A 57,334-nucleotide genomic window follows, 5' to 3' on the forward strand; every position below is an offset into this window, starting at 1 on the left:
TGCGGCGCCGTACTCGACGGCCTCCTGGAGCGAGCCCAGCTCCATGAGTCCGTAGGCCAGACCGGAGGCGAACGAGTCGCCGCCGCCGACCCGGTCGAAGATCTCCAGGTCGGCCCGGTGCGTGGCCTCCGCGAAGCCCTCCTTGCGCGACCACGCGATCGCGCCCCAGTCGTTGCGCGACGCCGACCGCACCCCGCGCAGGGTCGTGGCGATCACCTGGAAGTTCGGGTACGCCTCCGAAGCCGTCTCGATCATCGCGCGGAACGCGCCCGTGTCCAGGTCGGTGAGGTTCTCGTCGACCCCCTCGACCTCGAAGCCGAGCGAGGCCGTGAAGTCCTCCTCGTTGCCGATCATCACGTCGACGTGCTGGGCCAGGCGCCGGTTGACCTCCCGGGCACGCTCCTCGCCGCCGATGCCCTTCCACAGCGAGGGCCGGAAGTTCAGGTCGTACGACACGATGGTCCCGTGCCGGCGGGCGGCGGCCATCGCGGCCTCCGCGACGTCGGCGCTGCTCTCGGAGAGCGCGGCGAAGATGCCGCCCGTGTGCAGCCAGCGCACGCCGCGGGAGAAGAGGGCGTCCCAGTCGACGTCGTCGGGCTTCATCTGCGCGATGGCGGTGTTGCCGCGGTCGCTGACGCCGACGGCGCCGCGCGCGCCGAACCCGCGCTCGGTGAAGTTGAGGCCGTTGCGGACCGTGCGCCCGATGCCGTCGTACGGCACCCACTGGACGTACTGCGTGTCGAGGCCGCCGGTGAGCATGAAGTCCTCGACAAGCCGGCCGATCTCGTTGTCGGCGAGGGCCGTGACGATCGCGCCGCGCAGACCGAAGCAGCGGCGCAGGCCGCGGGCGACGTTGTACTCGCCGCCACCCTCCCAGACGTCGAAGCTGCGGGCCGTGCGGACCCGGCGGCTGCCCGGGTCGAGGCGGAGCATCACCTCGCCAAGAGCGACGACGTCGTAGGCGCTCTCGGCGGCGGGACGGACGTTGAGCGAGGTCATCGGTTGTTCTCCTTGGAGTCGATCTGGGCGGCGAGCGCCACGGCGTCGCGCGTCCGGCGGGTGATCTCGGCCCAGTCGCCCGCGGTGACGAGCGAGCGGTCGACCATCCACGAGCCGCCGACGGCGAGCACGGGCTTCAGCGTCAGGTAGTCGGCGAGGTTGGCGGCGCTCACTCCGCCGGTCGGCACGAACCGAAGCCCGGGGAACGGCGCGGAGAACGCCTTGATCGCGGCCGGCCCGCCGACGACGGAGGCGGGGAACAGCTTGACGACGTCAATGCCCAGGTCGAGCGCCGCCATGATCTCCGACGGCGTGGCCACGCCGGGCAGCACGGGGATGCCGTGCTCCTGGGCACGCCGCACGACGGCGGCGGACAGCCCCGGGGACACGATGTAGCGGGCGCCTGCGTCCACCACGTCGTCCACCTGCTGGGCGGTGGTCACGGTGCCCGCACCGACCACGACGTCGGGCTGGTTCTTCGCGACCGCGCGGATGGCGTCGATGCCGCCCGCGAGCCGCAGCGTGATCTCGGCGACGGGGAGGCCGCCCGCGACGAGCGCGTCGGCCAGGCGGGCGCCCTCATCGGCGCCGTCGACCACCACTACCGGCACGAGCCGGTGGGCGGCGAGGGTCTCGAGGACTGTGCTGTCCGGGGATGACATAGGGCTCCTTCGTGAACTAGTGTTTCGCTATGGTGAACGGCCGTTGTTCACTACGAAACGCATGCTACGTGAGGGAGCCCCATGGATGCCAGCCCGCTCGGGAGCGTCGACAAGGCGCTGTTGGCGCTCGACACGCTCGCCGGCTTCGGCGCCAGGGGTGCCTCGCTGGCCGCTCTCGCGCAGGCCGTCGGAGTCAGCAAGCCGACGCTGCACCGCACGCTCGCCGCGCTGCGCCACCGCGGCTACGCCGAGCAGACGGAGGACGGCGCCTACCGTCTCGGCCCCGCAGCACTCGCCCTCGGGAGCACCTACCTGGCGGAGGAGAACCTGCCCGCCCTGCTGCACCCGGCCCTGACCGCGCTCAGCGAGAAGACCGACGAGCTGGTGCACCTCGGCGTGCTCGCGGGGCGCGAGGTGGTCTACCTCGACAAGGTGGAGCCGCAGCGGGCGGTCCGCGTGTGGTCCGCGGTCGGACGGCGGCGTGCTGCCGCGACCACTGCGCTCGGCCGCGCGCTCCTGTCGGTCCAGGACCTGGACGAGGCGGCGCTCGCCCGGTTCGCGGGCGACGCGACCGGCCCCGATCAGCTTCGTAAGGCGCTCTCGGCGGCGCGGACCTCCGGGATCGCCGGCGAGACGGAGGAGAACGAGGCCGGCATCGCCTGCATAGCGACCCCCCTGCTGCGCGCCGGGCGCGCGGTCGCGGCGGTCAGCATCACCGCCCCGGTGGAGCGGCTGCGTGGTGCGGCGCGCGCCGAACGGGTCGCGGCGCTTCGCGACGTCCTCCCGGGCCTGCTGCCGGCAGGCCTGACGGTGCCGCCGGCTGCGCCCTGACCGGCCGACCTCGCTGCGAGCTGCCCAGGCATGACGAAGGCCCGGCCACCCCTTTCGGGGTGACCGGGCCTCTGCGGTCCGGAGAACTACCGGGCGATCACGCCCCGCCGGCAGCCATCTGGCCCGACGGCGGCAGGTCGCGCGGCACCAGTCCGGCGCCCGCGGGCACCGACTGCGGCTCTGCGGTGGTCGGACGACGACGCTCGTCGCGCTCCACACCCTGGAACGTGAACTCGCCGAGGATGCCCTCGCCGACACCGTCGATGATCACCAGCTGGCCTGCGGTGAGCTCACCGAACAGGATCTTCTCGGACAGCGTGTCCTCGATCTCCCGCTGGATCGCCCGCTTGAGCGGACGCGCACCGAGGACCGGGTCGTAACCCTTCTCGGCCAGCAGGTGCTTGGCGGCGGTCGTGAGCTCGAGGCCCATGTCCCGGTCGCGCATACGACGGTCGAGCTTCGCGATCTCGAGGTCGACGATCTGGATGATCTCGTCCTGCGAGAGCTGCGGGAACACGACCGTGTCGTCGACACGGTTGAGGAACTCCGGCCGGAAGTGCTGCTTGAGCTCCTCGTTGACCTTCGCCTTCATCCGCTCGTAGGAGGTCACCAGGTCGCCGCCGGAGTTGAAGCCGGTCTGGACGCCCTTGGCGATGTCCCGCGTGCCGAGGTTGGTGGTCATGATGATCACCGTGTTCTTGAAGTCGACCACTCGACCCTGCGAGTCGGTGAGGCGACCGTCCTCGAGCACCTGCAGCAGCGAGTTGAAGATGTCGGCGTGCGCCTTCTCCACCTCGTCGAACAGGACCACGGAGAACGGCTTGCGACGCACCTTCTCGGTGAGCTGGCCACCCTCGTCGTAGCCGACGTATCCGGGCGGGGAGCCGAACAGTCGCGAGACCGTGTGCTTCTCCGAGAACTCGGACATGTCGAGCTGGATGAGCGCGTCCTCGTCACCGAACAGGAACTCCGCGAGGGCCTTGGCGAGCTCGGTCTTACCGACACCCGTGGGGCCGGCGAAGATGAACGAGCCACCGGGGCGCTTCGGGTCCTTGAGGCCGGCCCGCGTACGGCGGATGGCCTGCGACAGCGCCTTGATGGCGGTCTCCTGGCCGACGACCCGCTTGTGCAGCTCGTCCTCCATGTGGAGCAGCCGGCTGGACTCCTCCTCGGTGAGCTTGACGACCGGGATGCCGGTGGACATCGCCAGCACCTCGGCGATCAGCTCGTCGTCGACCTCTGCGACCGTGTCGAGGTCGCCCGACTTCCAGGCCTTCTCCTTGTCCGCGCGGAGCTGCGTGAGCTGCTTCTCCTTGTCACGCAGGCCGGCGGCCTTCTCGAAGTCCTGCTCGTCGATCGCCGACTCCTTCTCGCGGCGCGCCTCGGAGATGTTCTCGTCGAGCTCCTTGAGCTCCGGCGGCGCCGTCATCCGACGGATGCGGAGCCGTGCGCCGGCCTCGTCGATCAGGTCGATCGCCTTGTCCGGAAGGAACCGGTCGTTGATGTACCGGTCGGCGAGCGTGGCCGCGGAGACCAGCGCGGAGTCCGTGATGGACACGCGGTGGTGCGCCTCGTAGCGGTCGCGCAGACCCTTGAGGATCTCGATGGCGTGCTCGAGCGACGGCTCGGACACCTGGATCGGCTGGAAGCGACGCTCCAGGGCCGGGTCCTTCTCGACGTACTTGCGGTACTCGTCGAGCGTGGTGGCACCGATCGTCTGCAGCTCACCGCGAGCCAGCATCGGCTTCAGGATGGAGGCGGCGTCGATCGCGCCCTCGGCGGCACCCGCACCCACCAGGGTGTGGATCTCGTCGATGAACAGGATGATGTCGCCACGCGTGCGGATCTCCTTGAGCACCTTCTTGAGGCGCTCCTCGAAGTCACCGCGGTACCGCGAACCGGCGACCAGCGCGCCGAGGTCCAGCGTGTACAGCTGCTTGTCCTTGAGCGTCTCCGGGACATCACCCTTGACGATGTCCTGCGCGAGGCCCTCGACGACTGCCGTCTTGCCGACGCCGGGCTCACCGATCAGCACCGGGTTGTTCTTGGTGCGGCGGGACAGGACCTGCATGACCCGCTCGATCTCCTGCGTACGACCGATGACCGGGTCCAGCTTGCCCTCGCGCGCGGCCTGGGTGAGGTTGCGGCCGAACTGGTCGAGCACTGCCGAGCCCGCGGGCTGGCCCTCCTGGGGACCGCCTGCGGAGACGGGCTCCTTACCCTGGTAGCCGCTCAGCAGCTGGATGACCTGCTGGCGCACCTTGTTCAGGTCGGCACCCATCTTGGTGAGCACCTGTGCTGCGACGCCCTCACCCTCGCGGATGAGACCGAGCAGGATGTGCTCGGTGCCGATGTAGTTGTGGCCGAGCTGCAGCGCCTCGCGGAGCGACAGCTCAAGTACCTTCTTGGCACGCGGCGTGAACGGGATGTGCCCGCTCGGCGCCTGCTGCCCCTCACCGATGATCTCGGTGACCTGGGTGCGGACGCCGTCGAGCGAGATCCCGAGCGACTCGAGCGCCTTGGCTGCTACACCCTCACCCTCGTGGATGAGGCCGAGCAGAATGTGCTCCGTGCCGATGTAGTTGTGGTTCAGCATCCGCGCCTCTTCTTGGGCGAGGACGACGACGCGACGGGCGCGATCCGTAAATCTCTCGAACATGTGCTGCTCCCTCACGAGCGGCGTACACCTGCACCGGCGGTACCAGGCCTGACCGCAACGACTCTATGCGCTCACAACGCGCCCATGGGCCGATCGATGCCCATGTTCGCCAGGGGCGTGACGATGTCCGGCCCTCGAACGGCCTCGAACACGCCGGTGCGGGGCGACACGCCCGGGCGCACGCTCCAGACGGCGAGTCCGGGCTGTTTCCGGGCCGATTCCCACGGAGGTAATTGACGCCTTCCCCCGCACCCGGCAGTCTCGGTGTCAGACCCGCACCCGTCCCGGGGAGGCCACATGGCTGACGAACCGAGCCCGACCCCCGAGTCCTGGGAGCAGATCGTCGCGCGCTTCGCACGGTTCTCCGGCGTCGTCGGCGAGGTCCATGACCCCCTGACCTGGGGGCTCGACCTGGTCGAGGAGGAAGTCACGGGGCTCTCCGACAGCACCGACCCCACGGAGGAGCGCTTCCTGCGCTCCTACCGCACCTTCTCCGGCGAGACCGTCGAGGTCGAGACCCTCCGCGTACCGGCGACCCCGGCGCAGATCGAGGACATCGTCCGTGCCGCCTGCAGCGGAGCGCTCGTCGCACCGCTGCACGCCGACGTCGACCCGGCCGCGCCGCCGGAGATCACCGACGTCACCGACCTGGCCGAGTCCTACCAGGACTACCGCAGCGCGATGCGGGCGATAGTCGCCGAGGTCGACGACGTGCCGTGCGAGACCCGGCAGTTCCGGGTGGACGGCACGGCCAAGCGCTGCATGCGGGTCACCGTGCGCGCCGTTACCGCCGTCTACTCCCCCGCCGCGGACCGCGCTGTGGTCGTGACCGGGCCGTCTGACCTGGTAGATCGCGTGGATGTCGTCACGCGTCCCATCCGCAACCTCCTCCATGGCGAGGACGGCCCGCGGTTCTGAACCGGAACTCACCCCCAGCGGCGTGCCGCACGGCGGTACGATCGCCGCTGTGATCCGTGCCAACGCCTCCGACGCGACGCCGCGGCCGAGGGCGCGTGACGCCGCGGCCCGACGCCCGGCCCTGCTGATCCTGCTCCTGCTGACCGTGCTGGCCCTGGTGGGCACAGCCGCCGCCGGACCGCGCGCGGCAGCCGCCGAGTCGTCGCGCGACAGCATCTGGGTCAATGCCGACGGCGTCGCCTTCGAGCGGAACGGCGAGAGCGACGAGGTCGCCTACGTGGTCCGGCCCGTCGGTCAGCGCAACGGTGGCCAGGCGTACTCCCGCGAGCTCACGCGGGACGAGCGGAACAACGGCTGGGCGATGTTCTGGGAGGCCCGGTACAACTATCCGGACGGCTACTGCGTGGTGTGGGTAGAGGTCGAGGACGCGAGCAACTGGCACGAGTCGGAGGGCAGCACGGCCTGCCGGGGCGACGACCAGCCCGCCACCGAGACGCCCACCCCGACCCCCACACCCACCCAGGCCGAGCGGCCGGCACAGGGACAGCGCCCGGCGCCGGCGCCGAAGCCCGCACGACCGGAGGCCCAGGACGACGCGGCAAAGCCAGCGCCTACGCCCTCCTCGACGCCGACCCCCACGCCGACCCCGACACCCACGCCCAGTGCTACGCCGTCGCCGTCCGCCACGAGCACACCGAGCCCTTCGCCGACCCCCACGCCGGCCGAGACGGACGCCCTACAGGGCCTTTACGAGCAGCAGGGGCCCCAGACCCAGGCCGTCGCCATCCGGCAGGACGAGGTCATCTCTCCGCTCGGCTGGGTGGCCGTGCTCGGCACCGGCGCGGTACTCACCGCGGGCGGCGTGCTGATGCTCTGGCGTCGCCTGACCTGACCCGACCTGACGGAGCGGGGCGGGCGGGGCGGACCCCTCATCGCCCGACGTCCCGCGCGCCGGGCTCGCATGCCGCGGCCGGTGCAGACTGGGTGCGTGAGCACTCCCGCAGGCCTCTTGCTGACCCCTGGCGCGGGCGCGAACCGGGAGAGCCCGGCGCTCGTCGCCGTCGAGCACGCGCTGGCCGACGTCGAACCGGCGCTGCCGGTGCGGCGCGCCGACTTCCCGTACCGCCTCGAGGGCCGGCGTATGCCGGACCGTGCGCCCGTCGCCGTCGCGCACCTGCGGGCAGAAGCCACGGCGTGGGCCGACGAGCTCGCCGTCGCGACGGACCGGCTGCTCCTCGGCGGAAGGTCGTACGGCGGGCGGATGTGCTCGATGGCCGTGGCGGAGGGCCTGCCCGCCGCGGGTCTGGTGCTTCTCAGCTACCCGTTGCACCCGCCGGGGCGGCCGGAGAAGCTCCGCGTGGAGCACTTCGGGCAGATCACGGTCCCCACGCTGTTCGTGTCCGGCGACAAGGACCCCTTCGGCACCCCTGACGAGCTCGCGGAGCACGTCGCGGTGATCCCCGGACCCGTCACGACCGTGACGCTGTCCGGGGCGCACGACATGCGCGGCGCCGCCCGGCAGGAGGCGGTGGCGGACGCCGTCGCCGCCTGGGTCGCCTCGCTGTAGGCGTCAGCGGCCGCCGGCCGGCTTTTCCGGGTATTCCGGCGGGGTCTTGTCCAGCTCGATGGCGATCTCGCGGCGTTCCGCGATGATGTGCGGACGCTCCTCGTCCCGCTGCTCCAGCGCGTCCGCCTGCAGGTCCGCATGCAGGTGATCCCAGTAGAGGATGCCGTCGAGGTGCTGCGACTCGTGGATGAAGCAGCGCGCCAGGTAGCCGCTGCCCGTCAGCTGCACCGGCCCCCCGTGCTGGTCCACGCCGCGCACGGTCGCCTTGCCGGGGCGCACCAGCGGCTCGTAGGCGCCCGGCACGGAGAGGCAGCCCTCCTCCTCGGTCTCGGGCTCTGCCTCGACGTCCATCTCGAGCACCGGGTTCACCACGTGCCCCACGTGCCGGTCGCCCGACGAGTCCGTCAGGTCGTACACGAACACCCGGAGATCGACGCCCACCTGCGGGGCCGCCAGGCCGACACCCTGCGCCGACTCCATGGTGGCGAACAGGTCGTCGACGAGCCGGGCGAGCTCCGGGGTCGAGAACGCCTCGACCGTGCGGGCCGGGTTGTGGAGCACCGGCTCACCGATCTCGGTGATGCGCAGCACGCGGCCGCGATCCACCTCAGGGGCTGTCGCGGGGTACTCCTCGACCGGCTCTCCGAGCAGGTAGGTGACGGGTTTGCGCCGTCGGGGGCGGGTCCATGCCATGGCACAGAGGGTACCTTCGACACCCGCGGTCCACGCTGCGTCCGTGCTGCGCCCGCGCGCTCCGGCGGCTACGGCAGACTGCGCACATGAGTGGCGCACGGGATGGCGGGACGACGACGCGGGATCAGTTCCGGCGGCGGCTCCGGCAGCGGTTGGTGCCAGCGGTCGCGGCGGTGGTGACCGTGGCGGCGGGGCTGTCGGTGCGGTCCGTGCTCGGTGGCGACGTCGCGAAGTACGCGGGAGATGCGCTCTACGCGCTGTTGGTCTTCTGGCTCGTGCTCGTGGTGGCGCCGCGCACCCGGGCCTGGGTTGCCGCCGTTGTGGCCTTCGCTGCGAGCGTGGCGGTCGAGCTCTTCCAGCTGACCGGCGTCCCCGCCGAGCTCGGCGCGCACAGCACGCTCGCGCGGCTGGTGCTCGGCACCACCTTCAACGCGCCAGACCTGCCGTTCTACGCCGTGGGCGCCGCGCTCGGCTGGGCACTGCACCTGGCCGCCCGGAGCGCTGGGGCGGCGCGACGACGCCGTCCTGCCCCGCAGCCCCGTTAGACGGAACCCGCCAGCCCGCGCAGCGCGCCCCGGACGATCGCTCGCACACCGTCCGGTGTGAGGTCGCCGGACCGCTCCGTCCAGCGCCGTGTGACCGGCGCGAAGATCAGGTCCACTGCGAGGTCCAGGTCGACGTCGGCGTCGAGCTGGCCCGCCTCCTGCGCCCGGCGGAGCCGCCGCCGTTTGAGGTCGCGCATCGGCTCGTCCAGCCGCTCGCGGTAGGCCTGGCTCAGCTCCGGGTCCTCGATGATCGCCGCGGTGAGGCCCCGCAGGGCACGGTCGAACGCGGGGTCGGCGAACTCCTCGACGGTGGCGACCAGCACTGCGGTCAGGTCGTCCTCGAGGTCACCGCTGTCGGGCAGGTCGCCCGGCTCCCCCGGGCCCAGCGAGCGCTCCAGGACTGCGTCCAGCACCAGGGCGCCCTTGTTCGGCCACCACCGGTAGATCGTCTGCTTGCCGACGCCGGCCTGGGCGGCCACCTTCTCGATGGTCAACCGCGCGTACCCGAGCTCGGCGACGACGTCGAAGGCGGTGCCGAGGATCGCAGCGCGGGTGGCGGGGTTGCGGCGCCGCCCGGTGGACGGCTGCTGTGCGGTAGGCATCCGGGCACCGTATCGCATACAGAGACGAAACGTTGCGTATTGACAACCGGAAGGAGGCCTGCCATCGTTCTTATCGAGACGATCCGTCTCGACAACTGTGGAGGAAGTACCCATGACTGAACCGATCACCACCCCGCAGCGCCGCACCTGGTTCATCACCGGAGCCAGCCGTGGTCTGGGCCGCGCCTTCACCGAGGCCGCACTGGCTGCGGGCGACCAGGTCGCCGCCGTGTCCCGGACGATCCGGGAGGACGACGACCGCAACGGCCTGCTCCAGATCGTCGCCGACGTCCGCGACCCGGCGTCGGTAGGCGACGCCGTCCGGCGGGCCGTCGATACCTTCGGACGCCTCGACGTCGTCATCAACAATGCCGGGACCATGTCGTACGGGTTCGTCGAGGAGTTCACCGAGGCGCAGGTTCGCGCCCAGCTGGAGACCAACTTCTTCGGCGCGGTCTGGGTAACCCAGGCCGTGGCGCCGGTACTGCGCCGCCAGCGCTCCGGTCACCTCATCCAGATCTCCAGCATCGGTGGACTGGCAGGCTTCGCTGGCACCGGCCTGTACAGCGCGAGCAAGTTCGCGCTGGAGGGCCTGAGCGAGGCGGTGGCGCACGAGCTCGCCGAGTTCGGCGTCGACGTGACGATCGTCCAGCCGGGCGGTTACTGGACCGATCTCTACACCGCCATGGACACCGCGCCGCCGCTGCCCGAGTACGAAGGACTGCGCGACCGCCTGGCCGCGCAGTTCGCCGAGAACAGCGTGGACAGCGACCCACGGCGGGCCGCCGAGGCGATCCTGGAGCTGACCGCCAGCCCTCGTCCGCCCCGCCGGCTGCTCCTCGGCGGCACCGCCTACGACATCGCGTTCGAGGTCACCGACGAACGGCGTCGGACCTGGAAGGAGTGGGAGGCGGTGAGCCGCGCGGCCGAGGAGCCGATCGCGGCGCCGCAGGGGTAGCCAGCGTGGTGTCACACACAGGGCCTCGGTCTCGTCGACGGGGGCAGAGAACAGCCGCCCCGAGGAGACCCGTATGAACATCGCCCTGTGGATAGTTGCCGGGCTGCTCGCCGTCGCCTACGGGGGCGGCGGCGGGCTCAAGGTGATCATGAGCAAGCAGAAGATCGCCGCATCGGGACCTGCGGCCGAATGGGTCGAGGACTTCAGTCCGGGCGCCGTCAAGATGATCGGCGTCCTGGAAGTCCTGGGCGGCGTCGGACTGGTCCTGCCCGCCGCGTTCGGCATCGCCCCCGAGCTGGTGCCGCTAGCGGCTCTGGGCTTGGCGATGATCATGGTCGGCGCAGCGGTCACCCGCATCAGCCGGCGCGAGTACAGGCTCGCGCTCGTGGACCTGACCTACCTGGTCCTGATCGGCTTCGTGATCTGGGGCCGGTTCGGTCCGGAGGCGTTCGTGGGCTGATCCGGCCCCGGACGCCCGAGCACCTGTATCGCACCGCCGTCGGTCAACCAGTCAGCACCGGGTCGATGAACTTTCCGATCGCCACGAGGAGGTCGGAGAATCGTTCGGGTGCAAGTTCAGAAAGCCCGTGCTTGCGTCGCCAGGCGCCGTATCGAGCCTGCGCGACCTCGGCAAACTTTGCCAGGTCGACCGTTTGGGCAAGAGTGGCCAGCACTACGCCTCGATGCTCGGCAACCACGCGTAACGACGTCAGGAGTTCTTCCGGATCGACCGAAATGGTTCTGCCTATCGTGTACAGGTCTACGAAGTCACGCCAACGTGTGTTCGTCTCGCCCCGTGCCAGTGCGGTGACGTACTTCTCGGCGACGATCATCGCGGGCACATAGCCGCGCACGACCACGTCCTGACCGAGCATCCCCGGCAGCACGACGTCGATCGCCGGCGGCGCAACAGGGTCGCCTACCGAGAAGTCGAAGGCGATCTTCTGCCGGTCGGTGTGCAGGTTGCAGGTCATAGCCGGCGCGGAAGCCGGTGTAGTCGTCGGTCTCGCGGATCTCCGTAATGGTCAACGTCTCGACGTCGTACGTCAGTCCGTCCGGCTCGTCCACTGCGATGACGGCATGGCAGACCTGACGAACGGTGGTCTCGTCCAAGCTGAGTTCGCTCAACATCGCGTCGATGTCCTTGGTTGGGCGGCGCTCGACATACGCCGCCAGGAGGAAACCGCCCTTGAGGACGAACTTGTCTCCGTAGACGGTCCGCGTGAGCCTGTGGAGCGTGCGCTCGAGCTTGTAGAGGACGAGCGCCTCGGCGAAGTTGACACCCTCCTGCTTGGCCACCCTCCGCAGCGCGAGATAGGCCGACCGAGCCTGTCCCGCAGTGTCTGTCGTCGCAGTATCGGTCACGTCAGAATCTCCAGAGCGTTACGAAGCGGCCCTTCGGCACGAGGCAGCTGGTGGGCGATGCGCAGCAATTCGGAGGGGTGGTTTCCGCGCCTGCCGAGCCAACGGCGCAACGCGGTGGTCGCTGTCTCATACCCCTCGTAGCCCCGCATACGAAAGGCATCGACGATGCTTCGGGCGGGCGAGTAGATCGGGACAACGACGCCACCGATCTCTTCTGTGCCGCGCTCGATGTGAAACGTCTCGGCGTCAAACCACCGCCACGCGACCCGTGTCGCCAGCACCGGCCTGTGCGCGCCGCGCGGGAGGGCAAGGTCGTACGCCGCTGGAATGTCATCGACAAGGTCGTACTGGGCCAGGGCACTCGTCAGGCAGATCGTCGCCCGCGGAGACCTGGTGACGATCTCGATCAGATCAGGATCCCCCAGCTCGGCGCCCGTCGGCTGATACAGCCCCCGCGCGATCTGAGTAACTAGACCGGCATCAACCCAGGCGCGAAGCATCCGCGCGTTGACGCCTTGACCGCGCGCCTCAGCGGCGCGGAACGGAGCCTGCCGGGCGAGGAGATCGTGCACCGGAGCCTTCCTTTAGCCATCGGATCAAACTCTCTACAGATAACCTTAGATGTGGAGAACTTGATCCGCAGCGCGACCACGCGGCAAGTCTCGACTATTGGAATCGCATCCGCCCTCTTCTTCGCCGCTGAGCGAGTAGCTGCCTCTGTGGAGGTTCCGTAGGCGCTGCGAGACGCGCTCGGTGGTGGCTTCGATCTGCTCGTCAGCCATCCCGGCGGAGTAGTCCTTGCCGGGTTCCCGGGCCTGCGCGTGTACCTGGTCGTCGTGTTCATCCTTCCCGGTGAAGGTCTGCTGAACGAGCCGAGTGACGGCCTGGTGCCTTCGGGAGTGCGCGGGGAGGGCACGTGATGAACGCGAACGGGCACAGGACACAAGAAACCCCGCCCCACCTCGGCGCATATGGCCTGGTGGGACGGGGTTTACATGACAGAGCCGCCTGTGGGAATCGAACCCACGACCTTCTCATTACGAGTGAGACGGTCACGACTGCTGACCTCAGGACCGCCTTCGTCAAGTGCCCGCCACCGCCCAGTGCGCCGCAGACGCGCCTTTGCGCCAGTAAAGAAGTCCTTCGAGGCCATCGCTGTGACTCAGATCACAGCGGAGTGTAGTACGGCGTAATACACTGTGGATGTGGATGTGGATGGAGACGTGGACTGGAGTCATGGCGAGGCGCACATGTGGGCGAAGCATGGGGTCACCGTTGCCGAAGCGAACGAGGCGCTTGAGGACCCTGATCGGGTGCTCATCCAGCCCGATTACAACAGCAAGTCGGGCAGTTCGGATCGAGTGATCGGGTACTCGCGCAGTTACGGGGATCTGCTCTCGGTCATCCTGGTCCGCCACCAGGACACGTTGTACGGGTCCAACGGCTGGCGGTCCAACAGCAAGGATCGCGCCATCTACAGCGAAGGGAGTCAGTCATGAGCGCCAAGGACATCGTTGAGGCCGAGGCCCGGGCCGCCGAGGCCGCCGAGGGTGGCGAACCGGTCCGCGATCTTTCCGAGGTCGATATCAAACGGGGCCGGAACCGCACCGAGGTTCTTCAGGTCCGCCTCAACAAGGAGGAGTACGAAGCCGTCCGAGCTGCGGCTGGCGACCTGCCCGTTTCCACCTACGTGCGGGCCGTCCTGCTCCAGGCCGTTTCACCCGTCTCAGAAGTCGTGGGACCGGTCTGGACTATGCGCTCGGAACCGGCAGCCGACGCGGCATATCAGGCCCTCAAGAAGCTTGCTGAAACTCTCCAGGTTCCTCGGGCACCTGACGACGTGGCGCAGCTTCTAAACAGGAGAGTTGCGCCGTTGGAGGCTCGCCTGGAAGCGCTGGAGAAGCACAGCGCTTGAGCCGTACTCCTCAGTCACGACGTGGGGTTCCGGAAGGAAGCCTCCCCGAACCCCGCGTCCGCCATCCAGCAGCTGCGCTTGGACCGCCCCAACGGAGGTCCCGGGGGGACCGGGGGCACGCCCCGCAGCCCCGACGTCGGACAACAAAGAAGCCCGGAACCGTTGAGGTTCCGGGCTTTCTGCGTGCTGAGCCGCCTGTGGGAATCGAACCCACGACCTTCTCATTACGAGTGAGACGCTCTACCGACTGAGCTAAGGCGGCGTACGCACCGCGATCCGGTGAGAACCGGATGGGCGAGCGGGGCTCACTGTACCCAATGGATGGCCCAGGTTTCAAAGTGAAACCGTGTGACGTCCTCAACCCGCCGGATCCGACCCCCGGACGGTCAGCAGGTGAGCCCCTCCTTCGGGACCGTCCCCTCCACCAGGTAGTCCTCCACAGCCGTGCTGATGCACGCGTTCGACCGGCCGTACGCCGTGTGGCCCTCGCCCTCGTAGGTGACGAGCGTCCCCGACGACAGCGTCTTCGCGAGCGACTCGGCCCACCGGTACGGGGTGGCGGGGTCGTTGGTGGTGCCGATGACGACGATCGGCGGCGCACCCTTCGCTGCCGGGTCGAACTCCTGCTCCGCCGCCGGGTACGGCCAGTCGGTGCACTCGATGCCCGAGTAGCCGAACGACTCGCCGAGCGTGGGCGCCGCAGCCTCGATGTCGGCGGCGAGCTGCTGCATGGTCGCCATGTCCTCCTGGGCGCGGGAGTCGGCGCAGTTGATCGCGCGGAACGCCTCCTCGCTGTTGGACTTGAACGTGCCGTCGTCGTTGCGGTCGTTGTAGACGTCGGCCAGGTACAGCAGGTCGTCGCCCTTGCCTTCCCACAGGACCTCCTGCAGGGCCTGCGTGAGGAACGACCAGGATCCCTCGTCGTACATCGTCACCGCCACGCCGTAGAACGCGAGCTTCTTGGTCACGTCCCGGCCCGAGGACGTCGGGATCGGGTTGGGCTCCGCATCCTCGACGATCGCCTGGATCTGCTGGAGGCCGCTCGTGACGTCGCCGGTGAGCGGGCACTCGCTGCTCGCCTGGCAGTCCGTCACGTACGCACGCAGGGCGCTCTCGAAGCCCTCTGCCTGCTGCAGGGCCACCTCGTCCGAGGCCAGCGTCGTGTCGAGCGCGCCGTCGAGCACCAGGCGCCCGGTCCGCTTCGGGAACAGGCCCGCGTAGGTGGCGCCGAGCTGGGTGCCGTAGGAGAAGCCGAGGAAGTTGAGCTTGTCGTCGCCGAGCGCGCCCCGGAGCATGTCCATGTCGCGTGCGGCCGACTGCGTGTCCACGTTCCCGAGGAGCGGGCCCGTGTTCTCGGCACAGGCCTGGCCCCAGTCCCGGACGGCGTCCTGCCGGGCGGCCAGGCCCTCCTCCGTGTACGGGTAGTCGGTGCTGAGGAACGTGTCCTTGCCCGCGTCGTCGTAGCACTTCACCGGCGTCGACTTGCCGACCCCGCGGGGGTCGAAGCCCACTATGTCGAACGACGAGCGCAGCGACTGCCCGAAGCGGGCGGGGTCGCCCACGAAGTCCACGCCCGACCCGCCCGGCCCGCCCGGGTTGACCAGCAGCGAACCCACCTTCTGCCCCTCGGCGGGGATGCGCTTGAGCGCGATCTCGATGCTGCCGGCCCCGGCGTCGTGCCACGAGAGCGGCGCGGACGCCGTCGCGCACTGGAAGCCCTCACCGCAGTCCGTCCACTCCAGCGACTGACCGTAGTAGTCCTCGAAACCCTTCGGCGCGCCCACCGTCGCCGAGCCGTCCGACTTGCCCACGTCTTCCAGCGCCGTCTGCACCTTGGGCGGTGCGCCACAGGCGGCGAGGAGGAGAACAGCGGTGAGCAGCGTGGCGACGACGGCCGCAGGCTGACGACGGCGGGCGGGGCGAATCACCCGGACAACCTATCGGTTGTGCTGGGTAGATTTCTTACCCGTTGGCGAACCGACACGCGACCCTCACGAGTCGAGCCAGGCCACCGGTCCGGGCTCCCCCTCAGCGGGACGGGGCAGGAGCTCGACGTCGCCCTTGTCACCCAGGACCACCGGTACGGCCTCGCCGGTGTCTGCCTCCGCCGGCACCTCGACCACAGTGGTCGTCGGCACGAAGTCCATGGTGCAGATGCCGTCGCTCGGCGGCATGAACTGCACCGTGAGCACGCCGTCCGGGGCGTCGACCTTCGCGGACTTGCCGCCCGAACCGATGGTCGCCTCCGGCTCCGCGAACAGGGGACAGGAGCTGGACCCGTTGGTCACCACGTACAGCAGGCCCTCCACGGGCGCCCACGCGACACCGACCGGCGAGTCGGTGTTCCCCTCGAGGCCCGGCGGCAGACCGCGCCCGGAGTTCCCGGCAGCGACCTCCATGTCGGCGGCCTGCGGCAGCTCGCCGTCCTGGCCCGCGTCCTCTTCGCCGGCGCCGTCCGTCGGACTGGGGCTGGTCAGGTCGCTCTCCTCCGGTGTCTGGGACGCGACGTTCGAGTCACCCGCCTCCGACCCGCCGACGTCGGACTGTGCGCACCCCGACAGCGCGAGCGCCGCCGTCATCCCGAGGCCGAGGGCTACCACGCCCGCACGCGCCAAGGGCCGTACAGCTGCACCGGACCGGTCCGTCTGCCTGATCTTCATGCCCAGTTCCTTCCGCTCGCCTGACACCACCAGGTGTTTGTCGCAGAGTTGCGACGCCTCCACCCTGGTCATGTGGCGGGCGCCACGTCTCTTGCACCCCACCCCATGATCCGTAACAGGACAGGTGACCGGCAGTCTGGACTACCGGTCACCTGACCTGTCATCGATCATGCGTGCTCGCGACGCATCACGCGCGTCGGCGGCTCACACGCGGGCCGTGGAGAAGCGCAGCTTCTCCGGGGTGGCGTCCGCCGCGGTCTTGCGCAGGAACGCCCGGCGGTGCACCGAGAAGGCGTTGCGGTCGTCGAAGAAGTCGCGCGCCATCTCGGCGAGCTCGATGGTCTGGTAGTACGACAGCGGGCGGTCCGTCGCCCGGCGCTCGGCGCGCGCGGCGAGCATCCAGCCGAGCGTGGCGGGCTCCTCGTACCCCTGGGCGGCGGAGGACAGCCAGGTGTTGAACTCGCCCCACTCGCGCGGCCCGACGGCGCTGATCAGCCCGATGCGGGCCGCCTCGGCGACCGAGATCGGCAGCTTGCGGTTCAGGAGCAGCGACGCGCGGTGCTCGCCCACGCGGGCCGGGACGCTCCAGGAGTGCAGCTCGGAGCCGTAGATCCCCATGTCGTAGTACGGGTTGAGGACGACGCCCTCGCGGGCGAGGGTCACGTCGGCGCAGAGGCCGGCCATGACACCGCCCGCGCCCGCGTTCGCGGTGAACGCGGCGACGGTGAGCTGCTCGGCGGTCGCGATGGCGAGGCAGAGCTCGTCGATGGCGCAGATGTTGTCCCAGGCCTCGGCTGCCGGGTCCGGCGACGCGTCGACGGTGCCGAGGTGGATCCCGTTGGAGAACGCGTGCTCGGTGCCCTTGATGACCAGCACCCGGGTGTCCTCGGTCAGAGCCTTCTCGACGGCGCCCGTCAGGCGGCGGCACTGCTCGGTGTACATGGCGCCGCTGTAGGAGCGGAACGTCAGATACCCGACCGCACCGTCCCGCACGTACGTGGACTCCGCCAGGGCGTCCGGGACACGGCGGAACGGTGCGCCGCTCGCGTCGATCACCTGGGCGGCCGGAAGCTTCGCACCGCGGCGGCCGCTGAGCTCGGCGGCGTAGCCGACCCAGAGCGTGCCGACGCCGCAGGCGATCGCCACCGCGTCGAGGTTGCGGCCCACGACGGTGCCGGGGGCGGCACCGGTGTGCTCGGGCGACGCGACGGCGTCGAACACGCAGACCGACCGTCCGTTGATCGTCGCGGGGGCACCGGGCGCACCGTCGGCCGCGGCGACGAGGCGCTCCAGCTCGTTCGCGGGGCGGCTCCAGTCGATGCGGAAGTCCTCGCGGCGCAGGAGCGGCAGCTCACCGTCGACCGGCACGATCCGCAGGCAGGCCTCCGCGGGGATCGGCCGCTCGCCGTCGGCGACCTTGCGAACCACCTCACCTATGCAGGCCATCGCGGCATCCGCGACGCGGCTGTTGTAGAGCGCGCTCTTCGAGATGGCCTGGTCCAGCATGTCGAAGACCGCGGTGGCCCACACCGGGCCGGCGTCGAGCTCCTCGACGGCGGACAGCGCGGTGACGCCCCAGCGGTCCCGTCCGTCGCGGATCGCGTGGTCGAGCGATGAGGGCCCGCGGTCGCCCACGGGGCCAGGGTGCACGATGACGGTCGGCCAGCGGTCGTAGATCGTGTCCGGCACGCGGTGCTTGAGGAACGGGCACAGGATCAGGTCGGGGTCCGCACGCTCGACGGCCCGCGTCATGGCGGCACCCGACTCGAACGTCGGGGCAAGCTCGACTCCGACGTCATGCCCCTGTTCCCTCAGGGAACACCAGACCCGCTGGGTGAGACCGTTGAAGGCTGAAACCAGCAGGAGGATCCTCATCGGGCGGTGGACTCCTTGTCGCACGGAAAAGCTCTGGGGGCGTCCGCAGCCTAACCACGGACGCCAACCGGGACAATCTGCCTTGGTGGTCCAGCTTCACCCGCGCCAAATCTTCACAGGTGAAATCTTCACGGGTGTCGGACCGCCCGGCGGTCAGCCTTGCGGGCGCAGGGCTATCGTCATCGCCTCGAGCGCGAGCAGCGGGGCGACGTTGCCGTCCAGGCGGGTGCGGGCCACGCCTATCGAGTCCATCCGCCGCACCGTCTGCTCCGGGGTGGAGTCGGCGGCCAGGAGGCGCACCGTCTCCGCCAGCTCGGCGTTCACCAGGTCGACCTCCGCGCCGAGCTGCACCACGAGCACGTCCCGGTACAGGGAGAGCAGGTCCACCATGGCCCGGTCGAGCACGTCGCGCTGATGCCGCGTCGCGCGCCGCTTCTGGTCGTCCTCCAGCTGTTTGAGCTGCGACCGCAGGCGCGGCGGCAGGACCTCGCCGTCAGCCACACCCAGGCCACGCATCAGCTCGGCCTTCTCGGCGGCGTCCCGCTCCTGGGTGGCCGACACCGCCTCCGCCTTCGCCACGTCCACGAGCTCGCCCGCTGCGAGCACCGCGTCCCCGACCCCGCGGATGCGCCGCGCGATGCTCAGCACTGCGGTACGCCGTTCGCGCGCCCCGGCGTCGCGGGCCAGCCGCTTCGCGAGGCCGACGTGGCTCTGGGCCGCCCGGGCAGCACTCAGCGCGACCGCCGGGTCGGCTCCGTCGCGCCGCACCAGCAGGTCGGCGACCGCCTGCGGCGGGGGTACGCGCAGCACCACCGCACGGCAGCGCGACCGGATGGTCGGCAGCACGTCCTGGACCGACGGTGCGCACAGCACCCATACCGTGTGCGGCGGGGGCTCCTCGATGGTCTTGAGCAGGACGTTCGTGGTGCGCTCCGCCATGCGGTCGGCGTCCTCGATCACGATCACGCGCCATCGCCCGCCGGACGGCGACCGGGACGCGGTCATGATCAGGTCCCGTACCTCGTCGATGGCGATGACTACCTTCTCCGTGGCCAGCAGCGTCACGTCCGGGTGGGTGCCCGCCATGGTCGTGGTGCACGCCTGGCACACGCCACAGCCGCCCTGGAGGCACTGCAGCGCAGCCGCGAAGGCCCGGGCGGCCACCGACCGTCCGGAGCCCGGCGGGCCGGTCACCAGCCACGCGTGCGTCATCGCCGCCGGGTTCGCCACGGCGCTCTGGAGCGCGGCGACCGCGTGCTCCTGCCCGACGACGTCGTCCCACACGGTCATGAGCGGTCCTCGCCGAGGGACCCGGCAACGGCGTCGGCCTCTGCGACGGCTGCTGCCTCGGCGAGGGCACCCGCCTCGGCGACGACCGGTGTGAGGCCCAGCCGGGCTGAGAGATCCACCCTGATCTGTGCCTGGATGTCGTCGACCGGCAGGGCCGCGTCAAGGATCACCCAGCGCTCCGGGTCCGCGGCCGCCCGCTGGAGAAACGTGTCCCGGACCCGGGTGTGGAACTCGAGGCCCGCACGCTCCAGCCGGTCCAGCGCACCCTTGCCGTCGGCCCCGGCACGCCTGGCCGCCGCCGCCGCGGGCTCGAGGTCGAGCAGGATAGTGATGTCCGGCCGCAGGCCCTTCGCCGCCCACAGGGAGAGGTGCTCCACCTCGTGGCCCGGCAGGTCGCGGCCGCCGGACTGGTAGGCGACGGACGAGTCGAGGTAGCGGTCGGTGATCACCACCGCGCCGCGATCCAGCGCCGGCCGCACCACCGTCTCCACGTGGTGGGCGCGGTCCGCCGCATAGATCAGCGCCTCGGCGCGCGCACCCATGTCCTGGCCGTGCATGACCGCCGCCCGCAGCTCCTTGCCGAGCGCGGTGCCACCGGGCTCGAACGTGAGCACGACCTCGCGGCCGGTCAGGTCGGCCAGCCAGTCGCCGAGGAGGCGGGACTGGGTCGACTTGCCGACGCCCTCGCCGCCCTCGAAGGAGATGAAGTAGCCCGGTTCGTTCACGCGGCAACCCTAACCGCGCCCACCGACACCCACCGGCCGGGGAACGGGACGGACGGGCAGGCCGCCGAAGCGACCCGCACGCCCGACACGCGCTACTTGTTCGAGCTCGATGCCTTCTTGGCGGCCGGCTTCTTGGCCGGGGCCTTCTTCGCCGCCGGCTTCTTGGCCGCCGTCGTCCGCGTGGTGCGCTTCTTGGCCGGGCCCTGGGCGCGCTTCTCCGCGAGCAGCTCGATCGCCTGCTCCGCGGTGACCGACTCCGGCGTGACGTCACGCGGCAGGGTGCGGTTGGTCTCGCCGTCGGTCACGTACGGGCCGAACCGGCCGTCCTTGACCTGGATCGGCTTGCCGCTGGTGGGGTCGTCCCCGAGCTCGCGCAGCGGCGGGGTGGCCGTGCGCCCGCGCCCCCGCTTGGGCTGCTTGTAGATCTCCAGCGCCTCCTCGAGGGTGACCGTGAACATGGCCTCCTCGGAGGGCAGCGTGCGCGAGTCCGTGCCCTTCTTCAGGTACGGGCCGTAGCGGCCGTTCTGCGCCGTGATCTCGTCACCCGACTCCGGGTCGGCGCCCACCACGCGCGGCAGCGACATGAGCTGCAGGGCGTCCTCGATCGTCACCGAGTCGAGGGCCTGCGTCTTGAGCAGCGACGCGGTCTTCGGCTTGGGCAGGGCGGCCAGCGCGCGCTTCTTCGCCGCGGCCGACAGGTCGGGGTCGAGGTCGGGCTCCGGCATCTGCTCCGTCACGTAGGGGCCGTAGCGGCCGTTCTTGGCGATGACCGGGTTGCCGGTCTCGGGGTGCGTGCCGAGCACGCGGCCGTCGTCGGCCCCCGCCGCGAGCAGCTCCCGGGCCTTGGCGACCGTCAGCTCGTCGGGCGCGACGTCGTCGGGCACCGAGGCGCGGGGCGGGGTCTTGCCCTCCTCGACCTCGGCCGCGAGGTCCTCGATGTACGGGCCGTAGCGACCCACCCGCACCCGGATGCCCTCGCCGATGTCCACGGAGTTGATCGCGGCGGCGTCGATCTCGCCGAGGTTCGCCACGAGCGCGCGCAGACCGCCGCCGTCGCTGTCCACACCGAGCTCGTCGGAGGTGCCTGCGTTACCCGGCGCCTCACCGAAGTAGAACTCCTTGAGCCACGCGACCCGCTCCCGCGACCCGGCGGCGATCTGGTCGAGGTCGGCCTCCATGGTGGCCGTGAAGTCGTAGTCGACCAGCCGGTCGAAGTGCTCCTCCAGCAGGCGGATCACCGCGAACGCGAGCCAGGTCGGCACCAGCGCCTGGCCGCGCGTGATCACGTAGCCGCGGTCCTGGATCGTCGAGATGGTCGCGGCGTACGTGGAGGGGCGGCCGATCCCGCGCTCCTCCAGCGCCTTGACCAGCGACGCCTCCGTGTAGCGCGCGGGCGGCGCCGTGGAGTGGCCGTCGGCGGCGAGGTCGGTTCCGACGAGCGCGTCGCCCTCGGACATCGTCGGCAGACGCGCCTCCTTGGCCGCAGCGGCACCCTCGGCCGCCTCGGCGTCGGCGTCCGCGCTCTCCTCGTAGGCCGCGAGGAACCCGCGGAACGAGATCACCGTGCCCGACGCCGAGAACACCGCCTCGTTGCCGTCCTGCTCGCCACCCACGACCACCGCGCCGAGCCGGACGGATGCCGTCGAACCCTTCGCGTCGGCCATCTGCGACGCGACGGTGCGCTTCCAGATCAGCTCGTAGAGCCGGAACTGGTCCCCGCTCAGCTCACCGGCGACCTGCGCGGGAGTGCGGAACGAGTCGCCCGCGGGGCGGATCGCCTCGTGCGCCTCCTGGGCACCCTTCGACTTGGACTGGTAGAGGCGGGGTGCGCCCGGCACGTACTCGGGGCCGTACAGCTCGGCCGCCTGACGGCGCGCGGCGTTCGTGGCCTCGGACGACAGCGACGGGCTGTCGGTACGCATATAGGTGATGTAGCCGTTCTCGTACAGGCCCTGCGCGGTACGCATCGCCTGACGCGACGACATCCGCAGCTTGCGGCCCGCCTCCTGCTGCATGGTGGAGGTGGTGAACGGCGCCGCGGGGCGGCGCGTGTACGGCTTGGTCTCCAGGCTGCGGACGGAGAAGTCGGCGGCCTGGAGCCCGGAGACGACGGCGGTCGCGGTGGCCTCGTCGAGCTGCACCACGCCCGTCCGGACCTTGAGCCGCCCCCGGTCGTCGAAGTCGCGGCCCGACGCGACCTTGGCGCCGGCGAGCTGGCTGAGCCGGGCCCGGAAGGACGGCTGGCCGGAGGCGGCGCCGTCGCCGTCCGAGACCGCGAAGGTGCCGGACACGTCCCAGTAGTCCGCTGAGACGAACGCCATGCGCTCGCGTTCCCGCTCGACCACCAGACGCGTCGCCACCGACTGCACACGGCCGGCGGAAAGGCCCTGGCGCACCTTGCGCCACAGCACCGGCGACACCTCGTAGCCGTACAGGCGGTCGAGGATGCGCCGGGTCTCCTGGGCGTCCACGAGGTCCTGGTCGAGCTCCCGGGTGTTCTCCAGAGCCCGGAAGATCGCCTCGCGGGTGATCTCGTGGAACACCATGCGCTTGACCGGGACCTTGGGCTTGAGCTCCTGGATCAGGTGCCACGCGATGGCCTCGCCCTCGCGGTCCTCATCGGTCGCGAGGAAGAGCTCGTCGGCGTCCTTCAGAGCCTTCTTGAGCTCGCTGACCTTCTTCCTCTTGTCCGCGTGGACCACGTAGTACGGGTCGAACCCGTTGTCGACGTCGACCGAGAACTTCCCGTACGGGCCCTTCTTCATCTCCGCCGGCAGGTCCTTGGGCTGCGGGAGGTCGCGGATATGCCCGACGCTGGCTTCGACCTCGTAGTCGTCGCCGAGGTAGCTCTGGATCTTTCGAGCCTTCGTGGGCGACTCCACGATCACGAGCTTGCGTGCCTGGGACATCCGGTCCTGCCTGCTTCCTGCGGGGTCTGGGGGAGGGCGTCTAGCGCCGTTGGAGAGTTCACGGTACGCCAGACACAACGGCTCGCACCCTATCCGGGCCGACAGCCGGTTGCCCGGCGGTCCCGCATGACCGTGGTGATTTTCACCCGTGGCGTGATGGACTACCTGATCAAGACGTGATGAACCGAGGAGCGTTACATCGGACACACCGTCTCTTCAGCAGGCTCCCCTACGGTGGGGACCATGACGGACCAGACCCTCCCGCTGCCCGATCATCCGCAGCCGGCGCACGGCCGTGTCACCGGGACGGCGAAGGGGTACACGCCGCCCGCCGGGCCTGACGGTTCCGGCGATCTGGACGAGATCAGCACCAACTACTCGGGTCCCCGGATACCGAGGCGCCGGCCCCGGCTGGCGCCCCGTATCACCGCCGCGGTCGTGGCGGTGCTCGCGCTCTGGGCGGTGTGGGCGACGTGGGACACGTTCGTCGCGTCGCCCGGTGGCCAGCGCGCGGACCAGCTCGCGCTCGAGGGGGCCGCCCGCGGCCAGAACACCCTCTGGGAGCTCGCCGAACCGGTGCTCGGAGTGGTGTCGAACTCGTTCATCGGCGTTGGCCTGGCGGCCGCCGTGATCCTCGCGCTGGTCCGGGGCCGCTGGTGGCTCGCCGTGCAGGTCGCGATCCTGGTGGCGGGGTCGAACCTCACCACACAGGTGCTCAAGCAGGCGGTGCTCGACAGGCCCGCGCTGCTCGACGTCCCGCGAGCGGACATCAACACCCTGCCCAGCGGGCACACGACGGTGGCGGCGTCCATCGCGGTGGGGCTGCTCATCGCCGTCCCCCGGCGCTGGCGGCCGGTGGTGGCGGTGGCCGGCGCGGCCTACACGGGAGCCACCGGTGTGTCGACGCTGATCGGCCAGTGGCACCGGCCCTCCGACGTCGTCGCCGCCATCCTCGTGGTGCTCGCCTGGGGTGCCGGGGTGTGCGCGCTGAGCTCGCCGTCGTCCCTGGACGCGCCGCAGGACGGTCCGCAGCCCGGGACGTCCGGCGCGGCAGCACTGCTGCTGCTCGGCGCGGCCGGCACCGGAGCGCTCACGGTCGGTGCCCTGGGGAGCGTACGGGGCGAGGGCTGGGGCCTGCCGCTGGGTGGGGACCTGACCGCCTACATGGGCGGGATGCTCGGTGTGGTGGCGGTGACGCTCGGCGCGTTCGCGCTGCTGCTCCTCGTGCGGCAGTCGACGGCGCGCCCGTGAGCCGGTAGCTGTCGAGCAGGTCGGACGCCCAGGCCACCTGAGTGACCTGGGCGTCCGACACGTCATGCGATGAGGATCAGGGCGTCGAGTACCCGCCCGTGTAGGAGCCCGAACCGGAGTACGAGAGCACGCGCCAGCGGTAGGTGCCCGCCGTGCCCGAGTAGCTCACGTTCTCGTCAGGGGCCGAGGTGATGCCCTGGGCGACGTTCGACCACGTGCTGCCCGAGAGCTTCTGCAGGTAGAGGTCGAAGTCGACACCGCTGGGACCGTCGAGGCAGCCCGTGATGGTGCCGGCCGAGGACGAGAAGCCGCTGCTGCTCGGCTTGTAGGTGGAGGCGCCGGAGCTCAGCGAACCGCTGAACGCCGTCTCCTGGCTGGCGCAGCCGGTGGGCGGCGTGGTGCCACCGCCACCGGTGATCAGCGTCACGCTCGCGGCGCTGAGCGCCTCGTTCACCGGCTGGAAGTACGTGGTGCCGCCGGAGGAGCAGTTGCCCGAACCGCCGGACGTCATGCCCTGGGCCTGCGTGCCGGCGAGCAGCGAGCCGCCCGAGTCGCCCGGCTCGGCGCACACGTTGGTACGGATCAGACCCGAGACCGTGCCCTGGGAGTAGGTGACCGACGTGTTCAGCGCCTGGATGGTCCCGCAGTGCCAGCCGGTCGTGGAGCCCGAGCGGCAGACGCTCGCGCCGACGGCGGCCGCGGACGAGCCCGCGACGTTGACAGTGCCACCGCTGTAGTTGTTGACGGCGCCGATCGGGGTGTCGTCCGAGCCTGTGTTCACGTAGGCGTAGTCGTTGCCCGGGAACGAGGACACCTGGAAGGTGCCGCTCGGCTGGGTGGTGGTGGCACCGCGCGAACCGCAGTGGCCCGCGGTGACGAAGCCGCCGGTGGCCGAGAAGCCGACCGAGCAGCGGGATCCGCCGATGTAGTAGGCGTTGCCGCCGACCACGTTGATGAGGGTGCGCGGCATCTCGGCGACCTCGACGACGGAGATGGAGCCCGCGGAGAGACCTGCCCGCGCGACGGCGGCGGCGACGGCGCTCTTCGAGCCCTTCGCCACCTCCATGACCACGGAGTTGGACTCGACGTCCACGTAGGCCGCGGCGACCTTGGCGTCCGGAGACGCCTGGTAGGCCTTGGTGGCCAGCCGCTCGAGCTGGCTCAGCGACTTGTCGACGGTGACTGCGTTGGCACCGGCGGCACGGACCTCGGCGGCTCCTGCCTTGTCGGTGACGGCGACGAACAGCTCGCTGCCGTCCACCCACGCCCCCGCGTAGCCCTTGTCGAGGGACTTGATGATGGCGTGCTGCTTGTCGGACAGCGCCTTGTCGGTCTTGATGCGGTCCACCGCCTGCGCGGTGGTGAGGCCGAGGTCGCGCTCCATTGCAGCGACCATGCCGGGGGCGTAGCCGGCAACGTCAGGCTTGTCGGAACCGGCGGCAGTGCCTGCGGTAGCAGCGGTGATGCTGGCGGCGAGGAGCGTCGCAGCGGCTGTAGCCACGGTGATCGCTCTGAAGGATGTGCGTCTCATGTCCAGCGACTCCTTGTCGTCGGGGCAATGAATTCACCCAGTGCGGCAAAGCGTAGGGTCGCCTCCAGGAAACTCCCAGATACCGATTGGGACATATCGGCGCAATATGCGGGCATGCCGGGGGGTAGGTAGGGCTTTCCTACCTGCCCCCCGGACCACCGACCGAGGTGCGCCTAGCGCATCCGGGTCATCGGGTCACGAGCGAGACACCCGCCGCGCTCAGTGCCTCACCCACGGGGTTGAAGTACGTCGTGCCGCCGGACGAGCAGTTACCCGAACCGCCGGACGTCATGCCCTGGGCCTGCGAACCGGCCAGCAGCGAGCCGCCCGAGTCGCCGGGCTCGGCGCACACGTTCGTGCGGATCAGGCCGGTGACGCTGCCCTGGGAGTAGTTCACGGTCGCGTTGAGCGCCTGGATGGTGCCGCAGTGCCAGCCGGTCGTGGAGCCCGAGCGGCAGACGGTGGCGCCGACGGCGGCCGCCGACGAGCCCGAGACGTTCACGGTGCCGCCGCTGTAGTTGTTGACGGATCCGACCGGGGTGTCGTCCGAACCGGTGTTCACGTAGGCGTAGTCGTTGCCGGGGAACGAGGACACCTGGAAGGTGCCGCTCGGCTGGGTGGTCGCGGCACCGCGCGAACCGCAGTGACCCGCGGTGACGAAGCCGCCCGTGGCCGCGAAGCCGACCGAGCAGCGGGAGCCACCGATGAAGTAGGCGTTGCCGCCGACCACGTTGATGAGCGTCTTGGGCCGCTCCGCGGCGGTCGACAGCGAGACGGCCGAGGCGGGCACGCCCGCCTCGGCGACCGCGGCAGCGACGTCCGCCTTGGCGCCGCGGACGACGTCGATGACTATCTCGTTGGTCTCCACGTCCACGTAGTACGAGGTGACGGAGGACTCGGACAGCGCGCCGTCCAGGTCCGCCGTCCAGGTGTCGAGCGCCGCGAGCGAGTTCTCCACGGCCACCGGGGTCGCCCCGGCCGCCCGTACCGCTGCGGCGTCGGCGGCGTCGGTCACCGCGACGTGCAGCTCGTCGGTGCCCTCGACCCACGCGCCGGCGTAGGACGACGCACCCAGCGTCCTCTCCAGGCTCCGCTGCGTTCCCGCCAGGGCCTCCTGTGCCTTGATCTGCGCCACGGCCTCGGCGGTGCTCAGGTTGAGGTCGCGCTCCATGGCCGCCACCATGCCCGGGGCGTACTGCGCCGCGGCGGTCTCGGTGTCGGTCTGCACGGCGGCGACGGCGACGGCATTGATGGTGCCGGCGAAGAGGCCCACGGTGGCGGTTGCCACGGCGAGACCCCGGAGGGAAGTACGACTCATCTCAGCGACTCCTTGTGTCGGAGAGCAGGTGAAACCATCACCTGGGGGCGACTATTCACCCGTGCGCTCAACCTAGGAGCAGTTGGACTTCACGTACAGATCACACTCAGGTCATACATATTTCATATGGAGGGCAAACTGCCCGCGCGGGCGGCCCCACGGCCGCCTCCCCGAGCCGTCAGGTCAGCCGCATTGCCTGTCGGCCGAGCCTGCGGTTCCGCTCCAGGCGCGCGCCTCGTACCTCGGCCCGCACCCTGCGCTGCACCTCCGGCTCAGCCGAGCATCCCGTACATCGCCAGCCACTGTTCGTACTGCGGGCTGCGCCGCACGGCGTCCCGGTGCGCGCGGTGCGCCGCACCCTCGACGGCCTCCAGGTCGACGCGCAGGTCGGCGTCGTGGCGCCAGCCCAGGTAGTGGGTGCGCCGCAGGGGTGCGCCGGTGAGCGGCACAGTCACCACGCCCGGTGGGTCCAGCTGCCCGGGCTCCACGAGCGCGACGGCGCGTCCCGCCCGCACCTGGTCGACGGCGGTGGTCCACTCCGCCTCGCCCATGCCGCGCGGGGTGAACCCAGCGCGCACGCACGCCGACACGAAGCACTCCTCGAGGCAGCCGCGCGACGGCACGCAGAGCCACTGCTCCTCGGACAATTCGGCGAGCGACACCTCGGGCTTGCCCGCGTACGGGTGGTGCTCGTCGAGGAGGACGAACATCGGGTCGGTGCAGACCCGGGTCCACGTGACCTCGCCGGCGGACGGCGGTGAGCCGTCCCCGCACATCCCGACCAGTCCGACGTCGATGGTGCCGCGCGCGAGCCGGGACGCCACGTCGTCCGCGAGGTGGGGCATGGCCGTGGTGACCTGGGCGCCGGGTATGGCGATGTGCAGCTGGTTGACGAAGAGGCCCCCCAGCGCGGTGCCTGCGATGCCTACCCGGACCGTCTCACCCTTTGCCACGTCGCCGTTGACCAGGCGCTGGGCATCGTCGGCGAGGGCTGCCATCGCCGGGAGCAGCACGCGAGCGTGCCGCAGTATCAGCTCACCGAGCTCGGTCGCGCGCGCGCCGAAGCGGTCGCGGACGAACACGTTCCCGCCCAGCGACCGGTCGATGCGGTTGAGCTGCGCAGTCAACGCCGGCTGCGCGATGCCGAGAGCAGCGGCCGCCTTCGTGACGCTGCCCGACTCGGCTACAGCGACGACCATCCTCAAGTGCCGCATGTCGAGTTCCACACGGTGGAAAATATCTGTCATAGCACCAGATGTCTCTGTTCTGAACAAGATTTATCGGTGCGAGCGACCGAAAGTTACGTCCACGAAACGGATGGACCACCACCGGAAGGGCCGGTGATGGTGTTCTTGCGTCATTCTGCAAGGAAACCGTCACGAACCAGACTGCGGACCGCCGGGAGAAGCTCTGCGACAAGGTCGTCGGAGGGGACGCCGAACAACGACGCGAGCGCACCGACGATCTGCCCCACCGACAGCTCGCCGTCGCACGCGCCCACCAGCGCGGCGAGCGGGCTCGACGCCTGCACACCACGCCCCAGGCCGTCCCCCTGCCGCAGGATGACTATGTTCGGGTCGGCGGCGCCGGGCGTCAGGTAGCGCTCCTCGGTGATGTCGGCTGCCGTGACCAGGCGGGACGCCGCAAGTGCCGCGTCGTCCCGCGCCGCGAGCCAGTCGTGGCCCGCGAGGCTGCGGGCGATGTGCGCGCCGAGCGGCTGGCGGACCGAGCCCGTGTGCTCCTCCAGGCGCCGCAGCGTGACCGGCCCGGACAGCGGCCGCCGAAGGGTCACCAGCCCGAAGCCGACCGCCTCGACGTCCCGGGACTCGAAGTCGTCGAGCCATGCGCCGTAGGCGGCCGCCCAGGCGTCCGGCTCGCGGTCGGCAGTGGTGCCGCCGTCCCGGATCCAGGTCTCGGCGTACTCGGCGGGGTCGAGGACCTCACGCTGGATGATCCAGCCGTCCAGGCCCGCATCGTCGAGCCATGCGCCGACCCGCTCGGTCCACGGCTCGCCCCGGCGGTGCTCCCAGTTGCCGAGGAGCTGCGCGGTGCCACCGGGCGCGAGCACGTCACCCACCCCGAGGATCAGGTCCCGCACCAGGTCGTCGCCCGCCCTGCCGCCGTCGCGGTACTCGTAGTCGCCGAGCGCGTCGGCGACCACCCGGCCCGCCGCCCCGGCGTGCGGGGTGATCACGAACGGCGGGTTGGAGACGACGAGGTCGAACTGCTCCCCCGCCACCGGCTCCAGCATCGACCCGTGCCGCAGCTCCAGCTCCGTCCCCGCACGGGTGTTCAGCGCGGCGTTGAACGCCGCGAAGGCCAGCGCCCGCCGGGAGATGTCCGTCGCCACCACGTGCTGCGCGTGCCGCGCCGCGTGCAGGGCCTGGATGCCGCAGCCGGTGCCCAGGTCGAGCACCCTGCCCGTCGAGCCGCGCACCGTCACCTGCGCGAGCGTGAGGGAGGCGCCGCCCGCTCCCAGCACGTGGTCCGTGGCCAGGCGTCCGCCGGTGACGAGCTCGCCGAGGTCCGAGGCGAGCCACCAGCTCGCGTCGCCGACCGCGTCCACCGAGGAATAGGGGCGCAGGTCCACGACGGCGCACACGTCGTCGTCGGCGTCGGTGCCTCGCGCGACGACCAGGCCGAGGCGCTCCGCACCCGCGGTCCCCGTCCCGGGCAGCGCCCGGTCGAGCGCCGCGCGCGGCACTACCCCGCCCAGGAGGAACAGGCCGGCGAGGGTCGCCAGCGGGTCGGGGAGGGACGACGACGTGGCACCCGTCCCGGCGGCCAGCGCCCGGCGGGCCGGCAGGGACTGCTCGCGGTGCAGCGCCGCGGCGGCGACCGGCCCCAGCAAGCGCTCGACACCGTCGACGTCGTAGTCGGAGGCGACCAGGTCGTCATGGAGGGAGTCGACGAGGGCGCGGTCGGTCACGGGAGGCAGCACGGACCTATCCTGCCCGCAGACGCCCGCCCGTCACCACGTGGGAGGTCTACCCGCGGCAGTTGGAGGCCACGAACTGCTGCACGCGCTGGGACGCCTCGACCATGGCATCGGTGTCGAGCTCCTGCTGCGCGCCGCCCACCGCATCGCTCACCGCGGGGCCGTCGGTCGCCTTCACCTTCTCGATGTTGTTGGCGACCGTCGAGTAGTACGTGAAGGCGATCGCCCAGTCCCCCGCTATCGCCTCGGGCGGGGTCACGCCCTGCAGCGCGTTGCGGGCGTTGATGAACCCCTTGCGCAGGGTGTCGGGCTGGTCCTCGACCATCGCCGACTGCGCGTTGGCGGCCTGCGTCCATGCCATCTGCGTCTGGGCGCACGATGCGGCGTCCGCTGTGGAGAGGACCTTGTCGCCATCACCCTGGACGAGAGTCATCCCCCAGCCGGTGCCGAGGCCCAGCGCGGCGGCGGTCACCCCGGCGAGCACCAGCACCAGCGTCTTGTCCAGCAGCTTGGGCAGACCCCGTCTCAGGGTTCGCTTGATCCGCTTCTGCTGTGCGGTGCTGGGGGCCGACAGGCGGCCCTTGGGACGCTGCTGGCCCGCCTTGCGCGACTCGGCCTTCCGGGAGTCGCTCTTCCGGGACTCGGCATGGTGCGGCTCGGGCTCGCTCGGCCCGGCAGGCGGGACGTCGTCAGGCTCGGACAGGTCGGGACGGTGCACGGAGCCGACCTCGTCCGGCAGCGCCTCGACCTGGTAGTCGTCGTCCTCGGCCACCTGGACCGGGCCCGACGGGCCTTGGTTCAACGGGTCTTGGTTCAACGGGGCAGAGCTCAGCGGAAAGCCGCCGGCCGGGGTGGGCGCGGACTCGGACTTCGGCGCACCCTTCGTGCCGGACTTCGTGCCCTTGCCCTTCGACCGCGACTTGACGGCCTTACCGCTCTTGCCACCGGCGTTCTTGCCGCGGCCACGCGTCACGGCGGGCTCTGCGGCCGCTACGGAACCCCACGGGTTGGCGTCGCCGTCGCTCTCACCGTCCGCGATGACGGGCGCGGGCACGTGCCCCCAGGGGGAGCCTGTCGTCTCGTCGGCAGGGGCCGGACCCCCTGGGGCACCGGCGCCCGCGCCGCTGCCCCAGGGGCTCGGTGCGGGCTCGCTCTCCGCGAGGCTCTCGGCCCACTCCAGGGCACTGGCCCCGGGCGCGGCGTCTCCGGCCGCGAGGCTCTCCGCCCATGTGAGCGCATTCGATGCGGGGGGACCACCAGCGCGAGACGCAGCACGACCACCCCGCGAACCCTTGCGCCGTGTCGCACTCATAGCCGCGCACTTTACCCGCTTGTCCCGCCGGCGCAGGAGGGGCAATCGTGTGATACGTGGCGAACTGGGGGTGAAGTTGCTACAGGTTGAGGTAGTTGATGCTCGACCAGAACACCACGACGATGACCGCGACGATTCCGATCGCGAGCGACAGGAGCCCCCAGTTCCGCGCGCGGCGCGACGCTTTCCTGGACTTGTCGTGCTCCTGTGCCTTCCACAGGGCATTCACGCGCAGCGCGCTCACGAGAGCGACCAAACCTGTAGGCGGGAAGCAGAAGATTGTCACCAGGACGGCGAACACGAGATACGTCCGCGGCGGATACTGCAGCTGCGCGGGGTACGTGTGGACGTTGACGTGCACCGGCGAGCGCGACCCGCCCGGGACCGCGGGCGGCAGGGCGGAGCTGCTCATGGACGTCTCCCTCTTCTGTGTAAAGGGAGAACTTAGTCCAATTTCGGCGATTTGTTGAATGTGCTGGTCAGCCGGGTATTTTGCGCAGTACCTCACGATAGAAATGCACGCCGCGGCCCAGGGAATCGACGCTCAGGTGCTCGCCCACGCCGTGAATCGACTGCCGCTGAGCACGCGACAGAACGAACGGGCTGAACCGATAGACGTGGTCGCTGATGGGGGTGAAGGTGCGCGAGTCGGAGGCAGTGAGCAGCACGTAGGGCACCACCACCGCGTCGGGGTACGACGCGCCGATCGCCTCGCTGAGCAGTGTGAACTGCTGGCTGTCCGTCGGCGAGACCTCGCTGGGCTCGCTGCTCTGCACCACCTCGAGCACTACCTTCTTGTCCCCGATGATCCGGCGCAGCCGGGCGACCGTCCGGTCCACCGTCTCGCCGAGCGCCACGCGCACGTCCAGGCGAGCACGAGCGGACGACGCCGCCACGTTCGCCCCCGCGCTGCCCTGCAGCTCGGTGACCGCGACGGTCGTGCGGGCCAGGGCCGCGGCCTCCGGACCGCCTCCGGCGAGCAGCCAAGCGGCAACCTTGCGCAGGGGCCCGGAGGCCAGCCTGGTCGCCAGCTTGAGGCCCAGCCCCTTCCCGCCGTTCACGCCAGGCGCGACGCGTGCCAGCATCTCCGCCGTCGGCGCGTTGATCCTCGCCGCGAAACGACGCCGGGTGACCCGCGTGACCGCGCGGGCGAGACGCACCGTGGCCGACTGCTTGCCGGGCACCGCGGCGTGCCCGCCGACGTCGGAGGTGTGCAGGTTGACGCCGACGAAGCCCTTCTCCGCGACACCCACCATCGCTGCCTGCCGGCTCAGCCCAGGGAAGGCGTCCGTCACGACGCCGCCGCCCTCGTCGATCACGAGCCAGGGGCGCACACCGAGCTCGTACAGGCGCCGGACGGCGATCTGCGCGGACTCGCCCGCCGTCTCCTGGTCCGCGCCGAAGAACAGCCAGATGTCTCGCTCGGGCACGAAGCCGTCGCCGAGCAGCGTCTCGACGGCGTCGAGCAGCGCCACGAGCCCGCCCTTGTCGTCGAGCGTGCCGCGGCCGTGCACCAGCCCGTCCCGGATCTCGCCGGAGAACGGGTTGGTCGGCCAGTCCGCGGCCCGGACCGGCGCGACGTCCTGGTGGGCCATGAGGACCACGGGGAACGGGTGCAGCACGTCCTGCCGCCCGCGGCCCGGCCACCGGTAGAGCAGCCCGTGATCGCCCGCCGGCTCGCTCTGCAGGGCGTGCACGCGGGGATAGAACGCGGCAAGCGCCGCGCGGTGCCTGGCGAACGACTCGTGGTCGGCGTGCTGCGGGTCCCACGACGAGACGGTGGGGATCTGCACGAGCGAGGAGAGGTGCCCGGCCGCGATGTGGCCCGCCGAAGCATGCCGCTCGCCGTAGGGCTCCGAGGAAGCGAAGGCGGACGAGCCCTTCCGGTCGCCGAGCGCGGCGTCCGGGGCGGCAGGCTGCTCGGCGAGCGGCTGCGCCTTGCGCGCCGTCGGCTCGCCGGACGCCTCGCGTCCGGCCTGCGTCCGGCGCCCGTCGGACGTCGTGGACGCGGGCCGCGCGAGCGAGTTGTCCGGGCGCGTCGCCGACAGCGGGGCTGGGGACGCCGCCCTGCGCGACTCGGCGGCGTCCCCGGGCCTCGGCCCAGGTGCCGGCTCGGCGGTCGGTGCCGCAGCCGGCTGGACTGCCGCCTTGGCGATCATTTCGGCCGTGACCTGAGGGATGGCCTCGGTCGGGTCGATATCGGCACTCACGGGACCTTCTCCTGCTCCGGGTCTCCCACGACGGGGGCTCCTGCGTCGGGGCTCCCGTCGGCACCCGCGGACCGCGGAGCATTCGGGAGCACAACACCGCAGACGATAGCGGTAGCACCCGGTTTTCCCCATACCTCCGGTAATGCTGGACGGCCCGGCAACCCGACGTCGGCGGTGCTCACTACGCAGTGGTCACGGTGCGGTGGTCACCGTGCGGCCCAGTGGATGGCCGTCGCCGCCTGGCTCAGGCCGCCCCGAGGATGGGTACGGAAGAAGACCGAGGTGCCGAACACGAACGCCCGCGCATGCCCCACTTCGCCGGATACGGCGGCAGCCTGCCCGATGACGGAGCCCCGCCCGTCCGACTCCCTCGTGAGGGGCCAGTACCCAGCCCGGAAGTTGCCGTAGGCCAGCTCCGTGGCCGTCCCCTCGCCCAGGTCGGTGAACCAGACGGCGGGGTAGACGAAGCCGTGCTCCTGCGCGTGGTCGTCCAGCACCTCGCCAGGGGTGCTGGTGGCGATGATGCCGTTGCTCGCCGGGTCGCCGGTCCGCGCAGTGCCGCTGACCAGCCCGTACGCCGCCGCGGCCGCGAACGCGCCCGCCCCGCGCCCGACGATGGCGCCGTCGTCGTGCAGCCAGGAGAGGACGTGTGCGCGGCCCGCCGAACCCGCCGGCAGGTCCAGGGACGACCCGATCCACAGCACGTCGGCGTCCTCGAGCCCGGTGGGATCGCCGTCGGCCGCGCGCTTCTCGATCCGGGCCGCCGAGACGGGCACCAGGTCGTCGAACCCGAGCGCCAGGAGCGACAGCCGGTCGTCCTGGTTGCCCGCGTACGCGACGGTCAGGTCCTCGCCGCGCTCGCCCGCGACGTACTCGGCTCGCGAGACGGTCACGAAGGAGATGCCGTAGCGGTCCGCGACGTCGCGTGCCGCACGCAACCCGTGCGGCCCGACGGCGGCACGCCCGTCCGCCGTCAGCCGCACGGTCACACCCTGCCCCAGGAGGTCGTTCAGGGCGCGGTGGTCCTGCACGCCCGCCACGTCGAAGGCGACGTACCTCGCCCCGTCCGGGACGGTCCCGCGCGGAGCACCTCGGCGAACCGGTGCGGTCCGTCCGATCGGGCCGTCGGTGGTGGCGCCCACGCGGTCCACCGTGGCGCCCCAGAGGTAGGCCGGCGACCACGCGGAGACGTCGTACATGGCCGGGACGTCGCCGGAGATGTCGGAGCCGAGCGCGAGCAGCGCGTTCGCCAGCCCGCGCAGGGGCTGGTGCAGGTCCACCACGTACGAGCCGGCCGGATAGGTGGTGCCCGCGACGCGCGTGGATGCGGCCAGCCGCTCCACCTCGACGCCGTGGAACAGCAGCGCGTCCACCAGGTCCTCGGCGTCCGACGCCGACCGCTGGCCGGAGCCGACCGGGATCACGTAGGCGCGCGGGAGGCGTACCGCGCCCTGGTCGTCGGCCTCGTCCCAGAGCTGCTTCCACTCGTCCGGTCCGGGCACCGCGCCGATGTTCTTGGCTGTCAGCGCGACCTTGGGGGCGCCGGCCGACCCGCGGCGGAACATCTCTGCCTGGTCGGCGAGCATCGAGTCCGAGCTGGTGTGGACGTAGTCGATCATCGATCGCATGACGGTGGCCGCCACCTCGGTGTTCACCGCCGCGGCCGCCCGCGCGGTGGTGCGGCCCGTCGGGTCGAGCGGCAGCTCGACAGTGGTGGACACAGCGCCGTGGAAGAGCGCGTACTGCGCGGTGAAGACAGGCGGGTAGTCGTCCCAGCCCGACGGCGTGTCCCGGTACGGGATCTTGACGGACCCCGTGTTCCCGGCCACGACCTCGCCCGTGTCCCGGTCGTAGTAGGTGTTGCCCTCGATCCCTGCCGCGACGACGTCGTCCTCCACCTGGCGGGCTATCGCGTAGCCGTGCGGGAGGAAGAGGTCGTACTCGTAGTTCTCGCCGTGCGGCGGGCCCGCCGGCTCGACCTGGAGCACGTCGGTGTAGCCGTGGAAGTCCGCGGCGAACAACGGCTGCACCGCCTGCGCGGTGCGCACGTACGAGCGCGCCTCCGGCGTGGCGAGCGTGACCATGTCGCGGTTGGCGTCGAGGCCGAGGGACGTCGAGCGCGTCACGTGCGTACGGCCGTCGGGGTTGAGCGTGAGGCTGAACACCAGCCGGTGGTGCTCCAGCATCCTCCGCGTGGCGGCGTCGTCCGCCGTGGCGAGGCGTTCGACGACCCGCAGCGCGGCGTCGGTGCCCTCCCACTCGTCGCCGTGGATGTTCGCGCTGATCCAGATGGGCGTCTTGTAGCCCGCCCGCAGCTCACGGTCTCGCAGGGCCGTGCGCGGCCGCTCCCTGATCTCCTCGCGCCACGCGGTCTGCCGGGCCGTCTCCGACCGGCGTTCGGGCGCCGTCACGGTGACGAGGTAGAGGTCACGCCCCTCCGTCGACCTGCCCACCACCTGCGTGGAGACCCGGTCGCTCCGCTCCATCAACCTGGTCAGGTGCGGCGCGAGGTCCGCATGGCTGACGGCGCCGTTCAGCTCGGTGGCATCAGCGGCGTCCGGCGGGAAGACGCGCAGCTCCGGCTGGTACGGGTAGGACGCAGGCATGCGCAGCGGGTTGCCGCCCCGCGCCGGCAGCGGCCCCGGCGGATCTGCCGGACGGTTCACGTCGGCCGCCGTCGGACCGGCCAGGACGTTGGCCTCGATGCCCCGGCCGATCCCGGCCGTCGTCACCCCGGTGGCCGTACGCCCGTCCAGGAGCGCGCCGGAAGGCTGCGCGACGGCGGGCGCGGTCAGCGAGCCGGCCACCAGCGCGACGCCGGCCAGTGCGGCGCTCGCGATGACGGCGAACGGACGAGTACGAACGAGCAAGAGGTGCCTCCCCAGCGGCAAGTCGGCCAATTCTGGCCCACGGCCCGGGCAAACCGGAACAAAACACAAAATCCGCTACCTGGTTCCCACGGCCCCGCGGACAACACCGCCCAGAATGCCGTTGACCTGGCGGTCGCACGGCGGTGCACTGTGGCGATGAGCACCGAGCGATGGACCTCCGCAACTGTCTACCCCGATATGTGGACAGACCCGGACGACGACCCGCGCGAGGCGCTGGCGAATCCGGTCGGGGAGAAGGAAACCCTCTGGAACTATCTCAAGCACTACCGGATCACGCTGGAGATGAAGTGCGAGGGGCTCTCCGCTGAACAGCTCGCGCGGCGCTCGGTGCCGCCGTCGACCCTCTCGCTCCTCGGGCTCGTGCGACACCTGGCGCATGTCGAGCAGAGCTGGTTCCAGCGGGTCCTGCAGGACCAGCCGGACCTGCCGAAGCTGTTCGGCAAGTCGCCGGAGAACCCGGACGCGGACTTCGACGACGTCGTGGCGGACCCCGCGATGGTCGAGGACGCCTGGGCCACCTGGCGGCGTGAGGTGCAGGCGGCCGACGTCTGGCTCGCGGCGCTGCCCGAGGACGAGCTGGGCCGCACGGTGCTGCGCGATGACGACGTGATACCGGTCCGCGACGTGCTGGTCCACATGGTCGAGGAGTACGCCCGCCACGTGGGCCACGCCGACCTGCTGCGCGAGTGCATAGACGGCCGGGTAGGCCAGTAACGAGGTTCGCGAAGTAGAGCGCCTGTCCGCGTCTCCCGGCTTCACCCGGGGAGACTCGGACAGGCGCTCTGCTTCGCGAACCTCGCTCTACCTCAGCGTCAGACGACTGCTTCCGCTTCCGCGCGGTCCTGCTCCGCCTGCTGTTCGGCGTCCACCCGGCTGGCCCGCATGCGGGACCAGATGACCGCACCGAACGCCACGGCCGCCGCCACGAGGGCGATGCCGATCCGGAGCGCGTGGTTGGCGTCCGCGGGGACGCTCATCGCCACGACCGCCGGGGCGATCAGCAGCGCGACCAGGTTCATCACCTTGATGAGCGGGTTGATCGCCGGGCCGGCGGTGTCCTTGAACGGGTCGCCGACCGTGTCGCCGATGACCGTCGCGGCGTGGGCGTCGGAGCCCTTTCCGCCGTACTTGCCGTCCTCGACGATCTTCTTCGCGTTGTCCCAGGCACCGCCCGAGTTGGCCAGGAAGATCGCCATCAGGACGCCCGTGCCGATCGCACCGGCGAGGAATCCGGCCAGCGGCCCGACACCGAGGCCGAAGCCCACCGCGATGGGCGCGAACGCCGCCAGCAGACCCGGCGTGATGAGCTCGCGCAGCGAGTCCCGGGTGCAGATGTCGACGACCTTGGCGTAGTCGGGACGCTCCTCGTACGTCATGATGCCCGGGTGCTCGCGGAACTGGCGGCGCACCTCGAACACGATGGCGCCGGCGGCGCGGGTGACGGCGTCGACCGCGAGCCCCGAGAACAGGAACACGGTGGCACCACCGAGGATCACGCCCACGAGGGTGACCGGCGAGATGATGTCGTAGCTGAGCATCGAGGTCACCAGCCCGGTGCCGACGTTCTCGACCTGCGCGAGCGCGTGCGACACGGCGTCGGCGTAGGAACCGAACAGCGCGGTCGCGGCGAGCACCGCCGTGGCGATCGCGATGCCCTTGGTGATCGCCTTGGTGGTGTTGCCGACGGCGTCCAGGTCGGTGAGGATCTGCGCGCCCTCCTCGTCGACGTCACCGGACATCTCGGCGATGCCCTGCGCGTTGTCGCTCACCGGTCCGAACGTGTCCATGGCGACGATGACGCCGACAGTGGTGAGCAGGCCGCAGCCGGCCAGCGCGACGAGGAACAGCGCGAGCGGCACCGAGCCGCCGGCCAGCAGGAACACGCCGCAGATCGCGGCGGCGATGATGCCCGCCGTGTAGACGGCGGACTCGAAGCCCACGCCGATACCGGAGAGGACGACGGTCGCCGCACCCGTCCGGGAGGTCGCTGCGACGTGCAGCGTCGGCTTCTTGTCGGTACCGGTGAAGTAGCCGGTCACCCAGAGGATGACGCCGGCGAGCACAACTCCGATGAGCACGGCGAGCGCTGACACGACGCGCGGGTCGGCGGTCACGTCGGAGAGGTCCGCGGTACCGGTCATCTGGCCGAACGACGACGGCAGGTAGGCGAAGGCTGCGATACCGGCAAGCACGGCGCCGACGATCGCGGAGATGTAGAACCCGCGGTTGATAGCGGCGAGCCCGCTCTCGGACCCGCGGACCCGGGTGATGAAGACGCCGAGCAGCGCGACGAACGCGCCGATCGCCGTGACGATCAGGGGGAACACGAGGCCCTGCTCGCCCATGGCGGCCTTGCCAAGGATGAGGGCGGCCACGAGGGTCACCGCGTAGGACTCGAAGAGGTCGGCCGCCATGCCTGCACAGTCGCCGACGTTGTCGCCCACGTTGTCCGCGATGGTGGCGGCGTTGCGGGGGTCGTCCTCAGGGATGCCCTGCTCGACCTTGCCGACCAGGTCGGCGCCGACGTCGGCCGCCTTGGTGAAGATGCCACCGCCCACGCGCATGAACATGGCGAGCAGCGCGGCACCGAAGCCGAAGCCCTCGAGGACGGCAGGGGCGTCCACGTCGTAGACGAGCACGACGAGCGCGGCGCCGAGCAGGCCGAGGCCCACCACGGACATGCCGACGACGCCGCCGGTGCGGAAGGCGATGCGGGCGCCCTCGGCCCGGCCGCCCGGGCGGGTAGCGGCCGCGGCCACGCGGACGTTCGCCCGCACGGCCAGCCACATGCCCAGATAACCGATCGCCGCGGAGAACCCGGCGCCGAACACGAACGCGACCGAGCGCCCGATCCGGATGCCGCTGTCACCGGGCAGAAGGAAGAGCAGGCCGAACACGACCACCGCGAACAGCACGAGGGTACGGAACTGTCGCTTCAGGTAGGCGGAGGCACCCTCCTGCACGGCCTGACCGATGTCCTGCATCTTGGCGGTTCCATCAGGTGCGGCGAGCACCTGGCGACGCAGCACGAACGCACACCCGAGTGCGAGGACCGCGATGAGGGCGATCACCGCGACCGTGGTGTAGCTGCCTGCGCCGAAAACAATTACCTCTTCGGGCATTCGTCCTCCTCGACGAGCTCCGGGGAAGTACCCCAGAAAGTGTGTTGCCCTGCACGGGGTTGACCCGTACAAGGCCTAATGCGTCCCACCGGCAACGTCGATGGCGGGAAGAAGCCAGAGTCTACCCACATGTGACGCCAGTCACTATGTCGACAGTGGTCGCCTATCGAGACCCCGTACCGGTCGTGAGCTCGCGGATCTCCTGGAGCAGCCGCGCGGCGTCCGTGAGGTCCGGCAGCACGACGTCGGCGCCCGCCTCGACGAGCCGGTCCACGGACGTCGTGCCAGATGCCACGGCGATCACACGCGCGCCGCCCTCGAGCCCCGTGCGCACGTCCTCCAGCGAGTCCCCGACGATCACCGTGTTGCCGACGTCGAAAACGTTGCCGTATCGCTCTCTCGCGCGGCTCTGTGCGACCGCGACGAGGGCCGGCCGGTGCGCGTCGTCGGACGAGAAGCCGCCCACCGCGGCGTCCACGTACCGGTCCATGCCGAAGACCCGCAGCTTGATCAGGGCGTTCGCCTCAAGATTGCCCGTCAGGACCGTGGACACCAGGCCGGGCTCCGCCGCGACCGCCTTGAGCGCCTGCATGGCCCCGGGCAGGACGGAACCGAGGTTGCGCACGTCCTCGGTGTGCGCCGCGAAGCGCAGGGGCACCGCCTCGAGCATCCGCGGCAGCAGGGCCTCCACCTCCTGCGCGCTGACCCCGTTGTCCGCCAGGAGCCCGCGGATCGCCAGCGGCATCGTCACTCCTGTGCCCTTCGCCGGGAGGCGTTCGGCGGGTCGACCCACGACCTCGGCGAACGCCTCCCGGTATGCGGTCCGGTCCACCTCCCCGACGTAGACGAGCGTCCGATCGATGTCCCAGAGCACCAGGGCCCTGGCATCACCGCTGGGGGTGACCGGAGCGGTCACGACGCGAGTGCCGCGATCCGCTCGGTCAGCACCCGGGCGTTCACCCCGGACCGGCGCGACGAACCGCCACGGCGGAGGTCCTCCGACAGGTCACGCAGGTGCTCCCGCAGCCGTGCGGACTGCACGGTCTCCGCGATGCTCACCGCCTCGTCGCCGGTGGCGCACGCGGCGTCCAGGTCGCCCGCCCTGGCGTGGGCCTGAGCCGCCCGGCTCAGGAACAGCCCGTGCGTGCGGCGCTCCCCCGCGCGCTCGGCCTGGATCGCGTGCCCGAAGCTCTCGACGGCGCGCGCCGTGTTGCCGAGGGCCAGGTGCGCCGAGCCGGACTGCCCGTGGATCTCGCCCTCGTTCATCCAGTACAGCCAGTGCGGGTCGTCCTCGCCGCGCCCGCGGGCGCACAGCTCCGAGGCCTCGCCGAGGGCACGGCGTGCCGCCTCGCCCTCGCCGGCCGCGGCATGACCGCGGGCCTGCCTGGTCAGCAGCGTGGCCGCCAGGTGGGGTGCGTCGAGGCGGGCGATCCGACGCCGGCCGGCCTCCGCGGCGCGGACCGCGTCGCGCGGGTCGCCGCTGGAGTAGCCGTGGATCGCGAGGTAGGACAGTGCACCCGCGCCGAGCCGGTCGTCAGCGGCGGCGTGCGCGGCTCGCAGGCCGGCCAGCATGTAGGCGCGTGCCGTGTCCGTGCGGCCGGCGTCGAACGCGAACCAGCCTGCCTGCGTCGCGGTGTCCGCCGCGACGGCGGCGAGCTTGCGGCCCGTGACCTCGTCGTACGTGCTGCGCTCCAGGACGCGGACCACCAGGGCGAGGTGGGCGCGGGCCAGGTCTGCCACCGCCCCGCTGCCCGAGCCCTTGTCCATGACGCGCAGCTCGTCGAGCGTGCCCTGCAGGTGGCCGCAGAGCTCGAGCGAGACGCGGGTGCCCGTGGTCGCGCGGCGCAGCGGCTCGGCCTGCTCGACGTCCCAGCTCTGGATCATCGAGTTCAGCGCGATGCCGGACGCCGGACGCGGCGAGTCGGTCCCGGCCGCGTCGCTCATCGCCGTGGCCGAGACGGGGCCGTTGGCGTCCGTCGGCAGCCAGTCCGCCGTGTTGTCGGCGACGTGCGCCAGGCGGAGTGCGGTGAGCATGCGGTCCGCCGTCCACGGCAGCACCGGGTCGGGAGCCGTCGGCGTCACCGGCTCCGGCGCCGCTACTGCCTGGCCGGACGCGGCGGTGCGTGCGGTAGCAGCGGCGTCGGGCAGCGGGCTGATCCCCGGAAGGGGGAGCCGGACCAGGTCCGGTGGCGTGCCCAGGCCCGTGAGGAACTGGACGACGCGGGAGACGTCGGTGAGGCGGCGGTCACCGCACTCGAGCATCGACAGGTAGGACTGGCTCAGCCCGGTCAGGGCCGCCACATCCTCCTGACGAAGCGGGACGAGCTGCCGCACCATGCGGCTGACCTGTCCGAAGTCCCAGTCTGCCAGCGCTGACCGGACTGCTTCGTCCTGCCAGACCCGCGTCGGCACGCTGGGCAGTGAGACCACGGGCACTGACTCGGTGCGCCTGCACGCGGCGCAGCGAGCTTCGGAGTTGTAGCGGCTGAGTACACAACCACATCGGGCACAAGTGCGAACGGTGGCACGAGGCAACGGGGGCTCCTGGGGTCCGGCATTTCTCTTTTGCCGAGGTTACGGCTCGGATGACCACAGTGGTATCACCCCCCTGAGGTCCGTGCATCCGGACGGTACTAGGTATTTTCTTCCAGACCAACGGCCATCTAAGATCGTACGTTTTCGCAGGTCAGCCGTGGTCTTTTTTGGACAAACGTCCAACTAGCGCCCGAATTGAGTAAATTGTAGACCGGGACAGAACCAACGAAAACATGCATAAGCCCAGGTCACTCCGATTAACCACGGTAGTGCCCCGTTCCGGGAGGATTCGACGTTTCAGCGTGCGAAAACAGCCTCCATCGCACGTGCCAGGTACCACGGATCGACGACGGCGGTGAGCTCGCGCGCCGAGTGCATCGATAAAATTGCTACCCCGATGTCCACAGTTCGGATGCCCAGACGCGTCGCGGAAATCGGTCCGATCGTCGATCCGCACGGCAGAACGTTGTTGGAGACGAACTCCTGGGTGGGCACACCGGCCGTCGCGCAGGCCACGCTCCACGCCGCCGCGCCGTGCGCGTCGGTGGCATAGCGCTGGTTCGCGTTGATCTTGAGGATCGGGCCGCCGCCCGCCACCGGGCGGTTGGCCGGGTCGTGCCGCTCGGCGTAGTTCGGGTGCACCGCGTGCCCGACGTCGGACGACACGTGCAGCGACGCCGCGAACGCCCGTGCCCGGTCCTCCGCCGTGGCGCCAAGGGCTGCCGAGATGCGGTCCAGCACGTCTTCGAGGAAGGGGCCGGCGGCGCCGGAGCGGGACTCGCTACCTATCTCTTCATGGTCGAACCCCGCGAACACCTGGATCGAACCCGCCCCGCCGGTCGCCCCGAGCAGCGCCGTCAGCCCCGCGTGGGTGGAGAGCAGGTTGTCCAGCCGCGCCGACGCGAACAGGACCTCGCCCGCACCGAAGGCACGGGCCGGCTGCGTGTCGGCCAGCACCACGTCGTAGCCGCCGATGTCGGCCGGGTCGACGCCGGCGTCCGTCGCGAGCGCCGCGAGGACGTCAGCGCTCTCCGCGTCCCCCAGACCCCAGACGGGCTGTGTGTGGCGCTGCTTGTCCAGCGTGAGGCCGTTGTCGTTGACGCCGCGGTCCAGGTGGATGGCGAGCTGCGGGATGCGCAGCATCGGGCCGGTGCGTACGAGGTGCTCGGTGCCGTCGTGGGTGACGATCCGCCCGGCCAGCTCGAGCTCGCGGTCGAGCCACGAGTTGAGCAGGGGCCCGCCGTACACCTCGACGCCCACCTGCCACCAGCCGCCGGCGCCGTGCGTCGTGGGCTTTGGCTTGAGCTTGAAGCCCGTGGAGTCGGTGTGGGCGCCCACGATGGTGAACGGGGTGGTGGGGCCGGCGCCGTCGGACACGGTGAAGGCGATGACCGAGCCGTCACGGACCACTACGTAGCGTCCGCCGGGGGTCACTGCCCAGGCGGCGTCCTCCGCCACGCGGGTGAAGCCCGCCGCCTGCGCGCGCCGGGCCACCTCCTGCGCCGCGTGGTAGGACGACGGCGACGCGGCCACGAAGGTGCCGAGGTCGGCTGCGTGCTCGCGGGCCGCGTCCGGGACCACGGAGGGCTGGACGGGGTCGACGGACCGGGCGGGGGATGTCTGGGCAGTCACCGGGCCATTATGTCGCCCTGCTGATCGAGCCCTGCCGCAGGTCGGCCCCCACCGTTGCGGTGAGGGCCGACCAGCGGTGGGTGGTCAGTCGCCGGCGGAGTAGGACAGCCAGGTGCCGGCCAAGGTCATGGCGATCCGCATGCCCTGGTAGCCGTCCGCCCGCTGGGCCTCGGCCTCCGCTTCGGTGAGCAGGCCCGCGTCCACCACCTCCTGCCAGGCCTCGTCCGAGTCGGCGAACTCCTCCGTAGCGACCCGCGGCCAGACGACGGTCTCGTCGCCGGTGGCGTCGCCACCGGGGAGCTCGCCGACGACCTCGCCGCGGGTATTGGCCAGCAGGGCGACGAGCGTCCGGTAGTGCTTCGCGTCATCCTCGGGCAGGGCGAAGACCTGCTCCGGGGTCTTGGTGCCGGACAGGAGTTCCGCCTCCGACTCCTTCGCCAGCGCGATCAGCGCATCGGAGTCGCACTCCTGTGCCGCGAGCACGATGTTGCCGGCGGCTGCCGCCTGGTCGCCCCACAGGAAGTGGTCCAGGTTGAAGTGCGCCTCGTAGTGGGTCGCCGAGCAGTCGTCCGAGGGGTCGGTGTCCGGGGGTGTCGCCGGCTCGAGCGACACCCAGAGGCGCGCGACGCCGTCGGGCACGCTCGGCAGGCGGATGTCGATGGCCTCCCCCTCGGCTGCTGCCAGGGGACCGACCTCGGAACCGGACTCGTATCCGTCGCACGAGATCTGGGTGGCCCCGACCATCTTGCCGGTGGAAGGCACCACCAGCTCGATCGGGAGCAATGCCTCCGGGTCCCCGCCCGCACACTGACCGTGAACCCTCAGGTTGGTGTCGGACGCGTGGCCGCGGTACGTCATCTCCGCCGTGACCCAGTCCGTCGTGCGGTCCAGCTCGACCTGCGAGACCTGGCCCGCGGCCGGCGCCGGGAACTTCGCGGTCGACTCCCCCTGGGACTCGCCGGGGCTGTGCGCGCCGTCGGCGTCGATGCGGACCGGCACCGGCTCGCTCACCGCCGTGGCCCGCCGGCCCGAGGCGACCTCCGGGAAGACGACCACCTGCACCTCGTAGTCCCCCTCGGGCAGAGGTGCCTCGTAGACCGGGTCGATATCGGTCGGCGTCGGCGAGCACGTCGAGGCGGAGCTGCCCTCGGCCGCGATGGCTCCCTCGCCGCCGCCCAGGAGCGGCTCGGACTGCTCGCCCGGCGCACCGAAGACATCCGGCCCCAGGTCCAGCACCACGCCGTCCTGGCTCCATACCAGCACCGGTGCGACGTCGAGCTCGCCCTGCCCCGGCGTGAGCGCCGCCGCCATGCCCCACGAGGTCGTGGGTTCGCCGCCGAGATCCGCCGTCCGCCCGTAGATGGCACCGGTCGGCGCCACTGACCAGCCCTGCGCCGTGGACCTCAGGTCAGCCACCGGCATGCCGCAGGTCAGGTCGCTCCAGGCGAGCCATGGCGGCTGGTAGCCGTCCTTGACCTCGAAGTCCGGCGCGGACACCTGCACGGACGAGGAGCCGCCCGGCAGGAGCTCGGCCTGGTCCGGGGGTGCGAGCTGCCCCGCCCCGAGCACCAGCGCGCCCGCCAGGGCAAGAGCGCCACCGCCGAGCCCGCCCAGCTTCGCCGTCCGACGCCGTCGCACCCGCTTGCTCATCACCGACATCGCCGCGGCAGGGCCCGTGGGGGACGCCGGGTCCACCCCGCCCGCCATCGCGCCGAACGTCTGCTTCAGGAGATCGGCCTCCGCCGGATCCTCCCAGCCGTGGTCCTGGCTTCGGCCGTCGTCGTGCTGGTTCATCGCAATGCTCCTTCTGCCGTGGCCGATCCAGCGGCCGATCCAGCCGGTTCAAGCACGTCCCGCAGGACGTGCAGCGCGTCATGGAGGTGGCGCTTGACGGTGCCCGGCGCGTTCCCGAGCGTCTCCGCCACCTGGTTGATCGTCATGTCCTCGAAGTAGCGCAGCACCACGCACGCCCGCTGCCGGGGCGAGAGTCGCGAGAGCGCCAGCACCACGTCGGCCCGGGCGGTGATGCCCGAGTCGGGAAACCGCACCCGGTCGTCGGTGGCGATCCGCGGCTCGATGTCCGCCCACTTCTTCCGGCGGCGCCAGCCGTCCAGGTACAGGTTCAGCACCATGCGGCGCACGTACGCCTCGGCGAACTCCACGGCCTGCCGCTGGGGCCGGTCCTGCTGCCCGTCCAGCGGCACCGCGTGCATTCCCGACGCCGGAGCGCCACGCCGACCGCCCGGCCGCACCAGGCGGGAGCAGTACTTGACCAACGCCTCCTGCACCAGGTCCTCGGCCTGCCGCACATCGCCGCACAACGTGTACGCGTACCCGACGAGCACGCTGCCGCGTTGTGCGGCGAGCGTCTCCAGGTCTTCGTGCCAGCCCATTGCCGGCTCCTTCCTGCTGTCCTGACCGTATCGACGAACCAACCCGGCATGAGGTTGGGGCAGTTCGACATCGGATTCCTGTCGGTGCGCGAGCAGGCGGGTCAGGATAGGTAGATGGCCAGCACCACCGACGACGTCGGGCAGCCCACCGCGTCCTACCCGCTCCGGTTCCGCTCCGCCGAGACGCGCGGCACCCGGATCGGCCGGCCGCTGCGGCTGTTCGCGCGGGTGCGCGGCGTCGACGAGGCGCTGTTGGACCGGATAGGCCGCGCCTTCCTCGAGCAGGACGACGCCGGGGCGGCGCTCGCAGCGGCGATGCGGCTCCCCGCAAGGGCTCCGGGGAGGGTGACCCACGCGCAGCTCCGGGCAGCGCTCGCAGGGGACGGTGCGGGCGCCGCGATCGGCAGCCCCCTAGCCCTGCGCCAGCTCCTCGACGAGGTCACAGCCGTGCCCGGCTGGGTCGACTGGGACCTCGTCGAGGAGGGAGCAGCCGTACAGCGGCGGCTCGGGCAGAACTCGAACGACGTGCTGCTCCAGCTCTCCCTCGTCGGCGGGTACCGGTTCGGCGGCCCTACCGACCTGCTCGCAGCGACCGGCGCCTTGACCGGTGAGGCGCTGAGCCGGCTCCGGGAGACGCAGGAATGGACGGCCGGGCTGTCCGAACCCGGAGCGCTGCGGCCGTACGCCCCCGCCTGGCGGGCCACCGTGCACGTCCGCGTGATGCACGCCCTGGTGAACGCGTCCTTCGCGGAGCCGGGCCAGCAGGGCAGGCAGGACCGGCAGGACCGTTGGGACACCGCGCGCTGGGGCCTGCCGATCAACCAGGCGGACCAGGCAGCGACGCTCGGGCTGTTCGACGGCACCCTGATCCTCGGGTGCCGGGCGCTCGGGGTACCCGTCCCGCCGTCGGACAGCCGGGCCCTGATGCACCTGTGGAGATGGGTGGGACACCTGCTGGGCGTGCACCCGGACTTCCTGGTCGACGGCGAGTGGGAGCGGCACCGCCTCAACTACCACGTGCTGCTCGCCCAGGCCGGGATCTCCGAGGCAGGGCCGCGCCTCGCCCGGGCGGTGGTGGCCGCGCAGGCCGAGCGGACGTACCGCGGGCCGTCCTGGTGGCAGCCGTTCCGGGCTGGGTTCGAGCGCGAGCGACTGCTGTCGATGCTGACGGCGTTCCTCGGGGTGCGCAGCATGCGCGAGCTCGGCCTGCCGCTGCGTCCGCCGTGGGCGCACGCGTACCTGCTGCCGCTCAACACGTGGCGGTACCGCGTACTGGGCCGCACCCGGCGGGACCGGGAACGTCTCGACCGCTGGGGCCGACGCCGGAGCGACGCGATCCTGGCGAGCTACGGGTCAGGCCCCCCGACCACCTGAGGGCCTGACCCGCTGGTCAGGGCAGGGTGACCGGGTAGGGCGTGCTGTAGGCGAGCTCAAAGGTGTCGTTGTCGACCAGCCGGTAGGGCGCCGCGTACACCACCTCGTACTCGCCCGCCGGCAACGGAGTCAGGTACTCCTCCGGGAAGACGTCGACCCGCTCGCCGCACGTCGAGACGTCGTCGAGCGCCAACGAATGGCTGGTCGCGACCTGCCAGGTCTGGCCGGGCGAAGTCGCCTCGTACGTGACGGAGTTGCCCTTCTCGTCCTCACGCTGCTCGGTGGCGCCCCACCAGGCCACGTCCCGCTGACCCCAGCTGTTGCTCACCAGGCGGCCGTGCTGGAAGAGCAGGTACTCCGGCTCACCGCCGACTGCTAGCTCGTACGAGTCGCCCGCCACCTCGGTGATCGTGAACCCGGACGTGACCCGCAGGTCCGCCGGCGAGTCGTTCGGCTCCAGCGTGAACCGCACGGGCTCCGTGGGCAGGTCCCCGATCGGCACTCCGCACCCGATCGGCGGGGCCTCGAGTACCCACGACAGGTAGCCCTCGTCGAAGGGTTCGAACGGCGGCCACGCGATCTCCGGTGCCTCCGGTTCCTCGGACCCGTCCGCCCCCGGATCAGTCGCCACCGCCGACGCGCCGGCATCCGGCACCGGCTCCACCACCGGGGCGCCCGACGGCGACGGGCTCGGCGACGCCGACGGGCTGCTGGACGGCTTCGGCGACATGCGCGTCGTCGGGATCTCCGACGGCACCGGACCGAGGTCGCTGGCGTGCACGGTGGGCCGGCCGGGCAGCGGCTCAGCCCGGGTCCACGTCGAGGCCTGCGCCGCGCTGAAGGCGAGCGCGCCGACGACGGCCGCCGTGCTCAACCCGACCACGCCGGCCTTCGCGATGCGCCAGGTCCGCACCCGGCGCCGCAGGAACCCGAGGTTCTGCTCCGGGGTGCTGGGCACTCCGGGGGGTGTGGCGCCGTCGACGAGCGCGCCGATGGTCTGCCGCAGGACATCCGCGCCAGGACCGAGGTCGTCGCCGGACCCGAGATCGTCGTGCTCGTTCACAGGAGCCCTCCTTCCGGCACGAGGACGCCCCGCAGGGCGCGGATCCCGTCGGCCAGGTGTCGCTTGATTGTGCCCTGCGAGATGCCCAGCGTGGTCGCGATCTGAGGCACGGTCAGGTCGTCGTAGAAGCGGAGCACCACGCACGCACGCTGGCGCGGGCTCAGGCCGCGCAGCGCGGCGGTCACGTCGGCGCGGGCGGTGATGTCCGACGCCGGGGCCTTCACCTCGTCCGCCGTCGCCACCTTGGGCCGTGCCTTGTGCCAGAGCGCGAACCGCCGGGTCTCGTCGAGGTAGAGGTTGAGCATCGTCCGGCGGACGTATGCCTCGATGCCCGCGTGGCTCCCGCCGTCGTGCAGGGGAAACTCCGTGTAGCCCTCTGTGCCCGCCGCCTCGGGGCGGCGGAACCGCCGGAAGACGCGGACCAGGGCGTCCTGCACCAGGTCCTCCGCCTTGCGTACGTCACCGGTCAGCGCGTACCCGTAGCCCACGAGGGCCCGCCCCCGGCTCTTGACGAGCTCGGTGAGCTCGTCGTCCCAACGACTGGTCATCACGCGTTCCTGCCTCGATCCCCTTGGATCGCCTGCCTCATCACATGCCCATCCCCTCGCCGGCGGCCCTGTGCCCCGCTCCTACCTACATACGAGCGGGGCACAGGAAACGTTGGGACGGCGAGCGATCCAATGAGGACGGCGGCGAACCTAGAAATCGACCAGCCTGATGGGGTCGACGCATCCGCCGCCGTTGACGACGTGCCAGGCGAGAGCGTCTCGCGTCTGGGGCCCATATTCGCCGTCAGCGGTGATTCCCTCTTCGACCTGGGCGCGCCACAAGGCGCCCTCGGTCCGATCGCCGAAGATGCCGTCCGGGACGAGGTTCTCGCCGTAGCACCTGTTGAGGGTTCGCTGAAGGCTCTCCACCGAGTCGCGTCGAGACAGGCCTTTGACCAGGTAGCAGTCCGACGACGAGACGTCAGGGATGTGCAGGATCCAGGTGACGCTGATGTTCGGGCCATAGTTCCCGGTGCCCGTGCACCATGTCACCGGCGTGCTGTTCTTCGCCTCGGCCGTATCGACCGCACCAGCCCGAGGCGTCGGAAGCTCCACCGCACCTGCCTGGGGCACCGTCAGGGCGAAAGCACCAAGCGCCAGGGCCAGCGCCGAGAACCCCGACATCGCCCTTGAGAACTTCCCCATCTTTCCCCAATTCGCCTGAGGTGTGATGGACGAGAAGAGCATCACTGGCGTCGCACCCCGCTCAGCCGTTCCAGATCCTACTGAGCCAGACAAACAGGTCAAGGGCCCGTTCGACCCTTCCCGTAAATATCACCCTCTGCAAGCGACCCCGTGTCAGCCGGCCCTGTCCCCCGCTCTCACCTCCGTGCGAGCGGGGACACAGGAAACGCTGGGACACGATCCGGGCTGGATCAGGGGGTTGGGGAGTAGTACCTCCAGGCGCCGGACTCGTCGATGGCGATGCGCATCCCGGTGTAGCCCATCAGCTCGTCGGCGCGCTGGGCGTCAGCCTGCTCCTGGGTAGCCAGGCCCGCGTCCACCACCTCCTGCCACGCCTCGTCGGAGTCGCGGAACTCCTCGGCGACGACCCGCGGCCAGACGACCGTCTGGTTGCCCGCGTCCCCGCCGTTGAACGCGCCGCCGGTGCCGGTCAGCAGGGCGACCAGCGTGCGGTAGTGCTGCAGGTCGCCCTCCGGCAGGGCGAAGACCTCCTCGGCGGGCTCTCCGGTGACCATCAGCTCCGTGGGGTACTGCGTGGCCAGCTCGACCATCCGGTCGGAGTCGCAGGCCAGGGCTGCTTCGACGATCGCCTGTGCGGTCGCGCTCGCGCCCGCACTCGGTGAGCGGCTCGGGTCGTACGCCGAGGTGAGGCCGCCGGCCGAGCACGGGGCCGCGGAGTCGCCGCCGTCGCGCGGCGGGGCGAGGACCGCCCAGAGGCGGGCGACGCCGTCAGGGACGTTCGTCAGGCGGACGTCCACGGACTCCTCGGCACCGCCGACCACCGGATCCGACTCGAACGTCGAACCGTCGCACGGCACCTCGCCGGTCCCGAACACCCCGCTCGATGGTGTGTACAGCTCGTACGTCACCGTGTCCGCCGGATTGGTGCTCTCGCACTCCGCGGTGACCGACGGTGTGCCGGTCGTCTCGTACCCGCGCCGGGTCAGCTCCGCGGTGACCCAGTCGGTACTCCGGTCGAGCACGAACCGGGAGAGCTCGCCCTCGGCGGGCTCCGGCGGCTCGATCGTCGCGCTACCGCCGCGCGTCCCCGTCGCGGTGTGCGCGCCGGCGGCGTCGAGGCGGACAGCGACCGGTTGGCTCACCACCGTCGCCCACTGGCCGGGGGCGACCTCCGGAAGGGCGACCACCCGCACCTCGTAGCTCCCCTCAGGAAGACGCGTCGCGAAGATGTCCTCCGTCTCCGTCTCGGTGGGCGCACACGTGGTGAACGCGGCCCCCTGAGCCTCGACGGCGCCGTCAGCGGACCCAAGAAGTGGTTCGATCTGACCCTGCGCCCCGAAGACGTTCGTGCCGAAGTCCACCACCACGCCGTCCTGGCTCCAGACGAGGATCGGGGATACGTCGAGCGATCCTTCGCCCGCGGAGTAGGTCGCCGGCATACCCCAGGCCGTCGAGGGCATACCCCCTAGATCCGAGGTCAGCCCGTAGATGTCACCCGCCGACGCCACCGACCAGCCGGCCGCCGTCGTCTCCATGTCCGCCACCGGCATGCCGCACTCCAGCCCGGCACCCAGGTCCCGGATCCAGGGAGGTTGGTACCCGTCCCGGATGACGCCCGCGGCCGTTGGCCCTGACGGGATCGGGTCCGGCACCTGCGTCGCGGCCGTGGGCCCCGACGAGTCCGGGGACACGAACGCGCTCTGGGACTGCCCCGGAAGCACCTGATCGTCGCTCCTCAGCAGCGGCGTCTGGGTCGCGCCGAAGGCGATCCCGCCCACCAGCACGAGGCTGACGCCGGCGAGGCTGCCGATCTTGGCGGCGCGACGGCGCCGCACGCGGTCACGCACCACTCCGAATGAGATGTGCAGGTCGTCCACCTCCCCACCGGGGATCTTGTCGGCGGCGCCACGGAGCGCGCCGCTCAGGAAGTCGTTGTCGTCGTTCCAGCTGTCGTTCTGGTCGATGTTCATCGGGCAGCCCTCCCTTCGGCAGGTCGGAAGTCGTCGGGGCGCAGGTACTCCTGCATGTTCTTGGTGGCATCAGACAGGTACCGCTTGACAGTTCCCTGAGCGGTACCCAGGACGTCCGCGATCTGCGGCACGGTCAGATCCTCGAAATAGCGGAGCACCACACAGGCCCGCTCGCGAGCGCCGAGCCGCGCGAGCGCCGCCATGACGTCGATGCGCGCCGAGGCGGCCTGGTCGGCACCACGGGTGCTGGGGTCGTCGGCCAGGAGGTGCTTGATCCCCGTCCAGCGCTGCCGCTTGCGGTAGCCGTCCAGGTAGATGGTGAGCACCGCCCGTCGCACGTAGCCCTCGGCGTTCGTGAACGGGGAGTCGAGGTCGTGCGCCCGGCTTCCCTCGGTCACCCCCACCGCACCGGAGACGGCGGGCCGGCCACGGAGCCGCGAGTAGACCTTGACCAGTGCGTCCTGCACCAGGTCCTCGGCGAGCGCGCGGTCGCCCGAGAGCATGTAGGCGTAGCGGACAAGTGCACTGCCGCGCACTCGCATGAGTTCATCGAGCTCGCTCTCCCACCCCGCCATGGCCACCACCCCGGTGCGTATGTGCTGTCATCGTCTCCACACCCACCATGACGCGCCGCGAGAGGGTTTCGTTGGTCGTCCGCCGGCGGTCAGTTCCCAGGGAAGTACGAGTACCCCAGGCCTGCCGACACGAGCTGCCGCGCGCCGCCCGAACCCGGGTCGAGCTCGGTGAGCGCGTACAGGTCGTACATCCCTGCCGGTAGCCCGGCCTCCGGGTCCGTGAGGCACGTCCGGTCGGGCTCGACCGGCACGACGACGGAGGTCAGGCCGTTCGCGCCGACCTGCAGATTCTCCACGGGTTCGGACCAGACGTCGCGGCCGACGCCGATCACGCGCCCCTCGGCGAGCCAGACGAGCGTGATCGGCGTCCGGGTCCTGTCGACGGCCTTGCCCTCGGTCTCGGTGAACGTGACCGCCACCTCGTCACCGATCTCACCACCGTCCAGGTCGGTCGTGACCTCCAGCGTCAGGCCGGAGCGCTGCGAGGACACCGTCCAGGCGCCCGGGATGTCCGACACGTGGGCCCCGCAGGCCAGCCGTGTTCCCTCCAGCCATGTCGGCTGGTTGCCGTCCTGGATGCCGACGCTCAGCGGCGGCAGGTCCGGCACCTCGAGCGCGGGGACCTCCATGGTGACCGGGTCGCTCATGGCCAGGCCGGTCGCGCCTTCCCCGTCGCTCCACCACATCACCGCGTACACGTCGTACGTGCCGGCCGGTCGCTGGTCCAGGTAGTTCTCGCCCTGGTCCGAGACCGTCCACGCACCGCACGCGGTTGCGGCGCCCGCCTCGGCGACGCCGACCGCGGACTCGCCGGCACCGGGCAGCATGTACCCGCCCTCGTTCCAGCCCCCGCCGATGTCGGTCACCAGGCCGTTCTGCGCGAAGACCAGCCGCGGGTACCCACCGTCGAGAGCCGGACCTCCGGCGTCGGGCCGAGAGATCCTGATGGGCGCCGCCAGATAGTCGTCGGGGAGCTCGTCGCCACCAGGCACGAGCTCGACGTCGCCGGTCAGCTCCAGGCCCACGGCGTCCGACGACGAGATCAGGTCCGTCACCTCCATACCGCAGTGGAACTGCTCTCCCTGGTCCTGCCAGCCGCCGGGTACCCAACCGCCGACCGGCACGCTCGACACCGCGGGGCTCGGCGTGGCCGGCGGTACCGGCTCCGACAGGAGACGGGCGGGCCACCACAGCGCGGCGACGGCCAACAGGCCCGCCACCACCAGCGTGGCCCCACCGAGGGCGCCGACCTTGACGGCGCGACGGCGTCGGACCGAACCCGACACAGCGCCCAGCCGTTCCTCGAACGAGGTCTCCATCTCCGGCACGTTCATCTCCGCGAGCGACGTACGCAGCAGCTCCATCGCGTTGGACAGGTGCCGCTTGACGGTGCCGGGGCTCGTCCCGAGCGTCTGCGCGATCTGGGGCACCGTCATGTCCTCGAAGAACCGCAGCACCACCGACTCGCGCTGCCGCGGCGACAGCCGCGCGAGCGCCAGGCCGACGTCGACCCTTGCTGTCGCGGCGCGCTCCGCCGGGGGTGCGGAGGCGTCCTCGGCGAGCAGGTGCTTGATGCCTGCCCAGCTGCTCTGCCGCCGGTAGCCGTCCAGGTAGATGGTCAGGATCGCACGCCGCACGTAGGCCTCCGCGTTGGTCAGGCGCGGCTCGTCCTGGTCCAGGCGCATGCTCTTTCCGCCGTCGCCCCCGTCCGTCGGGCGGCGCAGGCGCGAGAACACCTTGACCAGTGCGTCCTGCACCAGGTCCTCCGCTCGCGGCACGTCACGCGTCAGCGTGTACGCGTAACCGATCAGCGCTCGGCTGCGCCGTGCCATGAGCTCTTCGAGCTCGATCTCCCACTGCGCCATGTCGGACGCCCCCTCTCCCTCTTCATGCTCCCTGACGGGTGGCGGCGGCAAAACGATGACGGGGGCGGCGAGAAAGGTCCTCGGGCCGCCCGCTGGGCCGGGCGCGGCTAGTCACAGCCCACGGCGTCCGGGCGCAGGCAGTAGTCGTCGTCCCCCTTGTAGAAGGACTCCCAGCGGGGGCTGTACATGGCGCTGATGTGAAGCCGCCAGCCCGTGTACCTGCCGGCCGCCCGGTCCTCGGCGGCCTGCTCCGGGGTGATCGCTCCCGCGTCGATCGCCTCCTGCCAGGCCGCGTCGTCGTCGCCCCACCTGCGGATCTGGGCCACGCGGGGCCAGGTCCACTCCTTGCTGTCGATCCGGACCGGCCGGGTCTCGGTCAGGAGCCGGGCGACCGTGCCGTACGGGGTCCGCCCGTCGGCCTCGGGAAGGGCGAAGACGTCGTTCGCGGTCGGCGAGCCGGGCTCCGTGAAGGGCACCATCGACGCCCCTCCGCCGAGCTCGGCGATCCGGCCCTCGTTGCAGGTCGTCGCCGCCTCGAGCAGCTGGTTGGCGACTGCCCGCACCGGCTCCTCCAGGTTGGGCGCCTGCATGTCCTGACCGGCAGACGCGGCACCGCTGCAGTCGCCCGACGGCGCGGCGAAGGTCGGCGCCGGGGGTGCACCGGACTCCAGGTCCACGGTGATCGGGGCGCTGATGTGCAGGGCAACTTCGCTGGACGCCCCGCTGCCGCTGACGCCGTCCAGCACCACGCGCAGCTCGTAGTGGGCGCCGGGCCGCACGTTGTCGTACTGCTCAGGGAAGCTGCCGTCCTGGAGGGTGTCGGCACGGCAGGCCGACGAGCTGCCCGCGAGCGCCGACCCGCTCCAGGAGCCCGTCTCGGACAGTGCCCGAGAGACGTCCGCGTCGGACTCGGCCCAGGCGGTGGTGAGGTCGACGATGCGTCCGTCATGGGCCCACACGATCACCGGGGTGGTGATGAAGTACGAACGGTCTGCCACGCCTTCGGGTACCGCTCCCTCGACCGTCACCGGGAGCGCCCAGGAGCTGGTCTCACCCCGAGCCTCGGTCGTGAGGTCACCGGTGATCTCGACGTCGAAGGTGCCGGCGTCGAGCGCGTCGAACTCCTCGACCGGCATGCCGCAGTACACGCCCGCTTCGCGCGGCCAGTTGCCCGGCATGTGCCCCTGCGTGTACTCGACCTGGTCGTCCGCCGGCAGCGGCTCCGACCGGATGAACGGCTTGATCGCGTAGGCGCTCCAGGCGAGCGCAACGGCCAGGACCATCGTCGCCCCGGCCAACGCACCGACCTTCACGGTCCGACGGCGGCGCACCGCACCCGCCACCGTTCCCACCCGTTCGTCCAGGTCCGTGTCCATGGCTGGTACCGAGACCTCGGCCAGGGCTTCGCGGAGCACCGCCGTCGCGTCGAACAGGTGCCGCTTGACGGTGCCCTGGGTCGTGCCGAGCGCCGCGGCGATCTGCGGCACGGTCAGGTCGTCGAAGAAGCGCATGACCACCGTCTCGCGCTGCCGGGGCGAGAGCCGCTTCAACGCCACGCCGACGTCGACCCGGGCCGTGGCGACGCGGTCCGCCCCTGGGGCGTCGGTGTCGTCGGCCAGGAGGTGCTTGAAGCCGGACCAGGCGCTCCTCCGGCGGTAGCCGTCCAGGTAGATCGTCAGGATCGCCCGCCGGACGTACCCCTCGGGGTTGGACGTCTCCGGCCGGTCCAGGTCGAGCCGCGTCGCGCCACCGGACGACGGCCGGCGAAGCCGGGAGTAGACCTTGACCAGAGCGTCCTGCACCAGGTCCTCGGCCTGCGCCTTGTCCCGGGTCAGCGAGTACGCGTAACCCACCAGCGCACCGCTGCGCCGCATCACGAGCTCGGTGAGCTCCGCCTCCCACTGCGCCATGTCCGACGCTCCTCTCGTTCCGCTGCCAGTAACGGACGGAGGCCGGGAACCGTTGAGCCCGTACGTCGACGGAACCGATGATTCCCCAATTTGGGCGACGGGAAGCGCCGCGCCCCCCTTCGAGGTCTAGGTTTCTCCGCTCTGAACCGATTCAGAAGGGAGAAACCTAGACCTCGAAGGAGGGCGTCAGGCCAGCTCGATGCGGTAGCCCCGCTTGACCACCGTGCGGATCAGGTCGCGGCGGCCCGCCGCCTCGCGGAGGCGCGCGATCGCGACCTCGGCGGCATGTGTGTCCTGCGAGTCGCCCGGCAGCGCGGCGAGCACCTGCTCGCGCGGTACGACGTCGCCCTCGGCCGCGGCGAGCAGCCGCAGCACCGCGACACCCGTCGGCGACAGGGGCAGCACCTTTCCGTCCAGCACCGCGACGCGGGCCCGGATCACCAGCGATCCGGCGATCGTGCCCAGTGCCACGGAGTCGATGTGCTCGTAGTGCCCGACCAGCGCGCGGACGAGTGCCCCGAGCCGCCCGCGCTCGGGCTGCAGGGGCACTATCCCCCGGCTCTCCAGCGGCTTCGCCGTCACGGGCCCGACGGCGGCCGCGACGGTCCCGCCGTCGACGAACCGGGCGCGTACCCGATCGAGCAGCCGCTCCTCCTCGACGGTCCGGAGCCAGGCCTCGGCGCCGGGGGCAGAGGTGAAGACGACGGCGTCGATCTCGCCGTCGGCCAGTGCGTGCACCGAGGCGCGCAGCGCCGCCGGATCGGGCGCCGGTCCCCACCGGTAGACCACGAGGCTGGCGACCTGCGCGCCGGCCTTCTCGAACACCTCGTCCAGGCCGTCGGCGCCCGCGCCGTGGTGCTGGATGGCGATGCGCAGACCCTGCACACCCTCGCTGAGCAGCACCTCCGCCACCTCGGCGGACGTCTCGGACTCGGCGACCCAGTCCGCCTGCAGGCCGGCGGCCTGGATGGCGCCGCGGGCCTTGGGGCCGCGCGCGACGATCCGGGTCCTGGCGAGCAGCTCGAGGAGCGGCTCGGCGAGACCGTGCGCGTCGGCCGCCTCGACCCAGGCACGGAAG

Annotated in this window: 46 protein-coding genes, 2 tRNA genes and 1 pseudogene (2 of these 49 only partly in view); 12 read left to right on the plus strand and 37 right to left on the minus strand. The window is 71.1% G+C overall.

What is annotated here, in order from left to right; translation table 11 throughout:
* Positions 1-999, minus strand: the 5' portion of a protein-coding gene (locus AB0F70_RS17955; protein WP_357450963.1) for a sugar kinase. 102 nt of this gene lie to the left of the window's left edge; the window shows 999 of its 1,101 coding nt (coding positions 1-999); it begins with the start codon at positions 997-999; the stop codon falls past the left edge of the window.
* The gene (gene eda / locus AB0F70_RS17960) at positions 996-1,661 is read right to left on the minus strand and encodes a bifunctional 4-hydroxy-2-oxoglutarate aldolase/2-dehydro-3-deoxy-phosphogluconate aldolase (protein ID WP_357450966.1); all 666 of its coding nucleotides are present in this window, start codon (positions 1,659-1,661) and stop codon (positions 996-998) included. Before eda ends, AB0F70_RS17955 begins: the two co-directional genes overlap by 4 nt.
* 81 nt (positions 1,662-1,742) lie before the next feature.
* Between eda and AB0F70_RS17965 the strand changes: the two genes are divergently transcribed.
* Entirely contained in the window at positions 1,743-2,492 is a 750-nt protein-coding gene (locus tag AB0F70_RS17965) for an IclR family transcriptional regulator (protein WP_357450969.1), read from the plus strand.
* 97 nt (positions 2,493-2,589) lie between these two features.
* Here AB0F70_RS17965 and AB0F70_RS17970 read toward each other — a convergent pair whose 3' ends face one another.
* Positions 2,590-5,151 (minus strand): ATP-dependent Clp protease ATP-binding subunit, encoded by a 2,562-nt coding sequence (locus AB0F70_RS17970; RefSeq protein ID WP_357450972.1) that lies wholly within the window; start codon positions 5,149-5,151, stop codon positions 2,590-2,592.
* Between the two features lie 297 nt (positions 5,152-5,448).
* Here AB0F70_RS17970 and AB0F70_RS17975 point away from each other — a divergent pair, with 297 nt between their 5' ends.
* The 3 genes from AB0F70_RS17975 (at position 5,449) to AB0F70_RS17985 (ending at position 7,636) form a co-directional block, all read left to right on the plus strand.
* Positions 5,449-6,069 (plus strand): hypothetical protein, encoded by a 621-nt coding sequence (locus AB0F70_RS17975; RefSeq protein WP_357450974.1) that lies wholly within the window; start codon positions 5,449-5,451, stop codon positions 6,067-6,069.
* Positions 6,070-6,118: 49 nt separating this feature from the next.
* Positions 6,119-6,961: a hypothetical protein gene (locus tag AB0F70_RS17980; protein ID WP_357450978.1), complete on the plus strand. Its 843-nt coding sequence runs from the start codon at positions 6,119-6,121 to the stop codon at positions 6,959-6,961.
* Positions 6,962-7,057: 96 nt separating this feature from the next.
* Positions 7,058-7,636, plus strand: a complete 579-nt coding sequence (locus AB0F70_RS17985; RefSeq protein ID WP_357450981.1) for an alpha/beta family hydrolase — start codon at positions 7,058-7,060, stop codon at positions 7,634-7,636.
* A 3-nt stretch (positions 7,637-7,639) separates the two neighbouring features.
* On the opposite strand, the gene def is transcribed toward AB0F70_RS17985, so the two are convergent.
* Positions 7,640-8,329 carry a peptide deformylase gene (gene def / locus AB0F70_RS17990; protein WP_357450984.1) on the minus strand — a complete coding sequence of 230 codons (690 nt, stop codon included), beginning with the start codon at positions 8,327-8,329 and terminating at the stop codon, positions 7,640-7,642.
* Between the two features lie 86 nt (positions 8,330-8,415).
* Between def and AB0F70_RS17995 the strand changes: the two genes are divergently transcribed.
* On the plus strand, positions 8,416-8,874 hold the full coding sequence (locus AB0F70_RS17995; RefSeq protein WP_357450987.1) for a DUF2809 domain-containing protein: 459 nt from the start codon (positions 8,416-8,418) through the stop codon (positions 8,872-8,874).
* Here AB0F70_RS17995 and AB0F70_RS18000 read toward each other — a convergent pair.
* Entirely contained in the window at positions 8,871-9,476 is a 606-nt protein-coding gene (locus AB0F70_RS18000; protein ID WP_357450990.1) for a TetR/AcrR family transcriptional regulator, read from the minus strand. The genes AB0F70_RS17995 and AB0F70_RS18000 overlap by 4 nt on opposite strands.
* Before the next feature lie 112 nt (positions 9,477-9,588).
* On the opposite strand from AB0F70_RS18000, the gene AB0F70_RS18005 reads away from it, so the two are divergent.
* Complete coding sequence (locus AB0F70_RS18005) at positions 9,589-10,434, plus strand: SDR family NAD(P)-dependent oxidoreductase (RefSeq protein WP_357450993.1); 846 nt, start codon at positions 9,589-9,591, stop codon at positions 10,432-10,434.
* A gap of 73 nt (positions 10,435-10,507) precedes the next feature.
* On the plus strand, positions 10,508-10,894 hold the full coding sequence (locus AB0F70_RS18010) for a DoxX family protein (protein WP_357450996.1): 387 nt from the start codon (positions 10,508-10,510) through the stop codon (positions 10,892-10,894).
* Between the two features lie 43 nt (positions 10,895-10,937).
* Here AB0F70_RS18010 and AB0F70_RS18015 read toward each other — a convergent pair.
* From AB0F70_RS18015 to AB0F70_RS18025, 3 genes and pseudogenes are all read right to left on the minus strand, one after another.
* Positions 10,938-11,799, minus strand: a pseudogene (locus tag AB0F70_RS18015) (nucleotidyl transferase AbiEii/AbiGii toxin family protein).
* The gene (locus AB0F70_RS18020) at positions 11,796-12,371 is read right to left on the minus strand and encodes a type IV toxin-antitoxin system AbiEi family antitoxin domain-containing protein (protein ID WP_357450999.1); all 576 of its coding nucleotides are present in this window, start codon (positions 12,369-12,371) and stop codon (positions 11,796-11,798) included. Before AB0F70_RS18020 ends, AB0F70_RS18015 begins: the two are co-directional and overlap by 4 nt.
* 430 nt (positions 12,372-12,801) lie before the next feature.
* Positions 12,802-12,876: transfer RNA gene (locus AB0F70_RS18025), tRNA-Thr, on the minus strand.
* Between the two features lie 128 nt (positions 12,877-13,004).
* Here AB0F70_RS18025 and AB0F70_RS18030 point away from each other — a divergent pair.
* Both AB0F70_RS18030 and AB0F70_RS18035 read left to right on the plus strand, forming a co-directional pair.
* Entirely contained in the window at positions 13,005-13,298 is a 294-nt protein-coding gene (locus tag AB0F70_RS18030) for a hypothetical protein (protein WP_357451003.1), read from the plus strand.
* Positions 13,295-13,714 (plus strand): hypothetical protein, encoded by a 420-nt coding sequence (locus AB0F70_RS18035; RefSeq protein WP_357451006.1) that lies wholly within the window; start codon positions 13,295-13,297, stop codon positions 13,712-13,714. The genes AB0F70_RS18030 and AB0F70_RS18035 overlap by 4 nt, the downstream gene beginning before the upstream one ends.
* Positions 13,715-13,903: 189 nt before the next feature.
* Here AB0F70_RS18035 and AB0F70_RS18040 read toward each other — a convergent pair.
* The 7 genes from AB0F70_RS18040 to topA form a co-directional block, all read right to left on the minus strand.
* Positions 13,904-13,976 (minus strand) — tRNA-Thr (locus AB0F70_RS18040).
* 124 nt (positions 13,977-14,100) lie between these two features.
* Entirely contained in the window at positions 14,101-15,642 is a 1,542-nt protein-coding gene (locus AB0F70_RS18045; RefSeq protein ID WP_357451009.1) for an alpha/beta hydrolase, read from the minus strand.
* A gap of 63 nt (positions 15,643-15,705) precedes the next feature.
* Complete coding sequence (locus AB0F70_RS18050; RefSeq protein WP_357451012.1) at positions 15,706-16,374, minus strand: hypothetical protein; 669 nt, start codon at positions 16,372-16,374, stop codon at positions 15,706-15,708.
* A gap of 204 nt (positions 16,375-16,578) precedes the next feature.
* The gene (locus AB0F70_RS18055; RefSeq protein ID WP_357451015.1) at positions 16,579-18,249 is read right to left on the minus strand and encodes an enoyl-CoA hydratase-related protein; all 1,671 of its coding nucleotides are present in this window, start codon (positions 18,247-18,249) and stop codon (positions 16,579-16,581) included.
* Positions 18,250-18,402: 153 nt separating this feature from the next.
* Entirely contained in the window at positions 18,403-19,539 is a 1,137-nt protein-coding gene (locus AB0F70_RS18060) for a DNA polymerase III subunit delta' (protein WP_357451018.1), read from the minus strand.
* On the minus strand, positions 19,536-20,264 hold the full coding sequence (gene tmk / locus AB0F70_RS18065) for a dTMP kinase (RefSeq protein WP_357451021.1): 729 nt from the start codon (positions 20,262-20,264) through the stop codon (positions 19,536-19,538). Before tmk ends, AB0F70_RS18060 begins: the two co-directional genes overlap by 4 nt.
* Before the next feature lie 92 nt (positions 20,265-20,356).
* The gene (gene topA, locus AB0F70_RS18070) at positions 20,357-23,173 is read right to left on the minus strand and encodes a type I DNA topoisomerase (RefSeq protein WP_357451024.1); all 2,817 of its coding nucleotides are present in this window, start codon (positions 23,171-23,173) and stop codon (positions 20,357-20,359) included.
* 243 nt (positions 23,174-23,416) lie between these two features.
* Between topA and AB0F70_RS18075 the strand changes: the two genes are divergently transcribed.
* Positions 23,417-24,424 carry a phosphatase PAP2 family protein gene (locus tag AB0F70_RS18075; protein WP_357451027.1) on the plus strand — a complete coding sequence of 336 codons (1,008 nt, stop codon included), beginning with the start codon at positions 23,417-23,419 and terminating at the stop codon, positions 24,422-24,424.
* A 76-nt stretch (positions 24,425-24,500) separates the two neighbouring features.
* Here AB0F70_RS18075 and AB0F70_RS18080 read toward each other — a convergent pair whose 3' ends face one another.
* From AB0F70_RS18080 to AB0F70_RS18115, 8 genes are all read right to left on the minus strand, one after another.
* Positions 24,501-25,955, minus strand: coding sequence for a S1 family peptidase (locus tag AB0F70_RS18080; protein ID WP_357451031.1), 1,455 nt, complete (start codon positions 25,953-25,955; stop codon positions 24,501-24,503).
* Positions 25,956-26,142: 187 nt separating this feature from the next.
* Positions 26,143-27,273 (minus strand): S1 family peptidase, encoded by a 1,131-nt coding sequence (locus tag AB0F70_RS18085; protein WP_357451034.1) that lies wholly within the window; start codon positions 27,271-27,273, stop codon positions 26,143-26,145.
* 272 nt (positions 27,274-27,545) lie between these two features.
* Positions 27,546-28,499, minus strand: a complete 954-nt coding sequence (locus tag AB0F70_RS18090) for a LysR family transcriptional regulator (RefSeq protein ID WP_357451037.1) — start codon at positions 28,497-28,499, stop codon at positions 27,546-27,548.
* 131 nt (positions 28,500-28,630) lie between these two features.
* Positions 28,631-30,214, minus strand: a complete 1,584-nt coding sequence (locus AB0F70_RS18095) for a methyltransferase (RefSeq protein WP_357451040.1) — start codon at positions 30,212-30,214, stop codon at positions 28,631-28,633.
* 46 nt (positions 30,215-30,260) lie between these two features.
* Entirely contained in the window at positions 30,261-31,523 is a 1,263-nt protein-coding gene (locus tag AB0F70_RS18100) for a hypothetical protein (RefSeq protein ID WP_357451043.1), read from the minus strand.
* Between the two features lie 79 nt (positions 31,524-31,602).
* Positions 31,603-31,935: a CD225/dispanin family protein gene (locus AB0F70_RS18105; protein WP_357451046.1), complete on the minus strand. Its 333-nt coding sequence runs from the start codon at positions 31,933-31,935 to the stop codon at positions 31,603-31,605.
* 67 nt (positions 31,936-32,002) lie between these two features.
* Positions 32,003-33,733, minus strand: coding sequence for a M20/M25/M40 family metallo-hydrolase (locus AB0F70_RS18110; protein WP_357451049.1), 1,731 nt, complete (start codon positions 33,731-33,733; stop codon positions 32,003-32,005).
* Positions 33,734-33,939: 206 nt separating this feature from the next.
* Positions 33,940-36,603 carry a M14 family zinc carboxypeptidase gene (locus AB0F70_RS18115; RefSeq protein ID WP_357451052.1) on the minus strand — a complete coding sequence of 888 codons (2,664 nt, stop codon included), beginning with the start codon at positions 36,601-36,603 and terminating at the stop codon, positions 33,940-33,942.
* A 156-nt stretch (positions 36,604-36,759) separates the two neighbouring features.
* Here AB0F70_RS18115 and AB0F70_RS18120 point away from each other — a divergent pair, with 156 nt between their 5' ends.
* Complete coding sequence (locus AB0F70_RS18120) at positions 36,760-37,338, plus strand: DinB family protein (protein WP_357451055.1); 579 nt, start codon at positions 36,760-36,762, stop codon at positions 37,336-37,338.
* A gap of 98 nt (positions 37,339-37,436) precedes the next feature.
* Here AB0F70_RS18120 and AB0F70_RS18125 read toward each other — a convergent pair whose 3' ends face one another.
* The 6 genes from AB0F70_RS18125 to AB0F70_RS18150 form a co-directional block, all read right to left on the minus strand.
* A complete protein-coding gene (locus AB0F70_RS18125; protein WP_357451058.1) occupies positions 37,437-39,746 on the minus strand; it encodes a sodium-translocating pyrophosphatase in 2,310 nt (769 codons plus the stop codon).
* A 163-nt stretch (positions 39,747-39,909) separates the two neighbouring features.
* Positions 39,910-40,662: a haloacid dehalogenase-like hydrolase gene (locus tag AB0F70_RS18130; protein ID WP_357451061.1), complete on the minus strand. Its 753-nt coding sequence runs from the start codon at positions 40,660-40,662 to the stop codon at positions 39,910-39,912.
* Positions 40,659-42,176: a helix-turn-helix transcriptional regulator gene (locus tag AB0F70_RS18135; protein ID WP_357451064.1), complete on the minus strand. Its 1,518-nt coding sequence runs from the start codon at positions 42,174-42,176 to the stop codon at positions 40,659-40,661. The genes AB0F70_RS18130 and AB0F70_RS18135 overlap by 4 nt, the downstream gene beginning before the upstream one ends.
* Before the next feature lie 402 nt (positions 42,177-42,578).
* Positions 42,579-43,862, minus strand: a complete 1,284-nt coding sequence (locus AB0F70_RS18140; protein WP_357451154.1) for a M18 family aminopeptidase — start codon at positions 43,860-43,862, stop codon at positions 42,579-42,581.
* Between the two features lie 135 nt (positions 43,863-43,997).
* Entirely contained in the window at positions 43,998-45,707 is a 1,710-nt protein-coding gene (locus AB0F70_RS18145; protein ID WP_357451067.1) for a hypothetical protein, read from the minus strand.
* Positions 45,704-46,306 carry a sigma-70 family RNA polymerase sigma factor gene (locus AB0F70_RS18150; protein ID WP_357451070.1) on the minus strand — a complete coding sequence of 201 codons (603 nt, stop codon included), beginning with the start codon at positions 46,304-46,306 and terminating at the stop codon, positions 45,704-45,706. The genes AB0F70_RS18145 and AB0F70_RS18150 overlap by 4 nt, the downstream gene beginning before the upstream one ends.
* Before the next feature lie 114 nt (positions 46,307-46,420).
* Between AB0F70_RS18150 and AB0F70_RS18155 the strand changes: the two genes are divergently transcribed.
* Complete coding sequence (locus AB0F70_RS18155; protein ID WP_357451073.1) at positions 46,421-47,680, plus strand: oxygenase MpaB family protein; 1,260 nt, start codon at positions 46,421-46,423, stop codon at positions 47,678-47,680.
* Positions 47,681-47,696: 16 nt separating this feature from the next.
* Here AB0F70_RS18155 and AB0F70_RS18160 read toward each other — a convergent pair whose 3' ends face one another.
* From AB0F70_RS18160 to AB0F70_RS18195, 8 genes are all read right to left on the minus strand, one after another.
* Positions 47,697-48,743: a hypothetical protein gene (locus AB0F70_RS18160; RefSeq protein WP_357451076.1), complete on the minus strand. Its 1,047-nt coding sequence runs from the start codon at positions 48,741-48,743 to the stop codon at positions 47,697-47,699.
* Complete coding sequence (locus tag AB0F70_RS18165; protein ID WP_357451079.1) at positions 48,740-49,291, minus strand: sigma-70 family RNA polymerase sigma factor; 552 nt, start codon at positions 49,289-49,291, stop codon at positions 48,740-48,742. The genes AB0F70_RS18160 and AB0F70_RS18165 overlap by 4 nt, the downstream gene beginning before the upstream one ends.
* A gap of 150 nt (positions 49,292-49,441) precedes the next feature.
* The gene (locus AB0F70_RS18170; RefSeq protein ID WP_357451082.1) at positions 49,442-49,978 is read right to left on the minus strand and encodes a peptidoglycan-binding domain-containing protein; all 537 of its coding nucleotides are present in this window, start codon (positions 49,976-49,978) and stop codon (positions 49,442-49,444) included.
* Between the two features lie 188 nt (positions 49,979-50,166).
* Positions 50,167-51,906: a hypothetical protein gene (locus AB0F70_RS18175; RefSeq protein WP_357451085.1), complete on the minus strand. Its 1,740-nt coding sequence runs from the start codon at positions 51,904-51,906 to the stop codon at positions 50,167-50,169.
* On the minus strand, positions 51,903-52,481 hold the full coding sequence (locus AB0F70_RS18180) for a sigma-70 family RNA polymerase sigma factor (protein ID WP_357451088.1): 579 nt from the start codon (positions 52,479-52,481) through the stop codon (positions 51,903-51,905). The genes AB0F70_RS18175 and AB0F70_RS18180 overlap by 4 nt, the downstream gene beginning before the upstream one ends.
* An 89-nt stretch (positions 52,482-52,570) precedes the next feature.
* A complete protein-coding gene (locus AB0F70_RS18185; protein ID WP_357451091.1) occupies positions 52,571-54,346 on the minus strand; it encodes a SigE family RNA polymerase sigma factor in 1,776 nt (591 codons plus the stop codon).
* 107 nt (positions 54,347-54,453) lie between these two features.
* Positions 54,454-56,256, minus strand: coding sequence for a SigE family RNA polymerase sigma factor (locus AB0F70_RS18190; RefSeq protein ID WP_357451094.1), 1,803 nt, complete (start codon positions 56,254-56,256; stop codon positions 54,454-54,456).
* Positions 56,257-56,442: 186 nt separating this feature from the next.
* Positions 56,443-57,334: the 3' portion of a uroporphyrinogen-III synthase gene (locus tag AB0F70_RS18195; protein ID WP_357451097.1), read on the minus strand. Its footprint extends 284 nt past the window's final position; 892 of the gene's 1,176 nt are visible here — the last part of the coding sequence; its start codon lies beyond the right edge, outside the window; it ends in the stop codon at positions 56,443-56,445.

This window comes from Promicromonospora sp. NPDC023805, assembly GCF_040639635.1.
Lineage (GTDB): Bacteria > Actinomycetota > Actinomycetes > Actinomycetales > Cellulomonadaceae > Promicromonospora.

What these genes read in the sequence shown, in the direction of transcription:
- AB0F70_RS18105 (WP_357451046.1), bottom strand. Translation starts at nt 31,935, where the DNA reads ATGAGCAGCTCCGCCCTGCCGCCCGCGGTCCCGGGCGGGTCGCGCTCG.
- AB0F70_RS17995 (WP_357450987.1), top strand. Translation starts at nt 8,416, where the DNA reads ATGAGTGGCGCACGGGATGGCGGGACGACGACGCGGGATCAGTTCCGG.
- eda (WP_357450966.1), bottom strand. Translation starts at nt 1,661, where the DNA reads ATGTCATCCCCGGACAGCACAGTCCTCGAGACCCTCGCCGCCCACCGG.
- AB0F70_RS18100 (WP_357451043.1), bottom strand. Translation starts at nt 31,523, where the DNA reads ATGAGTGCGACACGGCGCAAGGGTTCGCGGGGTGGTCGTGCTGCGTCT.
- AB0F70_RS18120 (WP_357451055.1), top strand. Translation starts at nt 36,760, where the DNA reads ATGAGCACCGAGCGATGGACCTCCGCAACTGTCTACCCCGATATGTGG.
- AB0F70_RS18075 (WP_357451027.1), top strand. Translation starts at nt 23,417, where the DNA reads ATGACGGACCAGACCCTCCCGCTGCCCGATCATCCGCAGCCGGCGCAC.
- def (WP_357450984.1), bottom strand. Translation starts at nt 8,329, where the DNA reads ATGGCATGGACCCGCCCCCGACGGCGCAAACCCGTCACCTACCTGCTC.
- AB0F70_RS18185 (WP_357451091.1), bottom strand. Translation starts at nt 54,346, where the DNA reads ATGGCGCAGTGGGAGATCGAGCTCGAAGAGCTCATGGCACGGCGCAGC.
- AB0F70_RS18175 (WP_357451085.1), bottom strand. Translation starts at nt 51,906, where the DNA reads ATGAACATCGACCAGAACGACAGCTGGAACGACGACAACGACTTCCTG.
- AB0F70_RS18005 (WP_357450993.1), top strand. Translation starts at nt 9,589, where the DNA reads ATGACTGAACCGATCACCACCCCGCAGCGCCGCACCTGGTTCATCACC.
- AB0F70_RS18170 (WP_357451082.1), bottom strand. Translation starts at nt 49,978, where the DNA reads ATGCTCTTCTCGTCCATCACACCTCAGGCGAATTGGGGAAAGATGGGG.
- AB0F70_RS18010 (WP_357450996.1), top strand. Translation starts at nt 10,508, where the DNA reads ATGAACATCGCCCTGTGGATAGTTGCCGGGCTGCTCGCCGTCGCCTAC.
- AB0F70_RS18050 (WP_357451012.1), bottom strand. Translation starts at nt 16,374, where the DNA reads ATGAAGATCAGGCAGACGGACCGGTCCGGTGCAGCTGTACGGCCCTTG.
- AB0F70_RS18145 (WP_357451067.1), bottom strand. Translation starts at nt 45,707, where the DNA reads ATGAACCAGCACGACGACGGCCGAAGCCAGGACCACGGCTGGGAGGAT.
- AB0F70_RS18155 (WP_357451073.1), top strand. Translation starts at nt 46,421, where the DNA reads ATGGCCAGCACCACCGACGACGTCGGGCAGCCCACCGCGTCCTACCCG.
- AB0F70_RS18190 (WP_357451094.1), bottom strand. Translation starts at nt 56,256, where the DNA reads ATGGCGCAGTGGGAGGCGGAGCTCACCGAGCTCGTGATGCGGCGCAGC.
- AB0F70_RS18055 (WP_357451015.1), bottom strand. Translation starts at nt 18,249, where the DNA reads ATGAGGATCCTCCTGCTGGTTTCAGCCTTCAACGGTCTCACCCAGCGG.
- AB0F70_RS18165 (WP_357451079.1), bottom strand. Translation starts at nt 49,291, where the DNA reads ATGACCAGTCGTTGGGACGACGAGCTCACCGAGCTCGTCAAGAGCCGG.
- AB0F70_RS17970 (WP_357450972.1), bottom strand. Translation starts at nt 5,151, where the DNA reads ATGTTCGAGAGATTTACGGATCGCGCCCGTCGCGTCGTCGTCCTCGCC.
- AB0F70_RS18080 (WP_357451031.1), bottom strand. Translation starts at nt 25,955, where the DNA reads ATGAGACGCACATCCTTCAGAGCGATCACCGTGGCTACAGCCGCTGCG.
- AB0F70_RS18035 (WP_357451006.1), top strand. Translation starts at nt 13,295, where the DNA reads ATGAGCGCCAAGGACATCGTTGAGGCCGAGGCCCGGGCCGCCGAGGCC.
- AB0F70_RS17965 (WP_357450969.1), top strand. Translation starts at nt 1,743, where the DNA reads ATGGATGCCAGCCCGCTCGGGAGCGTCGACAAGGCGCTGTTGGCGCTC.
- AB0F70_RS18000 (WP_357450990.1), bottom strand. Translation starts at nt 9,476, where the DNA reads ATGCCTACCGCACAGCAGCCGTCCACCGGGCGGCGCCGCAACCCCGCC.
- AB0F70_RS18060 (WP_357451018.1), bottom strand. Translation starts at nt 19,539, where the DNA reads ATGACCGTGTGGGACGACGTCGTCGGGCAGGAGCACGCGGTCGCCGCG.
- AB0F70_RS18125 (WP_357451058.1), bottom strand. Translation starts at nt 39,746, where the DNA reads ATGCCCGAAGAGGTAATTGTTTTCGGCGCAGGCAGCTACACCACGGTC.
- AB0F70_RS18180 (WP_357451088.1), bottom strand. Translation starts at nt 52,481, where the DNA reads ATGGCGGGGTGGGAGAGCGAGCTCGATGAACTCATGCGAGTGCGCGGC.
- topA (WP_357451024.1), bottom strand. Translation starts at nt 23,173, where the DNA reads ATGTCCCAGGCACGCAAGCTCGTGATCGTGGAGTCGCCCACGAAGGCT.
- AB0F70_RS17975 (WP_357450974.1), top strand. Translation starts at nt 5,449, where the DNA reads ATGGCTGACGAACCGAGCCCGACCCCCGAGTCCTGGGAGCAGATCGTC.
- AB0F70_RS18085 (WP_357451034.1), bottom strand. Translation starts at nt 27,273, where the DNA reads ATGAGTCGTACTTCCCTCCGGGGTCTCGCCGTGGCAACCGCCACCGTG.
- AB0F70_RS18150 (WP_357451070.1), bottom strand. Translation starts at nt 46,306, where the DNA reads ATGGGCTGGCACGAAGACCTGGAGACGCTCGCCGCACAACGCGGCAGC.